Source organism: Salipiger sp. D13 (assembly GCF_003703915.1).
Taxonomy (GTDB): Bacteria; Pseudomonadota; Alphaproteobacteria; order Rhodobacterales; family Rhodobacteraceae; genus Salipiger; species Salipiger profundus.
In genome coordinates this window covers 167,677-224,194 of the sequence record NZ_ML112593.1, presented here as the reverse complement: position 1 = coordinate 224,194, position 56,518 = coordinate 167,677, and the positions used below count along the sequence as shown (strand labels likewise).

Here is a 56,518-nt window from a genome sequence, read left to right as displayed (position 1 = left end):
CCGGTCAGCATGGGCTGGTTTGTCTCGCCCGAGCATTTCACGCTGCCCAGCCCCGCCGGGGTCGACGATCTCGCCGCGCTGCCGATCGTGTCTTTCCCGAAGACGACGATCCCGCACCGGCAGGTGCTCGACGTGCTCACGCCGGGGCGGCGCCAGCCGGCGACGGTGCACGGCTCGGCCTCGCTCGCGACGATGCTGCATCTCGTGCAGCAGGGATTCGGAATCGGCACGATTCCGCATTCCATCGTCGAGGCCTGGCCCCACACCACGCTTCAGGAGATCGAAGTGCTGCCCGAGGCGACACTTCCGCCGCTCGAGTTCGTCATCTGTCACGATCCTGAAAGAAACGAGGAAATCGGGCGTGCCGTGACGCAGGCGGCGGTGGAGGCCGGGCGCGACTGATCGTCTGGGGAGATCGGTAGTGACTTAAATTGAGCTATTGATTCAATCGGTCACTCTACGGAATGCTCGGGGAAACCGGAGTATTCGCATGACCGACGCCAGAAGCATCGTTTCCAGCCCCGCCGCGCTGCGCGCGCAGATCCGCGACGGACAGTTCACCGGGCCGACCGCAGGCCACGGTGGCGATGCGCTTCAGGCGAACCTCGTGATCCTCGCGGGAGACGATGCCTCGGCGTTCCTGCGCTTCTGCCAGGCCAACCCGCGCCCCTGTCCGCTTCTCGCGGTCGGAGAGCCGGGCGACCCGACGCTGCCGACCCTCGGCGACATCGACCTGCGCCACGACGTGCCACGCTACCGTGTCTGGCGCGATGGCGCGCTGGCCGACGAGCCCACCGACATCGCCGCGCTCTGGCAGGATGACATGGTGTCCTTCGCGCTGGGCTGCTCGTTCAGCTTCGAGGACGCGCTGACCCGCGCCGGCATCCCGGTGCGCCACCAGACGGCGGGACGCAACGTGCCGATGTATCGCACCGATCTTGCCACCCGCCCGGCGGGCCGGTTCTCGGGGCCGCTGGTGGTCAGCATGCGTGCGATGCCCGCCGCCGACGCGATCGAGGCGATCACGATCTGCGATCGCTTCCCGCTGGCCCATGGCGCTCCGGTGCATCTCGGCGATCCGTCCGAGATCGGTATCGCCGACCTCCATGCGCCGGACTACGGCGATGCGCCCGACATCCGACCGGGCGACATCCCGGTGTTCTGGGCCTGCGGCGTGACCCCGCAGGCAGCGATCACCGCCGCGAAACCGGCGCTCGCGATCACCCACGCGCCGGGGCACATGCTGGTGACCGACATCCCCTCGGGGCAGGCCGAACGCCGCCTGACCGGCGTTCACACCGGCTGACCCGCCGGCACGAGACCAACCAACACCAACCCGGACACGGTCCGGAAACCAACAGGAGAAACAGAATGAAAAAGACCATGATGACAGCGATGGCCGCCGCCCTGCTCGCAGGGCCCGCGCTGGCCGAGGAAGAACTCGCCGTGGTCGGCAGCTGGTCGAGCCTGCCGCTCTACCAGGATTTCACCACCCCGTTCTGGACCGAGATGCTGCCCGAGATGACCGACGGCGACTTCACCGCCCAGCTCACCAGCTTCGACCAGATGGGCATCGCCGGAAGTGACGTCTACCGGATGCTCGGCGACGGCGTCTTCGACGTCGGCCAGACCGTGGCCGATTACACCGTGGGCGATGCGCCCGAGCTCGAGGGGCTTGACGTGCCGCTTGTCGCCACCACCGCCGATCAGGCCAAGGCCATGGTCGACGCGGCCCGCCCGATGGTCGTAGACATCATGCACGACCGCTTCAACGCCGAGGTGCTGGGGATCGCGCCGTATCCGCCGCAGGTCGTCTTCTGCAAGGGCGAGGTCTCTTCGCTGGCGGATCTCGAGGGCAAGAAGGTGCGCGGCTCGGGCCGCATGACCACCAAGCTGCTCGAGGCGCTCGGCGCAGAGGGCATCAACATCGCCTTCTCGGAAGTGCCGGGCTCGCTGCAGCGCGGCGTGATCGACTGCGCCGTCACCGGTGCCGGCTCGGGCTACTCCGCCGGCTGGTGGGAGGTCTCCGACCACCTGCTGACGCTGCCGCTTGGCGGCTGGGACCCGGTCGTGATCGCGATGAACAAGGACCGCTACGACGGCCTGTCGGGCGAGATGCAGGACAAGCTCAAGGCCGCCGTTGCCGAAGGGCTCGAAGCCAAGGCGTGGGCCGCGGCCGAGGGCGGTCTTGAAAACGACATCGCCTGCCTGACCGGCGAGGGCGAGTGCACCTCGGGCGACGCGGCATCGATGACGCTGGTCGAGGCCACCGAGGAAGACGTGACCACCGCCCGCGAGGCGCTCGAGTCCGAAGTGCTGCCCGAGTGGGCCGAGCGCGCCGGCACCGACTGGGCCAAGCGCTGGAACGACACCGTCGGCGCGACCGTCGGCGTGACCGTTCCGGTCTCGGACTGAGGCGTCGGCCCATGAGCCGGATCGAAACACTGGAGGGCGCGCTGCGGCGCGCCAACCGCCTCGTCGCGCTGGTTCTCGGCGCGGCGCTGGTGGCGACCGCCATATTCGTGCTGATCGACGTGATCGGACGCAAGACCGGCTGGGGCTCGCTTGGCGGCTCGGACGAGATCTCGGGCTACGTGATGGCCGCGGTCGCAAGCTGGGGCCTGGCCTGCGCGCTGCTCGACCGCGCGCATGTCCGCATCGACCTGATCCGCCAGAAACTCAACGAGACCGGGCAGGCGGTGATGGACATCTTCGCGATGATCGTGACCAACGGCGTGGTGCTGCTGATCGCCTACCAATGCTGGCCGGTCCTGCAGAAGACCATCGAGCGCGGCTCGCGGGCGAACACCCCGCTGGAAACGCCGCTCTGGATCCCGCAGGGCATCTGGTTCGCCGGATGGGCGTGGTTCGCGCTCAGCGCGACGCTGCTCAGCCTGATCGGCATCGCCTACCTCGCGCGGGGTGAGCGGGCGAAGCTCAACACCTCCATCGGCCTCGGATCGGAGCTCGACCAATGATCTGGACTGTCGCCTTTTCCCTTCTCGGCCTGATGGCCCTGTCGATCCCCGTCGGGATCGTGCTCTTCATTCTCGGCATCGGTGTGGGCGAGATCTACTCGGCCTTTCCGCTGCTGCGCGGCCTCGGGCAGGTTGTGTGGTCGTCGTCCTCGTCGTCGACGCTGATCGCCATTCCGCTATTCGTGCTGCTGGGCGAGGTGCTGGTCCGTGGCGGCGTCGCCGCGCGCACCTATGCCGCGCTCGACAAGTGGCTGAGCTGGCTTCCCGGCGGTCTCATCCATGCCAACGTCGCGACCGCGACGATGTTCTCGGCGACCTCGGGCTCGTCCGTGGCAACCGCGGCCACCGTCGCCACCGTGGCGATGCCGCAGGCCGACAAGCTGGGATACGACCCCAAGCTCTTCTCGGGCGCCATCGCGGCGGGCGGCACGCTCGGTATCCTCATCCCGCCGTCGATCAACCTGATCGTCTACGGCTTCCTGACCGAGACCTCGATCCCGCAGTTGTTTTCGGCCGGGCTGCTGCCGGGCCTGCTCATGGCGCTCGCCTTCGTCGTGGTCACCGCGCTGATCTGCAAGGCGCGCCCAAGCCTCGGCGGCCCCTCGCGCAGCTTCAGCTGGGGTGACCGGGCGCGCAGCCTGGTGCAGCTGGTGCCGATCATCCTGCTGTTCACCGTGGTCATCGGCTCGATCTACGCCGGCTGGGCCACGCCCACCGAATCCGCCGCCATCGGGGTCGTCATCGCGGCGCTCATCGCGCTCACGCTGGGCACCGGGCTGGGGCTCGGCACCATCGCCGAGGCCCTGCACGGGACGATCCGGATCTCGGCGATGATCATGCTGGTCATCACCGGCGCGTATTTCCTCAACTTCGCCATGACCTCGGCGGGGCTGGGCCGGCAGCTGACGGAGCTGCTCGAGAACACCGGCCTGCCGCCGATCGGCACGCTGCTTCTGGTGGTGGTGCTCTACCTCGTGCTCGGCTTCTTCATCGAAACGCTGTCGCTCATGGTCGCCACCATTCCGATCATCGTGCCGATCATTGCGGGGCTGGGCTACGACAAGGTCTGGTTCGGCGTGCTGATGATCGTGCTGATCGAGATGGCGCTGATCACGCCGCCGGTCGGGCTCAATCTCTTCGTGGTGCAGAGCACACGCGGCAAGGGCTCGATGAACGAGGTGATCCTCGGCGTCATCCCCTACGTGCTGGTCATGCTGTGCATGGTCGCCCTGCTGATCGCGGTGCCGGGTCTGGCGCTCTGGCTGCCCTCCATCCTCTGAAAGGAGTTCACATGACACTCGACTTCCGCGCCGACGGGGCGCCGCTTCCGCTCGACCTGCAGCATCTGATCGTCGCGGGCTGGACCGGTCGCGATGCCGACGCCATCGCCCACCACATCGAGGAACTGGCCGCCCTCGGCGTGCCCGCGCCGTCGCAGACGCCGCTCTACTACCGGGTCTCGGCGCCGCTGCTGACCACCGCGCCGGTGATCGAGGCGGTGGGCGAGGCGTCCTCCGGCGAGGTCGAGCCGCTGATCGTCGAGGTGGACGGCAAGCGCTACCTCGGGCTGGCATCCGACCACACCGACCGCGCGCTCGAGGCGCACTCGGTCGCCATGTCGAAGCAGGTCTGCGCCAAGCCCTGCGCCACCGAGCTCTGGCCGTGGGACGAGGTGGCCGACCGGCTCGAGGAGATCGAGCTTGAAAGCTGGATCGAGGAAGACGGCGCATGGGTGCCCTACCAGTCCGGCACCATCGCGGCGATCCGACCGCTGGCCGATCTGATCGAGGGCAGCCGGATCTCGGAGCTGTCCAAGGATGGCCCCGTCGCCATGCTCTGCGGCACCTTCGGCGCCAAGGGCGGTGTCCGTCCGGCGGCGAAGTTCCGCATGGAGATGCGCGATCCGAAGACCGGCCGCAGCATCACCCACGAATACGAGACGCGCACGCTGCCGGAGGTGGCATGAGCACCGCGTTGCTGGACAAGGTCGAAGCTGCCATCGCCCGCACCGAGGCGCTGCCCGAGACCGAGCGCCGCGCCATCTTCACCGAGTTCTCGCCGACGCGCATCCGCGCCGAGGCCGAGGCGCTGTCCGCCCGCCACGCGGCGGGCGAGGAGATGCCGCTCTTCGGCACGCTGGTCTCGGTCAAGGATCTCTACGACGAGGCCGGGCAGGTCACCGGCGCCGGCTCGCGCCTGCTCGCGGACCGTGCCCCCGCCAAGGCCGACTGCACCGCCATCACGCGGCTCAAGGCCTCCGGGGCGCTGATGTTCGGGCGCAGCTCGATGTCCGAGTTCGCCTATTCCGGGGTCGGCCTCAACCCGCACCACGGCACGCCGTCGGGCGCGCTGGTGCCGGGCGGCATGCCCGGCGGATCGAGCTCGGGCGGCGCGGTCTGCGTCGGTCTCGGGATCACCGACGCCGCCATCGGCACCGATACCGGCGGCTCGCTGCGCATTCCCGCCGCGGCGAACGGCATCTGGGGCTTCAAGCCGAGCCAGGGGCTGATCGACGACACCGGCGTGCACCCGCTCGCGCCGACCTACGACGTGCCGGGCCCGATGGCGGGCGACCCGGCGTTGCTGCGCCGCATGGCCGAGATCATGGCGGGGCGGGGGCTGGACGCGCCCGATAGCGGGCCGCTGCGGCTCGCGGTGCCCGAGGGCGCCTTTACCAACGACCTTTCGCCGGACGTCGCCGCGCTGTTCGAGGCCGAGACGGCCCGCATTGCCGAGCTCGGCCACACGCTCGAGCCGGTCGACATGGCCGACATCGGTGCGGCGATCACGCTCAACCGCACCATCGTCGCGGTCGAGGCGCATCGTATCTACGCGGCGGACCTCGAGCGGCTCGAAACCGTCGGCGATCCGCGCGTGCTGTCGCGCATCCGCTTCGCCGAGACCCTGACGCAGGACGACATCGACGCCGCCTACGCGGCCCGCGCCGCGATTGTCGCGCGTTTTGCCGAGGCAATGGCGGGCAAGGATGCGTTGCTGGCCCCGACGCTCATGCGCCTGCCGCCGAGCATCGCCGAGGTCGAGGCCGACTTCGACCGGCTCAACGTCGAGATGCTGCGGAATACCTCGCTCATCAACCTCGTCGACGGCTGTGCGCTCGCGATGCCGACACCGGGGCTCGACCCAGCGTGGTCGATGACGATGCTTGCCGGGGTCAAGGGCACCGACGCCCGGCTCTTCGCCATAGCGGACAGGCTCCGCGCATGACCGCCATGCCGACACTCACGCCCGAGGTGCTGCCGTGGGGGCTCGACGGGTTGCTCGTGCGCTTCGCGCTCACGCCCGAGCCCGCCGCGATGGCGGCGGCGCGGCGGCTGGCCACCCGGCTCGAGAGCAGCCCTCCGGAGGGCACGACCGAGATCGCGGCGGCGCTGGTGTCGGTGCTGGTGCGTGTCGATCCCGAAACCGCCGACCGGGCCGCGCTTGTCGCGAGCCTCGAGACGCTGGCGGCAGAGATCGCCGGCGGTGCCCCGGAGATGCCCGCGCCGACCCGCCGCTGGACGATCCCCGTGGCCTTCGGCGAAGACGAGGGGCCGCAGCTGCGGCAGGTGGCGCAGGCGCTGGACCTGAGCGAAGAGGCGGCGGTGGCCGAGCTTTGCGACAGCGAGCTGCGGGTGCTCACCATCGGGTTCGCGCCGGGTCAGCCCTATATCGGCCTGCTGCCCGAGCGCTGGAACCTGCCGCGGATGTCCGAGCTCAACCCGGCGGTGCCGGCGGGCGCCATCGTCGTCGCAGTGCGCCAGATCGTGCTCTTCGGCGCCGAATCCGCGACCGGCTGGCAGCAGGTGGGCCGCACCGGCTTTCGCACCTTCGTGCCCGACCGCGCCGAGCCGATGCCGCTGCAGGGCGGCGATGCCATACGCTTCGCGCGGGTGGCGCGGGACGAGATGACCCGGCTGGAACAGGACGGCGACCGCATGGGCGGCGCCCGGCTGGAGGTGCTGCAATGAGCGTTCTGACGATCGACAGCGCGAGCGGCATCCTCACGGTGCAGGACATGGGCCGGCCCGGCCACCTCGGCGAGGGGCTGTCGCGCGGCGGCGCGATGGACCGGCGCGCGCTGCTCGAGGCGGCGGCGCTTCTGGGGGCCACCGCGCCGCTTGCCGGGATCGAGATGGCAGGCGCGGGCGGCAGTTTCTCCGTCGATGTGGCGACACGTATCGCGCTGACGGGCGCGCCGATGGGCGCCACGCTCGACGGCGAGCCGCTGCGCTGGAACGCCAGCCACCTCGTGCTGCCCGGCCAGAGCCTGCGCATCGGCGGCGCCCGCAGCGGGGTCTACGGCTACCTCGTGCCCGCCGGCGGGATCGCGACCGAGCCGTGGCTCGACAGCCGCGCGGCGCATCTGATCATCGGGATCGGATCGGCGCTCGCGGGCGGCGCGGAACTGCCCATCGGCGCGGACCCCGAGCCGGACCGACCGGCGCACGGGATCTCGGTCGACAACCGCTTCGAGGGCGGCACCCTCCGCGTGCTCGACGGGCCGCACACGGCGCTCTTCGACGCGGAGGTGCTCGAGGCCTTCTACGCCACCGCCTTCCGGCGCGGGCCGCGCGGCAACCGGCAGGGCGTGCAGCTCGAGGCCGAGGCGCGGTTCACCACGGATCACGCCAAGGGTCTCGCCTCGGACCTGATCGGGCCGGGCGACCTGCAGATGGCCGGTGACGGCGTGCCCTACGTGCTGATGGCCGAATGCCAGACCGTCGGGGGCTACCCGAGGATCGGCACCGTGCTGCCGGCGGACCTGCCCATCGTCGCGCAGGCGGCTCCGGGCGCCGTGCTGCGCCCACGCCGGGTGAGCTTCGAAGAGGCGCAGGCTGCCCACCGATCGGAGGCGCTGCAGCTGCGCGACATCGCCGGCGACTGCGCACCGCTGATCCGCGATCCCGCGACCATCCGCGACCTGCTGGCCTACCAGCTGGTCAGCGGCGTGACCCGCGGCGACGATCTCGACCGGGGCTGACCCGTCCGCATCGTCGATCCGTCGGCTCGGGGCGTGCCGCACGTGCGGTCCCGGGCCGTCGCGCCGGGCGTTTCGGCCAGTCGGGGCGAAGCGAGGACTCTGGACAGCCCCGGTCGGCCTCCCTAGCCTCCCATTGGGGGAGGACGGGAGACTTTCTTGACGACGACGACAAGGTTTGCGCAGCTGATCATCGACACTGCCGATGCTCTTGCCAGTGCCGATACCAGTGACGAGATCTGGTGGTCCATCAACCGCGTTGCCGCACGGATCGGAGCGAAGGCGGTCAACGCCGGGTCCTTCGCCCGCAGCACTCAGGAGATCGGCTGGATCCGCAGTTCGATGGATCCGCTGTGGCTGGAGGAATATGCCGACGCCGGGCTTTTCGCGGTCGATCCGCTGCTCGGCGATGCGATGCGCGGGAAGGCACCGCCGCTTTATGATGTCCTTGGCCGGGATCGGTCCCTGCAGGGGGCCGGAGACGGGAACGGAGCGCCGGTGGGCAAACTTCGCGCGCTGCATTCCGGCATGGCGAGCTACGATTACAACTACATGATCGCGCACAGCTGGTTCGAGGGGGACGCGGGCCTGTGCCTCGCCCTCGGCTGCCGCGAGGATCCGCACGACCTGTTCGGCCCGGGCACCGCGCGGGCGTTCTCGGCGGTCTCGGCGATGATGGCGAGCCGCCTCGTCGCGCCGGGAGATGCGCTGCACGAAGGCTGGGCCTACGGCGCGGGGTGGCAACCGTTGTTGCCGCAGGAGCGCGACGTTCTGGCCTGCCTCGCCAACGGATTGGGCCCATTTGCAATCTCCGAACGTCTTGCGATCACCGAGGTCGAGGTTGTGCGTCGTATCCACAGTGCAGCGCTGAAGATGCGCGCCCGGACCCATGACCAGGCGCTCGCGCTGGCGATCGCGCGCGGGCAGGTCGAACCCTGAGACCGGTTTCCGGGCCGCTGGCCGGGCCGTTGTTCCGCGACACGCCTGCCGGCAAGAGGCCGGCTGTCGGCCGGATCGGCGTCGGCGGCGCTCGTCCGGGCGGGCTTTGAGGGAATGGCGCGAGGCCGCGTCAAAGCTCTCTTCAAGAACATGCTCCGCAGCATCTTGCAGATTGGTCTAGGGCCGAAAGGGTCAACTCACTCATCAGTCATGACCCGTCTCGGGAACTGCACGCGCGCGGCCTTGTTGGGGGATTGAACGGCACGCGGCATGGGCACCTCCTGCCGAAGCGCCGCGAACCTCAACAGTCCCGGCATGCCTGCCGGGGCCTCCAAGGAGAGATACCATGACCGACCGTCTCGACGACCTGCTGCCGCCCGTCGAATACATCACCGATGCCTACAGGGGTGCGGACAAGCTCAAGGAAAAGCGGGTGCTCATCACCGGCGGCGACAGCGGTATCGGCCGCGCCGTGGCGTTGCACATGGCCCGCGAGCGTGCCCGCGTGGCCATCCTATACCACAGCGACGAGGACAGTGCCCGCGAGGCCCGCGAGGGCATCGAGGCCGAAGGGGCCGAGGCGCTCGTGCTGCAGGGCAACACCGCCGACAGCGCGAGCTGTACCGAAGCCGTCGAGAGCGTGGTCGCCCGCTGGGGTGGTATCGACGTGCTTGTGAACAATGCCGGGATGCAGAAGGCCTACGGTTCCCAGTCCGAGATCAGCGATGCGGACTGGCAGGCGCATTTCGACGTCAACATGAACGGCATCTTCTACACCACCCGCGCGGCGCTCGAGCACATGCGCGAGGGGGGCAGCATCATCAACACCACGTCGGTCAACGCCTTCGTCGGGAACGATGCGCTGGTGCCCTACACCGCCACCAAGGGGGCTATCGTCGCCTACACCCGCGCCCTTGCGCTGGAGCTGCTCGACCGCGGAATCCGCGTGAACCAGGTCGCGCCGGGCCCGGTCGCGACCGAGATCCAGCTGGCCTTCAAGGACTACGACGAGGACATGCTCAAGGACATGTCCTCGCCCATGGGGCGTATCGGGCAACCGCGCGAACTGGGCCCCGCCTACGTGTTCCTGGCCTGCCAGGACAGCAGCTTCGTCACCGGGCAGACCCTGCACGTGAACGGCGGGATGATCGCCAATGGCTGATCCGCGCGCCGATGCCGGTCCCGGGTCCGCCTGCTGGGCGGACCGCGAGGGGCACCGGCGCTGGCTGCTCGCCGAGGGCCAGCGCCTTCTCGACCACTACGCCCGGGCCCGGGTGCCTGCGGGTTTCGCCACGCTCGGCAACGACGGCACGATGGTCGACGCCACGGCGCAGGGCATCGTGACCACGCGCATGGTGCACTGCTACGCGCTGGCGAGCCTCATGGGGGTTCCCGGCGCCGCGCCGCTGGCCGATCACGGCATCGCGGCGCTGCTCGACGGTCCGCTGCGCGATGCACGCCACGGGGGCTGGTTCGAGGATGCCTCGGGCCCGTCACGCAAGAAGGCCTATCTGCATGCCTTCGTGGCACTGGCCGGGGCCACGGCGGCGATGGCCGGTCGCCCCCGGGGTGTCGAGTTGCGCGATGCCGCGACGGATGTGATCGACAGCCACTTCTGGATCGACGGGGAAGAGGTCCTGCGGCCCAGCTACGCGGACGACTGGACCGACCCCGAGGCCTATCGCGGCGCCAACTGCTGCATGCACGGCACCGAGGCCTGCCTCGCCCTGGCCGACGCGACTGGCGACGCGCGCTGGCTCGACCGGGCGCTGGCCATGGCCCGCCGGTTCGGCCACGAGATCCCGGCGGCGTATGACGGCCGTCTGCCGGAGCATTTCGACGCCGAGTGGCACCTTCTGCCGGATTACGGCGCCGATCAGCCCACCGACGACACGCGGCCCTACGGGCTCACGCCGGGACATTTCGCCGAGTGGGGCGGCCTGTTGCTCAAGGTCGAGGCCGCCTGCAAGGCGCGTGATCGCGACGCGCCGGGCTGGCTGCTGGAAGACGCGGTTTCGCTCTTCGACAACGCGCTGCGGCGCGGCTGGGCAGCCGACGGGGCGCCGGGCATGGTCTACACGATCGGCTGGCAGGACGAGGTCTCCGTGCCCAATCGTGCCTATTGGGTGCAGGCCGAGCTCGCCAATACCGCGCTGATGCTGCACCGGCGCACCGGCGATGCCCGCTTCGAGGATGTCTATCGCCTCGCCTGGGATTACATCGCCGCGACGCTCATCGACCGCGAGGCCGGTGGCTGGCGCCACGAGGTCGATGCCGCAGGGCGCCCCAGCGGCGTTGTCTACCCGACCCGCGAAGACCTTTACCACGACTTCCAGGCGACGGTGACACCGCTGATCCCGGTCTCCGCCTCGCTCGCCGGCGGACTGAAAAGCATGACCGCCCGGGCGCAAGCCGCCGGGGCGGTCTGACTGCCACCGCGAGGCCGCAACCGGGAGGGAAAGGCGCCGTGTCGAGGCGCTTCGCCCGGAGAGATACGCCCGCTCGGGGCGGTCTTTCCGGGCTTTTCGCGGGCATCCGTGAAATAAATTTCAGACCCTAGGATTTATTGACAGAATTGCGCCTCCCGCCTCATGCTGGGCCCACGATAACGCGGATCGTCGCCTCGGAGGAGTGCTTGGCGGGGGATCCGAATGGGAGGTTTACCAGATGAAGACGACGTTTATCGCGGCGGCAGCCGCCTCTTTTCTCGTGTCCGGTTTCGGCGCGGCGGTCTCGGCGCAGGAGGCCGACGAGCCTTGGGCCGAAAGCCCCTTCAAGTGCGAGCCGGGCGAGACCTACGTCATGAACGTGATGGTCTCGGGCGTGGAATACTGGTTCCCGGTCTACGAGATGTTCAAGCAGGCCGCGCACCAGTTCGGCTGCGAGGCCGACTACACCGGCACCCCGGAATACGACGTGAACAAGCAGATCGCGAGCTTCCAGCAGGCGCTGGCCAAGCAGCCCGCCGGCGTGCTGCTGCACCCGATGAACCCCGATCCCTTCATCGGTCCGATCAACCAGGCGATCGAGCAGGGCACCGCCGTGGTGACCTTTGCCGCCGACAGCCCGAATTCGAACCGCACCAGCTACATCACCTCCGACAACTTCCGCGAGGGTGCCGAGGCCGCGCGCCAGATCGCCGAGGCGATGGGCGGCAAGGGCCAGTACGCGGTGCTCGAGAACCCGGGGCAGGACAACCATGACCGCCGCGTCGCCGCCTTCATCGAGGAGATGGAAGAGAACCATCCCGACATGGAACTGGTGGGCCGCGCCTCGACCGGGCAGGACCCCAACAAGGCCTACCAGGCGACCATGAGCCTTGCGCAGGCGAACCCCGAGCTTGGCGCGATCTTCATGCCCGAGGCGTCCTCGGCGATGGGCGCGGCGCAGGCGGCGAAAGAGGTCGGCACCGATATCAAGGTGATGTCGGTCGACGTGAACGCGAGCGTTCTCGACATGATCCAGGCCGGCGAGATGTTCGGCGCGATCAACCCCAACCAGGGTGCGCAGGGCTACTATGGCTTCCTGATGCTCTGGCTCGCGGCGCATCCCGAGCTGATCGACCCGATGAACGACTACGAGAGCGCGGGCTTCAACCCGATGAGCATTCCGATGCTCGACAACGGCTTCTCGGTCGTGACGCAGGACAACGCCAAGAACTTCTACTGGGACAAGTACCTCAAGAAGCGCGGCACCCGCGGCATCGAGGGCTGAGGCCACCTCCGGGCGGTCGGATGCTCCCCCGTCGAACGTGACCGCCGACCGACGGCGGGCCGGTTGCCCCGGCCCGCCGCACGGATCCCCATGACCTCGAACACCGGAGACATGCCATGGCTCCCCTTCTGCAACTGTCCCGCATCGCCAAGAGCTTCGGCCCGATCAAGGCGCTGCGCGACGTGTCCTTCGAGCTGCGCGCCGGCGAGATCCACGCGCTGGCCGGCGAGAACGGCGCGGGCAAGTCCACCACGATGAAGATCGTCGACGGCATCCTGCAGCCCGACCGGGGCGAGATCCGCATCGACGGGAAGCCCACCCGCATCCGCTCGCCGCTCGAGGCGCAGGCGCTGGGTGTCGGCTTCGTCCACCAGGAAATCGCGTTGTGCCCGGACGTGAGCGTTGCTGAGAACATCTTCATGTCCGCCACCGCCGCTCGGCGGGGCGGGATGATGAACTACGGCGCGCTCGAGAAGAAGGCGCGCAAGGTGCTCTCCGAGCTCTGCGACGTCGACCCGCGCCAGACCGTCGGAGAGCTGTCGATCTCCAACCAGCAGCTCGTCGAGATCGCCAAGGCGCTGACGCTGGACGCGCGCATCCTCATCCTCGACGAGCCCACCTCGGCGCTGACCGAGGCCGAGACCGCGAAGCTGTTCCGGATCGTGCACCGGCTGAAGGCGCAGGGCATGGGGATCATCCACATCTCGCACCGCATGGCCGAGATCTTCGACCATTGCGACCGGGTCACGGTCTTCCGGGACGGCGAATACGTCACCTGTCTCGACGTCGCGGACAGCTCCCCCGAGCAGGTGGTGAACAACATGGTGGGCCGCGAGATGTCGCACATGTATCCCGCCAAGGCCACGCGGGCGCCGGGCAAGCCGCTGCTCGAGGTCGAGGGCCTGTCGGACGGCGAGCTGCTGGACGACATCTCGCTGACGCTGCGCGAGGGCGAGATCCTCGGCATCGGCGGGCTGATCGGGGCCGGCCGGTCGGAGCTTGCCAAGGCGGTCTGCGGCCTGCATCCGACGCGGTCGGGCACCATACGGCTTGACGGGCAGGACACCCGCATCCCCGATTTCGCCACCGCGCTCGAGCATGGCGTTGTCTACGTCTCCGAGGACCGCAAGGGCGAGGGGCTCTTCCTCGACCTGCCGATCTCGCAGAACGTCTCGTCGCTGCGACTTGGCCAGGTGTCCACGCGGATGGGGCTTGTCGATCGCGCGGCCGAGACCGAGCAGGCCGAGCGGCTGGGGCGCAGGCTCCGGCTCAAGGCCGGTCGTCCGGAAGACCCGCCCTCGACGCTGTCGGGCGGCAACCAGCAGAAGGTGGCGCTTGCGCGGATGCTGTCGGTGAACCCGCGCGTGGTGTTCCTCGACGAGCCGACCCGCGGCGTCGACGTCGGCGCGAAATCCGAGATCCACGCGATCCTGCGCGAGTTGTCCGAGGCCGGCGTCGGCGTCGTGGTGATCTCGTCCGAACTTCCCGAACTCATCGGTCTCTCCGACCGGATCCTCGTCCTGCACGAGGGCCGGATCTCGGGAGAGATCGCCAACCAACAGGACATGACCGAGGAGGCGATCATTCACCTCGCCTCCGGTCTGGGAGTGGCGCGTGCTCCCCAGCTTGAAGGAGAACCCGCATGACCGAGACCAGCCTTCAGAACGCCCCCGCGATGGCGAAGGGCGACACCCCCGGTGCCCTGAAGCGGCTGATGGGCATGCGCGAGATGGGCCTTCTGTGCATCATCCTGCTGCTCTGCGTCGTGATGAGCTTCGCCTCGCCCTACTTCCTGACGTGGTCGAATTTCCGCACCATCTTCCTGAGCTTCTCGGTCGAGGGCATCGTGGTCATCGGCATGACGGTGCTGCTGATCGTCGGCGGCCTCGATCTGTCGGTGGGTTCGGTCGTCTGCTTCGCCATGGTCGTGGCGGGCAAGCTCTTCCTGATGGGCGTCGACCCGTGGCTGGCCTCGGTCGCGGGCGTCGCCAGTGCGGCGGCGGTCGGCGCGGCCATGGGGCTTTTCGTCATCAAGGTCGGCCTGTCGCATTTCATCGCCTCGCTCGCGGCGATGGTGATCGTGCGCGGCGCCTGCCTGCTGATCACGCAGGGCACGCCGCTGTCGCTCTTCACCCTGCCGCCCGAGTTCAAGTTCGTCGGCCAGGGCAGCCTCTGGGGCATCCCGGTGGTGGTGATGATCTTCCTCGTGCTGGCGGTGTTCTTCGACTTCATGCTGCGCCGCTCGGCCCGCTTCCGCACGGTGTTCTACACCGGCTCGAACGAGAAGGCGGCGGAATACTCCGGCATCCGCACCAAGCGCGTGATCTTCTGGGTGACGGTGCTCTGCTCGACGCTCACCGGTCTTGCCGGCGTCATCTTCATGGCCCGCTTCGGCTCGGCCACGCCGCAGTTCGGCGTGGGCATGGAGCTCAACGTCATCGCGGCGGCGGTGATCGGGGGCGCGTCGCTCAAGGGCGGCCAGGGCTCGATCTTCGGCGCGGTGCTCGGCGTGGCGCTGCTGTCGCTGGTGACCTCCTCGCTGATCCTGCTCGACGTGAGCGTCTACATGCAGGACATGATCAAGGGCTTCATCCTGCTCGCCGCCGTGTCCTTCGACCACCTGATGAACAAGCGCGGGGCCAAGGGCTGATGGGCATGGACGTTCAACCCGACATCGCCCAGATCCGCCGGATCTACACCGCGTTGACGCTGCATTACGTCGACGGGCTCACGCAGGCGCAGATCGCCGAGCGCACCGGGCAGAGCCATTCCACCGTGAACCGCATGATCAAGATGGGGCACGAGATGGGCATGGTCGAAATCTCGATCCGCTCGCCCTTCCAGGATCACCTCGCGCTCGAGCGCGAGCTGGCCGAGGTCTCGGGGCTGCGCGAGGTGGTGATCGAGACGACGGCCTCGGGCAACCCCGAGGCGGTGCTGGCCCGGGTCGGCATCTGCGCGGCCGAGCTGCTGGTCTCCAAGGTCCGGCCCGGCATGTCGGTCTGCCTTACCGGCGGCAAGGGCGTCAGCGCCTGCGTCGCGGGGCTGCGCAACGTGCCGCAGGTGAAGGGCGTGAAGATGGTGCCCGCCACCGGGCTGGTGCAGGGGCAGCATTACACCGACGTGAACCATGCGGCCGCGACCATGGCGCAGGCCTTCGGCGGCGAGGCGGTGCAGATGCTCTCGCCGATGTTCGCCGAGACCGAGGACCAGCGCGAGATGATCACCGGCATGAAGACGGTGAGCCGCGTGATCGAGGCGGCACGCAGCGCCGACCTGGCCGTGGTCGGCATCGGTGGCCTGCGCGAGCGCGCGACCTCGTATTTCGACCTGCACCGCGACGTGCCGGGGGAAGAGGGCGAGCTTTTCGCCTCGGGGGCGGTGGCGGAGCTGCTGGCGCATGTCCTCGACGCGTCGGGCCGGGTCACCGACTACACCCGCAACCGGCTGGTGGTGGCGATGGCGCCCGAGGATCTCGCCAAGATCCCGGTGAGCATCGGCGTCGCGGCGGGTCACGAGAAGGCGGAGGCGATCTGCGCCGTGGTGCGCGGCGGCTACATCAACACGCTGGTGACGGACGAGGCCACGGCCCGGGACGTGCTGGCGCGGCTGAAGGCGGAGGCAGCATGAGCGACCCGATTTCCATCATTTCCCCGATGAGCCGGGCGGAGCGGCTCGACCGCATGGACGGCGTCGCGCCGACGGTCCTGGTCATCGGCGGCGGCATCAACGGGGCCTCGGTCTACCGCGAGCTGGCGCTGAACGGCGTGCCGGTGATGCTGGCGGAAAAGGGCGATTTCTGTGCCGGTGCCTCCTCGGCGCTGTCGCGGATGGTCCACGGCGGGCTGCGCTACCTCGAGAACGGCGAGTTCGACCTGGTGCGCGAGGCGCTCGACGAGCGCAACCGGCTGCTCGCCAACGCGCCGCATCTGGTGCGACCGCTGCGGACCGTGGTTCCCATCGACTCGTGGGTGTCCGGCTCGCTGAACGCGCCGTTGAAGTTCCTCGGCCTGTCGCGGGCGCCGTCGCGGCGCGGGGCGCTGCCGGTGAAGCTGGGGCTGTCGTTCTACGACGTCTACACGCGCGGCAAGGGCGGGATGCCCAAACACGCGTTCCTGTCGGGCAGGGCCGCGCGGGCGCGCTTTCCCTTCCGCCCCGAGGTGCGCTGCGCCGCGACCTACTACGACGGCCAGATCAGCCACCCCGAGCGCATCGTCACCGAGCTTTTCGAGGACGTGGCCCGCGCCGGTGCCGAGGCCGTCGCGCTGAACTACCTCGAGGTTTCCGAGATCGGCGCCGCCGAGGTCACGCTGCGCGACCGCATCGACGGGCGCGAGATCACCATGCGCCCCGAGATCGTCGTCAACGCCACCGGCGCCTGGATCGACATGACCAACTGGCGCCTCGCGCCTGCGCCGCAGCCGATGGTGCAGGGCACAAAGGGCGCACACCTGATGCTCGATCACCCCGAGCTGCGCGAGATGCTCGGCGACGACATGGTGTATTACGAGAACACCGACGGCCGCATATGCATCATGTTCAACCTGCACGGGATGGTGCTTGTCGGCTCGACCGACATCAAGGTGCCCGACCCCGACCGGGTGCGCTGCGAGGAGGACGAGCGCGACTACATCCTCGACGGGCTGCGCTGGGTGTTCCCGGGGCTCGATGTCTCGCTCGATCACATCCGCCACGTCTTCGCCGGGGTGCGCCCGCTGCCGGTCAGCTCGGCGGGCACCACCGGCCAGATCCCGCGCGGGCATTTCAACGCCTGGGTCGAGCCCGAGGCCGACAAGGCGCATCCGCCGGTGCTGTGCATGATCGGCGGCAAGTGGACGACCTTCCGGGCCTTCGGCGAGCTCGCGGCGGACGACGTGCTGAAGCGGCTGGGGCGTGCGCGCCAGGGTGATACCCGCGCGCTTCCGATCGGCGGCGGTCTGGGCTTTCCCCGCGACCCCGAGGCGTGGGTCGGGCAGATTGCCGAGGAAACCGGCCTGACACGAAAGCGGGTTTCCGATCTGGTCACGCGATATGGCACGCTCGCCGCACCGCTGGCGCGGCGCTTCGCCGGAGAGCGGTCACTGGCCGGCCTGCCGGGCTACAGCGTGGAGGAGATCGACTACCTGATCGCCGTCGAACAGGTCGAGACACTGGCCGACCTGGCGCTGCGCCGGACCACGGTGGCGCTTGGCGGGGCGCTCGACGGCGCCGCGCTCGAGGCAATGGCGGACCGGCTGGCCATTGCCCGGGGATGGGGCCCCGACGCGCGCGCCCGCGCGCTGCGGGCGTTCCGCGAGAAGCTGGTGGCCGACCACGGGGCAGAGCCCGTGCGCGTGGGCCTGGAGGAGAGTTGCAAGGGGGAGGTTGCAGCACAATGACGGATTACCTGATCGGCGTGGATGCCGGAAACACGATGGTGAAGGCGGCGCTCTTCGACCTTGAGGGCCGGACGCTGGCCGTGGCCGCGCGCCAGTCGGCCACACTGCAACCGGCGCCGGGCTTCGTCGAGCGCAGTCCCGACGAGCTGTGGAAGGCCGCCGCCGGCGCGATCCGCGACTGCATCGCCCAGGCGGGCATCGACGCCGCCCGGGTGCGGGCGGTGGGCGCCGCGGGGCATGGCAACGGGCTCTACCTGCTCGACCGCGAGGGCCGGGGGCTGCTCGGCATCCAGTCGATGGACAGCCGCGCCGGGTTGCTGGCCGAGCGGCTGGCGCTGCGCCACGGCGACGAGATCCACCGCCGTGCGCAATCGCGCCCCTGGGCCGCGATGACGCCGGTGCTGCTGGCCTGGCTGGCGCAGGAACAGCCCGAGCTGCTCGACCGGGCGGGCAAGGTGCTGCTCTGCAAGGACGTCATCGTGCACGGGCTGACCGGGCACGCGGGCTCCGAGGTCTCGGACCTGTCGGGCTGCGGCCTGCTCGAGATGCCGGCGCTGGCCTATGACGACGGCCTGCTCGACCTCTACGGCATCCGCGACCTGCGCCCCCTGCTGCCCGAGGCGGCGCAGAGCGACGACGTGGTGGGCCATGTCACCGCCGAGGCGGCGGCGCTCAGCGGCCTGACCGAGGGCACGCCGGTCGTGGCCGGGCTCTTCGACGTGCTGGCCTCGACGCTGGGCGCGGGCACCACGAAGGTGGGCGAGGCGTCGATCGTGGCGGGAAGCTGGTCGATCAACCAGGTCTTCGCCGACAAGCTGCCGGAGGAGCCGCGCGCGATCCTCGCCAGCGTGCTCGGACGCGATGTCTGGGTGAGCTGCGAGGCCTCGCCAACCTCGGCCGCCAACCTTGAGTGGTTCGTCAAGAACCACCTCGCCGACGAGGCGGCGGCCACCGGCGAAGAGCCCTTCACCCTCTGCAACCGGCTGGCCGCGACATCGGACCCGGAGGGCGATCTGCCGTTCTTCCACCCGTATCTCTATGCCGGGCCGGTGCCGGGCGCGCGCGGCGGGTTCAACGGGATCGGCTCGTGGCACAGCCGCGCCGACATGGTGCGCGCGCTCTACGAGGGGGTGGCCTTCGGGCACCGCGCGCATTTCGGCATTCTCGATCCCGACCGGCGCTTCACCCGGGCGACGCTCTCGGGCGGTGCCGCCAAGTCGCCGCTCTGGGCGCAGATCTTCGCCGACACGCTGCAGATGCGGCTGCGGCTGTCGGACTGCGAGGAAACCGGCGCGCGCGGCGCGGCCATGGCAGCTGCGCTCGGCGCCGGGCTCTTCCCCGACTATGACGCCGCCGCCGCGGCGATGGCCGCGCATACCACCGAACTCGAGCCGGACCCAGACGCCGGTGCGATCCTCGACCGGCGCTACGCGCGCTGGTGTGCCTACCGCGATGCGCTGGGGGCCGTCTGGGCGCCCCAGCAGGCGGAGCTCGTTCCCTTCGAGCCCCGCGAGACGAAAACTCAGGAAAGGACTTCCCATGGCTGATCTCGACGACATTCACGACGGCAAGGATTTCGCCCTCGGCACTCCCGCGAAGAACGAGCCGTTTTTCCTCAAGGGTGCGGGCGCCTACGACTGGGGGATGCAGAACCGGCTGGCGCGCATCTTCCGCCCCGATACCGGGCGCACGGTCATGCTGGCCTTCGACCACGGCTATTTTCAGGGCCCGACCGCCGGGCTCGAGCGGGTGGACGTGAACATCGCGCCGCTGTTCGATCATGCCGACGTGCTGATGTGCACCCGGGGCATGCTGCGCACCTCGGTGCCCGCGTCGACCCGCAAGCCCATCGTGATGCGGGCGTCGGGCGGCAACTCGATCATGTCCGAACTGTCGAACGAGACGGTCGCCGTGGACATGGAGGATGCCATGCGGATGAACGTCGCCGCGATGGCCGCGCAGGTCTACATCGGCTCGGAATTCGAGCACAAGTCGATCAACAACGTCATCCGCCTGATCGACGCGGGCAACCGCGTGGGGATGCCGACCCTCGCCGTGACCGGCGTCGGCAAGGACATGGCCCGCGACGCGCGCTACTTCGGACTGGCCACCCGCATCGCCGCCGAGATCGGGGCGCAATACGTGAAAAGCTACTACGTCGACGAGGGCTTCGAGCGGGTCTGCGCCGGCTGCCCGGTGCCCATCGTCATCGCCGGGGGCAAGAAGATCCCCGAGAAGGAGGCGCTCGAGGTCGCCTTCAAGGCGGTCGACCAGGGGGCCGCGGGCGTGGACATGGGCCGCAATATCTTCCGCGCGGGTGACCCGGTGGCGATGATCCAGGCCGTGAGCGCCGTGGTGCACGAGCTTCTGCCGCCCGAGCAGGCCTTCGAGATGTACAACGACCTCGCGCAGCGCAAAGCGGCGGCCTGATGTCCGATGTCGAGATGAAGGCGTCGGCCGACGAGCTGTTGGCCGACCGCGTCGAAAGCTCCCGCGCGCTCGGGGGCAACCCCGAGTTCTGCATGCACGGCGGCGGCAACACCAGCGTCAAGGTCGAGCGCGCCGGCAAGCGCGTGATGCACGTCAAGGGTAGCGGCTGGGATCTTGCCACGATCGAGGCGGAGGGCCTGCCGGGCCTCTGGCTCGATCCGCTCTACACCGTTCAGGACGGCACGCGGCTCAGCGACACCGAGATGGTGCGCTTCCTGCGGTCGCATCTGCTCGATGACGGGGCGCCCAACCCCTCGGTCGAGACCTTGCTGCACGCCTACCTGCCGGCGCGCTTCGTCGACCACGGCCACGCCTCGGCGGTGCTGGCCATCGCCGACCAGCCCGAGGCCCGGCAGCGCGAGATCGTGGCCGACCTCTTCGGGGACGGCATCGCCTTTCTGCCGTATGTCTTCCCGGGCTTCGACCTGTCGATCGAGGGCGCGCGCCTTGCGGCGGCGCACCCCGGGGCCACGGGCATGTGGCTGGCCCACCACGGGCTTTTCACATGGGGCGAGACCGCCGACGAGAGCCTCGACCGGTTCGGCCGGGCGGTGCGCGCCTGCGAGGACTTTCTGGCCAAGGCCGATGCGGCGCTGGTGCCGCCGACCGAAAGGCAGGGCAACCCGGCGCTCGACGCCGTGGCCGACCGGCTGGTCGCGTGTCTCGCGGGGCAGGGGCCCTTTGCCGGCGGGGTGCACGTGGACGCGCGCGGTGCCGGTCCGCTGCCGGAGCTGAGCGCGCGGGAGGGCATGGCCGACGCGGTGTCGCGCGGGACGATCACGCCGGACCACGTGATCCGGATCAAGCCCTGGCCGCTGGTCGTGGCGCCGGACGCGCCGAAGGCCGCGCTTTTCGAGAGCCTCGACCGGTTCGCCTCCCGCTACCGCGCGTATTTCGACGAGAACGCTCCGAGGGCGCCGGAGCCGCTCACCATGCTCGACGTGCTGCCGCGCGTGGCCTTCGTGCCGGGCGCAGGCATCATCGGGCTGGGCCGGACGCCGAAGGAGGCCGCGATCCATGCCGACCTGGCTGAGCAGAACCTGCGCGTCGTGGCTTCGGCCGAGGCTTTCGGGACCTACACGCCGATCCCGCGGCACGAGCAGTTCCTGATCGAATACTGGGAGCTCGAACAGGCCAAGCTGCGCGGCAGCTGACGCGCGGCTTGCAGGGCGGGCAGCATCGGGGCGGGGACGGGCCGACCGTTTCCGCCGCCCTGGTGCGGCCCGCGATCCCGGCATCGGCAGGGCCGGACGCGGCCCCCGAGATGCACGCAGTGGCCCGCGTATCGCCGGACCACAGACGTCCTCAGTGAAAATCCCGGCTCGGAAACAGGCGCTTGGCCTGGTCGCGGGGATGCATGGCCCGAGAGGACTGGCGGGGGCGCGGGGCGTCGTCGGCCTGGGCGGCGGTCTCGCCGATAGCGTCCTCCATCGGGTGGCCGAGGTCGGAGAGGCGGTGCGACACGTCCTCGATGTGCTCGGCGATCAGGTGAACGACGATGCCTTCCCGTTCGAGGCGGCCGGTCACGCGCAGGAGCCGCCCGCCCATCACGGCGCGCCGGTACCGTTCGAAGATCGTCTTCCAGACCACGACATTGCCGACCCCGGTCTCGTCCTCGAGGGTCAGGAAGATCACGCCCGAGGCGGTGCCCGGTCTCTGGCGCGTGATGACGAGGCCGCAGATGGTGGTGCGCTGCAGCGGCGCCTCGACCAGCGCATCGTTGCGGGTCAGCCCCGGCATGGCCGGGCGCAGCAGTTCCATCGGGTGGGCGCGCAGCGTCAGGCGCATGGCAACGTAATCCTCGACCACCTCTTCGCCGAGATGCATCTGCGGCAGGGCGACCTCGGGTTCCCGGATCGCCTCGCCGTCGAGCGGATCGTTGAACAGCGGCAGCTGCGACGGGGCGCGGATCGCGCGCACCTGCCAGAGCGCATCGCGGCGGGTGAGCCCCATGCCGGCGAAGGCATCCGCCTCGGCCAGCCGTTCCAGCGCCGCGGGCGCGACACCGGCGCGCAGCCAGACGCTTTCGGGATCGCGGTAACCATTGCGCCGGGCCGCGGCGATCCAGCCGGCATCCTCCTGCCGGAAGCCCTTGATCTGGCGAAACCCGAGCCGCAGCGCGAGCGCCCCGTCCGAGCGCCGTTCGAGCGTGTTGTCCCAGTCGCTGTGATTGACGCAGATCGGGCGGATCTCGACATGGTGGTCGCGGGCATCCCGCACGATCTGCGCCGGGGCATAGAAGCCCATCGGCTGCGAGTTCAGCAGCGCGCAGGCGAAGATCGCGGGGTGATGCCGCTTCAGCCAAGCCGAGACATAGACCAGCTGCGCGAAGGCCGCCGCGTGGCTTTCGGGAAAGCCGTAATCGGCGAAGCCCTCGATCTGGCTGAAGCAGCGCGCCGCGACCTCCTCGTCGTAGCCGTTCGCCCTCATCCCCGCGATGAACTTGTCACGATGCTCGGCGATGGTGCCCATGCGGCGGAAGCTGGCCAGCGAGCGGCGCAGGTGGTCGGCCTCTTCGGCGCTGTAGCCCGCGCCGACCACGGCGATCTGCAGCGCCTGCTCCTGGAACAGCGGCACGCCGAGCGTGCGGCGGGTGACCTCTTCCAGCGCGGGGCCGAACGGTTCCGAGCACTCCAGCCCCTGCCGGCGCCTGAGATAGGGCTGCACCATGCCGCCCTGGATCGGGCCGGGCCGGACGATGGCGACCTCGATCACCAGGTCGTAGAATTCCGCAGGCTGCATGCGGGGCAGGAAGTTCATCTGCGCCCGGCTTTCGACCTGGAAGACGCCGACGGCATCGGCGCGTTGCAGCATCGCGTAGGTCTCGGGGTCCTCGGGCGGCACGCTCGCAAGGCTCAGGGTCCGCCGTTCATGCTGTTGCAGAAGACCGAACGCCTTGCGGATGCAGGTCAGCATCCCGAGGGCGAGAACGTCGACCTTGAGGATGTTCAGCGTGTCGATGTCGTCCTTGTCCCACTCGATGAGGGTGCGCCCCTCCATCGCCGCGTTCTCGATCGGGGCGAGCTCGTCGAGCCTTCCCCGGGTGATGACGAAGCCGCCCACGTGCTGCGAGAGATGACGGGGAAAACCGATGATCTCTCCGATCAGGTTGAGGGTCTGGCGCAGCCGCCGGTCGTCGGGATCAAGCCCGAGCTCGCGGACACGCTCCATGTCGGGAGCGGTGCCGGACTGGCCCCAGATCTGGCTGGACAGCCCGGCGGTCACATCCTGGCTCAGCCCCATGACCTTGCCGACCTCGCCGATCGCGGCGCGGGTGCGGAAGTGGATCACCGTCGCGCAGAGCCCGGCACGATGGCGGCCGTAGGTGTCGTAGATCCACTGGATGACCTCTTCGCGCCGCTCGTGTTCGAAATCGACGTCGATATCGGGCGGCTCGCCGCGATGGCGCGACACGAAACGTTCGAACACCATGCCGATCAGCTCGGGCGAGACATCGGTGATGCCCAGGAGGTAGCACAGGATCGAATTGGCGGCCGAGCCCCGACCCTGGCACAGGATGCCCCGCGAGCGGGCGAACTGCACGATGTCGTGGACGGTCAGGAAATAGGCCGGGTATTCCAGCTCGGCGACGACCGCCAGCTCCTTTTCCATCAAGGCGCGGGCCTTCTCGGTGGGGCCGTCCGGATAGCGGCGAGCCAGCCCTTCGCGGGCCAGCCGGGTCAGGCGGTCCATCGGCGTCTCGCCATCCGGCGCGACCGCGTCGGGATACTGGTACCGGAGATCCGAGAGGTCGAAACTGCAGCGCGCGGCGATTTCCAGCGTGCGGTGCAGGGCGGCGGGGTGATCGTGGAACAGCCGCAGCATGTCGGCGCGCCCCTTCAGGCGCCGCTCGGCATTGGCGAGGGCACGGGTGCCGATCGTGTCGATGGTGCAGCCTTCGCGCATGCAGGTCAGGACATCGGCCAGCTGCCGCCGCGCGGCCCGGTGCATCAGCACGTCGCCCACCGCGACCATCGGGGTGGCGCAGCGCAGGGCAAGGCGGGCGCAGGCCGTGAGCCAGGCCTGGTCCGAGCCGTCGTAGCGCGGCGCTGCGCCAAGGTAGACATTGCCCGGAAACCGGCGCCGCACCCTTTGCAGATCGCGAACGGCCCTGCCCGGGTCCCGGGGCAGGGCGATCAGGATCATGCCCTGGCCGGCCTCCAGAAGATCGGCGAGGGCAAGGTCGCAGGCGCCTTTCCCGGCGCGTCGCTTGCCCAGCGTCAGCAGCCGCGTCAGCCGCCGGTAGGCCGCAAGGTCGGTAGGCAGGGCGATCCACTCGACCTCGGTGTCGCTCAGCTGCAGGCGGCAACCGACGATCAGCCGGGGCAGGTGCGGGGCCTCGGGGCGGGCGATGTCTCGGGGCGATCCGATCTCCTGCCGCGAGCAGCTGTCCACGCGGTGCTGGGAGCGGATGCGCACGGTATCGGAGACCTGCTCTTTCAGGACCTGCAGCGCCCGGTAGGCGCGCACCACCCCGGCCAGCGAGTTGCGGTCGGTGATGGCGATGGCATGAAGACCCAGCTCCGTGGCGCGGGTGACCAGTTCCTCGGGGTGGGAGGCGCCCGTCAGGAAAGTGAAGTTGCTCGTGACGCAGAGTTCCGCGTAGCCGGTGGCGGGCGTCGGCTGGACCACCTGCGGTTCGGACCGGCGGGGGGCGCTCATGCGAATTCCCCCTGCACGAACCAGCCGGGGGCCTGCGGGGTGTAGAACATCCACAACCGCCGCCCCTGCAGGGTCTCGACCTGCCAGTAATCACGGATGCCGCTTTGCCAGGCGTCATCGACCAGCCACCACTCCGGCGAGATCCGCTCGGGGCCGGTGGCGCGACCCGTGCTCAGCGCCATCCTGCGCCAGCGGAACCGGCCGGGGGGCCGGGGACCGGTGGCGGCGACGGGTTCGGGCGGAAACAGCAGGACGGGCCGTGGACGCAGGCAGACCCAGCTTCCGCCGGGCTCGGAGTAGGCGGCCGGGACGACGGTGAAGCTCCGTTCGGGAATATGGCTGTCGGCGGGCAGGAAGCGCTGCACGTTCTCCAGCCCGATCCTTGTGCCGATCCGGCTGAGCAGATCGTCCAGCCGACCCGGGTCGCGGGTTCCTCTCTGCGTCACCTGCTCGGGTGGCAGCGGTTCGACCCGTATGGCCTCGAGACGCATCTGGTCGATGCCGAAACCCGCGTCGACCTCGGACACGCCGCGCCGGAACAGCGGCAGGATGCGGGCGGGATCGCGCAAGGGGCGCGCGAGCCGCAGCTCGACATCGCGGGCATCGCCGTCCACCCGGCGCAGGGTCAGGCACAGCGTCCGAGCGCCGGCGTGATGCGCCTCCAGCGTCCGGCAGAGGCGGTCGAGCAGCCGCTGCGTGCCGGCCATGACGTCATCGGCCAGCCCGATCGGGTCCGGCAGGGTCATGCGCACCGCGTAATGGGGGGGATCGGCCTCGGGGCTGATCTGTTCCGGCTGGCTCCCGAGCGCCTGGTCCAGCCGCATGAGCAGCCCCGGCCCGAACCGGCGTGCCAGCGGCGCGCGCGGGCTGTCGGCCAGCTGACCGATGCTGCGCAGGCCCATGCGCTGCAGGGCCGTGACGGTTTCGGGCTCCAGCCTCAGGGCGGCCACCGGCAGGCTCTCGAGCGCGGCGTCCTCGCCATGATGCGCCCGGGCCCAGGCCGCCCCGCGCGTGTCGCCAAGGCCGATCCGGACCGTCAGCCCCGCCCGGTCGAGCCGCGCGCGCATTGCGGCAAGCATGACCTCTTCGCCGCCGAACAGGTGCGAGGCGCCGGTGATGTCGAGAACCAGGCCGTCTTGCCCCTCGAACCCCACCCAGGGTGACCAGCGCACCGCCCATCGCCGCAGGGCACCCAGGAAACGCCGGTCCGCCGCCGGGTCGGCGGGCCGGCTGGCGAGGTCGGGGCAGAAGGCGCGCGCATCCGAGAACAGCATGCCGCGATGAAGCCCGCGCGTCCGGGCTGCCTCGTTCAGGCAGTAGACCCGGTTGGCGTTGTGATGCGCGAGGGTCAGGACAAAGGGGCCGTCGACCGGATGCGCGGCGAGAGCCCGGTCACTCGCGAGCCGGGGGAACCACAGCGACACGACGCGCTTCAGTGTCCCATCGAACATGCCAAGACCCATTTGTTCCTGATTTGTTCTTAATAAGACTCCAGCATTGACGAGTCGAGTCCTGCGCATCGAAGACCGGCGCGCAATGCCATCGCGTCTCGGTCGCGTTGCTGCCCATGCCCTCGGGGATCAGGCACAGCCCCGTGCTGCCTCCCGCCCGGGCCGCGAGCTGCAGGCGCCGTCCGGCGGTGAGACTGACGGGGGCCGTCAACTCGAGCACGACGACCGGCATGGCGCCGTCGCGCAGTGCCTCTTCCGCCACGGCCAGCGTGTCGGTCTGGCTCTTCGTCTGCGCGAGAATCAGGCGCGAGGGATCGAGCCCGACGAACCCCGGGGGATAGAGCTGACCCGATTGCCAGCCTTCCCGCGCCCAGAGCACCTCGGCCCCGGTCTGCGCGCAGGTCCAGAGCGCGAAACTGACCGAGGCGGGCCCGCAGGCCTCGTGAACGCGCCCCTTTCTGGGCGGGTAGGCGGTGATTTCCGGCGGTGACACTGGATGGCTCCGGCAACATGAGAGTCGCCGAGAATACAAGCAGCGCGCCCGGAGTCGATCAAGTCACGATGCCCAGTGCCATGCGCGGACGTCCTGCGGGCAGAGGGCCTGAAGCGTGGCAGATTCGCCGATCCCGCTTTCCGAAGCCCCGGAGGCGCGTTCCGGGTGTCCGGCGCGCTGAAATACGGACTTGTGGGCGTGAACGAAGGGGGCATCACGACCGAGGTGGCCCCTCTCGGCGGAATGAAGCAGAGTGGCCTCGGCAGGGACGGCTCGACACACGGAATCGAGGGTGACCTGGATCGGAAATACGTCTGCTTCGGCGGACTGGAGGAGAGGAAGTCCGCAGATGCGCACGCATGATATCGCATTGATCCCCGGGGACGGGATCGGGAAAGAGGTCGTCGAGGCGGCGATGCTGGTCCTCCGCAAGGCGGCGGAGCAGGGTGGGTTCACGCTCGAGGAGACAGTCTACCCGTGGTCCTGCGACAGCTACCTGGAGACCGGGCGCATGATGCCCGAGGACGGGATTGAGCAACTGCGGCGGCACGACAGCATCCTGCTGGGCGCGGTCGGCTGGCCCGAGAAGGTGCCGGACAGCGTCTCGCTGCACGGGCTGCTCCTGCCTATCCGCAAGGCCTTTGATCTCTACGTCAACATGCGGCCGCACCGCCTGTTGCCGGGGGTCACCGGCCCGCTCCGGGCGACGGATTTCGATATCCTGTGCATCCGCGAGAACACCGAGGGCGAATATTCCGGCGCCGGTGGCCGGGTGCACAGCGGCAGCCCCGCCGAGGTCGCGGTGGAAACCTCGATCTTCACCCGGCGCGGCGTCGAGCGCATCCTGCGCTATGGCTTCGAGCAGGCGCGGGCGCGGCGCGGCAAGCTGGCCTCGGTCACCAAGTCGAACGCGCAGAAGCACACGATGGTGTTCTGGGACGAGGTCACCGAGGCGCTCTCGGCCGAGTATCCCGACGTCGAGGTGACGCGCTACCACGTGGATGCCATCGCGGCGCGGATGATCACCCATCCCGGCACGCTCGACGTGGTGGTGGCGTCGAACCTGTTCGGGGACATCCTCACCGACATCGGCGCTGCCATCCAGGGCGGGCTGGGCTTCGCCGCCGCTGCCAACGTGAACCCGTCCGGCGGTGTGCCGTCGATGTTCGAACCGGTGCACGGCTCCGCCCCGGACATCGCCGGTCGCGGGCTGTCGAATCCGATCGCGACGATCTGGTCCGGCGCGCTCATGCTCGAGCACCTCGGCGAGGAGGCTGCGGCGAAGGCGATCATGGCCGCCGTCGAGACCGTTGCGGGAACGCCTGAACGCCTCACCCCGGACTGCGGCGGCTCGGCGACCACGCTGGAGGCCGCGGAGGCCATCGCGTCCGAACTTCAGGGCTGAAGGCACGGGTGGGGCGCATGCGTCGCGCCCCGCGCCGGCCGGATCAGACCGGCAGGGGACGGGCGGCCGGGTCGCGCGGTGCGCGCAGCCCGACGAGGGCCACCATGGCCAGCACGATCAGCAGTGCCCCGGTCGCGAAGAAGGTGGTGGCGTAGCCGAGCGCCGCAATCAGCGGAGTCGAGGCGAAGGGCGACAGGAACTGGCCGGTGAAGATGCTTGTCGTGATCGCACCCGCCGCAAGGCCGCGCCGGTGTGCCGGTGCGATCCCGACCGCGAGGCCGAGGAAGGTCGGCATCAGCAGGCCGCCGCCCGCGCCGATGAAGGCGCTTCCGAGCAGCGCGAGCCCGAGGCCCTCCGAGAAGCCGAACAGGATGAAGCCCGTCGCGAAGCCGAGGAAGCCGAGCGCGGGCGTCGCCGCGCGCCCCAGTCGCATCCGGACCCGGCCGAAGAACAGCGAGACGATCCCGCCCGCCAGCGTCATCGACCCCATCAGCAGCCCCGCCGCCTGCGGTTCGGGGCGACCGATCGAGGCGAGGAAATAGGGCGCCTGCGTCGGCAGCAGGTAGAAGCAGACGAAGCACAGACCTGCGAGCACGATGACCAGCAGCAGCGTTGCGACCCAGTTCTCCTCGCCGTCCGAGGCCGGGGTCTCGACCTTCGAGGCGCTGCGGTCGGACTTCTCGAGCTTGAGCATCATCACCGGAAGGTAGACCAGCGCAATGCCGTAGATCGCGAAGGGCGCCAGCGCCGAGAACGAGGCGAGCCAGCCCGCCAGCACCAGCAGGACCAGCCCTCCGAAGTTCGTGGCCGCGATCTGAAGTCCCATGAAGTTGCTGCGCTTCTCGCCCTTGAAGTAATCCCCGATCAGGGCGGTCTGCGCGGTCATGATCATCGCCACGGCCACGCCGAGGAACAGACGGCTGACGAACAGCAGCTTCAGCGAGGGGATGTAGAGCCCGGCGGTGCCCGCGACGGCGAAGAGCGCGACGCCGAGAAGAAGCTGGAGGCGGCGACCGAAGCGGTCGGCCAGCGCACCGGCGAAGGGGGCCAGAATCGCCACCATCAGCGACGGCGCCGTCACGAGCAGCCGTGACAGAAGGGCCGCGTTCTCCTCGTCGGCGAAACGCGCCTGGATGCCGGGGAGGGACGGACTGATAAGACTGTTGGAGAGAATCGTCAGCGACGCCGCGAGAAGCAGCGCGACGGCCCGGGAATCCTTGAGCAGGCTCAGCATGATGCAGTCTTTCGGTTTGACGAAACGCATGACGCGGCAGCGCCGCCTCGGCCTGAGGCGCAAGGGGGCCGCGCAGGGATGTCGACAATGAGAAACCCGCGAATTCCGTGCCCTTTCGGAGGCCGGACGCGCGGGCGGTTGATTACATTTTATTATTTTTGTAATCGCCGTATGCTCGAAGGTCAAGGAGGAGCGATTTGCCCCGGACAGGTCTGAGCCCCGAAGCGGCGCGACAGCGTGCCACCGAAATCGCCGTGGCGCGCATCCGCGAGCACGGGTTCTCGAAGCTTCGGCTCGCGGATGTGGCGCGCGAGATGGGGGTCAGCCACGCTGCGCTCTACGCGCATTTCCGCGACAAGGCGGCGCTTCTCGATGCGGTGACCGACAGCTGGTTGGCCGATGCCCGGCAGCGCACCGCCCGCATCTGTGAGGGGCCGGGGCCGGCCGTGGAGCGGATCGAGGCATGGTTCGTGGAGCGCTACCGCATCAAGAGCGGGAGGGTGAAATCGGATCCGGAGATCTTCTACGGCTTCAACGAGGCGACGGCGGGCGAGCGTCCGGTGATCCGGGACCACATGGCGCTGCTGTGCTCCGAGCTGACCGGGCTGGTCGAGGAAGCGGGGCTTGGCGGACGTGCCGAGGCCGCAATGCTCGACGAGGCTCTGACGGCGTTTCTGCATCCGTCGCTGATCGCCCCCGGTCCCGACCCGGACCGGGAAGCCGCGTTGCGTCGGCTGGTCAGGGTGTTGCTCGCCGGGCTTTCCGCCACCAGGAGCTAAGCGACAGGCGCCAGCCACGAAGGCAGGCCGCGCCCGGCGAGGGCATATCCAGAGCATGAGCCGGGACGCGACGCGCTCCGAAAGGACACATGCGCCTGATTGAGGGCCCCGGGTCGCGCCCGGGGCCGCAGACCGGCCCGCGCGGGGCCGGGCGGTTTACTCCGCCGCGATCGCCTTCATGTCGCCCGGGCGGTAGTTCAGGATCGGGGCCAGCCAGCGCTCGGCCTCCTCGACGGTCATGCCCTTCCTCGCTGCATAGTCTTCGACCTGGTCGCGTTCGACCTTGGCCACGCCGAAGTAGTAGGCATCGGGATGCCCGATATAGAGCCCCGACACCGACGAGCCGGGCCACATCGCCATGCTTTCGGTCAGTTCGACCCCGGTGTGGGTCGTGGCGTCGAGCAGGTCGAAGAGTGTCCGTTTCTCGGTATGATCGGGCTGGGCCGGATAGCCGGGCGCCGGGCGGATGCCGTCATAGGGTTCGCCGATCAGCTCCTGCGGGTCGTAGCTTTCGTCCTTGGCATAGCCCCAGTGCTCGGTCCGAACCTTCTGGTGCATCATCTCGGCCATTGCCTCGGCGAAGCGGTCGGCGAGGGCCTTGACCATGATCGCCCCGTAATCGTCTCCGCGCCGCTCGTAGTCCTCGGCGATGGCGATCTCCTCGGGGCCGGCGGTGACGACGAAGCCGCCCACCCAGTCCGGGGTGCCCTCGGGGGCGACGAAGTCGGCCAGTGCGAGGTTCGGGCGGTCCTTCCGCTTCGAGGTCTGCTGGCGCAGCGTGTGCAGCGTTGCAAGGGGCTCCGAGCGCGCGGCATCGCCAAAGAGGCGAATGTCGTCGCCGTCGCGATTGGCGGGCCAGAAGCCGATGACGGCCCGGGGGTTGAACCACTTCTCCGCGATGATCTTCTTCAGCATCTCCTGCGCGTCGTCGAACAGGCCGCGCGCGGCTTCGCCGTATTTCTCGTCGTCGAGAATGCGCGGGTAGACGCCCTTGAGCTCCCACGTCTGGAAGAACGGGGTCCAGTCGATGTAGTTGGCAATCTCGGCGAGATCCCAGCCCTCGATCACCTTCGACCCGGTGAATTCCGGCTCGGTCGCCTTGTAGTCCGTCCAGTCGATATTCATCGCGTTGGCCCGTGCGGCGGCCAGCGGCAGGCGCTGCTTGGCCCGTTCCGAGCGCTCGTGCCGTTCGGCCACTTCCGCGTATTCCGAGCGGATGTTGTCGATGTAGTCCTGCCGCTGCGTCTTGTTCAGCAGCGACGAGACGACGCCCACGGCGCGGCTGGCGTCGGTGACGTAGATCGCCTGGCTCTTGGAGTATTGCGGCGAGATCTTCACCGCCGTGTGCACCTTCGAGGTGGTCGCCCCGCCGATCAGCAGTGGCATGTCGAAGCCCTCGCGCTCGAGCTCCGAGGCAAGATGGACCATCTCGTCGAGCGAAGGCGTGATGAGACCGGACAGCCCGATGATGTCGACATCGTGGGCCTTGGCCTCCTCGAGGATCTTCTGCGGCGGCACCATCACGCCAAGGTCGATGATGTCGTAGTTGTTGCAGGCCAGAACGACACCGACGATGTTCTTGCCGATGTCGTGCACGTCGCCCTTCACGGTCGCCATCAGGACGCGGCCCGCGCTGTCGCGCTTCCCTTCCTTCTCGGCTTCCATGTAGGGCAGCAGCACCGCCACCGCCTGTTTCATCACGCGCGCGGATTTCACCACCTGCGGCAGGAACATCTTGCCCGCGCCGAACAGGTCGCCGACCACGTTCATGCCGGCCATCAGCGGCCCCTCGATCACGTCGAGCGGCTTTTCGGCGGCAACGCGGGCGGCCTCGGTGTCCTCGTCGACGAACTCGGTGATACCGTTGACCAGCGCGTGTTCCAGCCGCTTCTCGACCGGCCACTCGCGCCACGTCAGGTCGCGCTTCTTCGCTTCGCGCTTGTCTCCCTTGTAGCGCCCGGCGATATCGAGAAGGTTCTCGGTGGGTGTGCCGCCGTTGGCGGGCGTACGGTTCAGCACCACGTCTTCGCAGGCTTCGCGCAGCTCGGGGTCGATCTGGTCGTAGACCGCCAGCTGCCCGGCGTTCACGATCCCCATGTCCATGCCGACCTTGATGGCATGGTAGAGGAAGACCGCGTGCATCGCCTCGCGCACGGGCTCGTTGCCGCGGAACGAGAACGACAGGTTCGAGACCCCGCCCGAGACGTGGCAGTGCGGCAGGTTCTCGCGGATCCACTTCGTGGCCTCGATGAAATCGACGCCGTAGTTGTCGTGCTCCTCGATGCCGGTCGCGACGGCGAAGACGTTCGGGTCGAAAATGATGTCCTCGGGCGGGAAGCCGACCTTTTCCGTCAGCACCTTGTAGGCGCGGGCGCAGATCTCGGTCTTGCGCTCGAAGGTGTCGGCCTGGCCCTGCTCGTCAAACGCCATGACGACGACGGCGGCGCCGTAGGCGAGGCACAGCGAGGCCTGGTGGATGAAGTTCTCCTCGCCCTCCTTGAGCGAGATGGAGTTTACCACCGGCTTGCCCTGAACGCACTTGAGACCGGCCTCGATCACCTCCCACTTGGAGCTGTCGATCATCACCGGCACACGGGCGATGTCGGGCTCGGCGGCGACGAGGTTCAGGAAATCGATCATGGCCTGCTTCGAGTCGATCAGGCCCTCGTCCATGTTGACGTCGATGATCTGGGCGCCGTTCTCGACCTGGTCGCGGGCCACGTCGAGCGCGGTCGCATAGTCGCGGTTGGTGATCAGCTTGCGGAACTTGGCCGAGCCGGTGACATTCGTCCGCTCGCCCACGTTGACGAAGGGGATGTCGCTGGTCAGCACAAAGGGTTCGAGGCCGGAGAGGCGAAGCAGCGGTTCAGGCATCTGCAAGCTCCTTCAGTTTGCGCGGCGGATGGGCCGCGACGCGCTCTGCGATGGCGCGGATGTGATCGGGAGTCGTGCCGCAGCAGCCGCCGGCCACGTTGATCAGCCCCTCCTTTGCGAACACCTCGACAAGCGCCGCGGTCTGGTCGGGGGTCTCGTCGTAGGCGCCGAAGGCGTTCGGAAGGCCGGCGTTCGGGTAGGCACAGACAAAGGTGTCGGCGACACCCGCGAGTTCCGTCAGGTGGGGGCGCATCGCATCGGCACCGAGGGCGCAGTTGAGGCCCACGGTGAAGGGGCGGGCATGACGCACCGAGTGCCAGAAGGCGGTCGGGGTCTGGCCCGACAGCATGCGCCCGGAGGCGTCGGTGATGGTCCCCGAGATCATGATGGGCAGGCGCCGGCCGACCTTGGCGAAGCTCTCGAACGCGGCGAAGATCGCCGCCTTGGCGTTCAGCGTGTCGAAGATCGTCTCGATCAGGATCAGGTCGGCCCCCCCTTCGATCAGCCCGTCGATCTGCTGGCCGTAGGCGATCCGCAGGTCGTCGAAGGTCACCGCCCGGTAGCCGGGGTCGTTCACGTCGGGGCTGATCGAGGCGGTCCGGTTGGTCGGGCCGACCGCGCCGGCCACGTAGCGGCGCTTGCCGTCGATCGCCTGCGCGCGCTCGGCGGCACGCCGCGCGCCCTGTGCGCCGGCGACGTTGAGGTCATGCACCGCATCCTCGAGCCCGTAGTCCGCCTGCGCGATGGTGGTCGAGGAGAACGTGTTCGTCTCGAGGATGTCCGCCCCGGCAAGGGCGAACTCGAGCTGGATGTCCTCGACCGCCTGCGGCTGGGTCAGCACCAGCAGGTCGTTGTTGCCCTTCTGCGGGTGGTCCGAATGGTGATGGCGACAGCCCGGGCCGTGGATGTGGCCCTTGGCCGTGAAATCCTCTTCGGTCATGTTCAGCGTCTGGATCATCGTGCCCATGGCGCCGTCGAGTATCAGGATGCGCTCACGCGCCGCGGCCTGAAGGGCCTCGTAGCTTTCGGAAATCGGGAGCGAGAAGTTGATCATGTCGAACCTGCCTTTCGGAAGGGCCTACATAACCAACAGGCGACCCAACGATCAAACCCATAATATTCGCCCTTAACATGAGGCGCGCTCATGTTGTCGGTGCCGGCCTCAGAGCAGTTCCCGGCGTGCGCGGGCACCACCCCGGCGACGCGGGCGGGGCAGGGGCACGGCCATGGGGTGCGCCCTGCCGTCCAATGACTGCCGCACGAGCCCGGTGAAGACCGCGACCGCCGGGTCCGTCGTCTCGAACGGCGCGGCCATCGCCAAGGCGCGGTTGGCCTCGTGCGGGTAGTTTGCGTCGGAGCGCAGGAACATCATCCATTGCAGGAAGCCGAGCCTGCCAAGTTCCCGCGCCCGTTCGGGCGTCTCCGCCCGGCTTTGCAGTGTCATGAGTGTTCTTTCGAGAAGCATAGCGCCCTCCGCGCATCGCATGCGGGGACCGGACGTGCGGCATCTGGCGGACGGGTCGTCTCCATCTTTGCCTCCGCGCCCATGGCTCCCCGCCAGGGTCAAGGTGACTGCGGCGCGGAAGCCGCGCCGGAGATGGCAGGTCTCCTGACTTGCGGGTCGTCGCTGTTCCGAACCTTCCCGGACCCTTGGTCCAGTGGTGCGTATCGGAACCGCTCTCCGCCTACAGTTGCGGGGGCAGTCGCGGCATTGGGCAGTCAGCCCGCACCGCGTTCCCTTTTCAGCCACCCGTTTCCGGGCGGCACCATCAGGGCGATATTTTCCATGCCGGGGCGGCGGAGTCCAGTCTCTTGCAGGCGTCGGAAGCTGGCCCTGTCCTTGGAGGCCGGGAGTTATCGCGAGGAAAGATACGTCGATATATTGACAACCCTGCGCCCCGGACCGCAACATGCAGGTGCTTTGGTTCCCGCGAGTCACCTCGCGGGCTAAGAGGGAAGCCGGTGAAGATCCGGCACTGCCCCCGCAACTGTAAGTGGCAAGCCCCGGTCCGATCCACTGGTGTCAGCGCACACCGGGAAGGCGGACGACGGGGCGTTCGAGCCGCAAGTCAGGAGACCTGCCAGGGCATGAACGACGACCGCGGCGGAGGGCCCGGGCGCGTGGTGCGGCCTCACATGCGGGCTGTTCCCGTGTCCCTTCCGCCCGGAGACAAGAGACCGGCAAAGGGACAGAACATGAGCGTCACCGTCTACTCCAAACCCGCCTGCGTGCAGTGCACCGCGACCACCCGTGCGCTCGAGGCGCGCGGCATCGACTTCGACCTGATCGACCTGACCGAGGATGCGCAGGCGATGGAGATGGTCCAGGGACTGGGCTACCGTCAGGCCCCGGTCGTCGTGGCCGGCGAGGCACACTGGGCGGGCTTCCGTCCCGACATGATCAGCCAGCTGGGCTGAGCCGGGACCGCGCGCCGATGCCGGGCCTTGCCTACTTCTCCAGCGGATCGGGCAACACCGCCCGTTTCGTCGCGCGGCTCGACCTGCCCGCGACGCGTCTGCCGCTGCGCAAGGACGCGGCGCCGCCGGTGATGACCGGGCCCTTCGTGCTCGTCTGCCCGACCTACGCCGACGGAGAGGGCCGCGGCGCCGTGGCGAAGCCGGTCATCCGGTTCCTGAACATCGAAGCCAACCGGACCCTGCTGCGCGGCGTGATCGCCGGCGGCAACCGGAACTTCGGCGACACCTTCGCGATGGCCGGCAAGGTCATCGCGGCCAAATGCAACGTGCCCGTGCTCTATCGCTTCGAGCTCGCGGGGACAGACACCGACATCGCCCGCGTTCGCGCCGGGCTTGAAACCTTCTGGGAAAACAGATGCTTGACGCCAGCCTGACGCAGGGTCTCGACTACCACGCGCTGAACGCGATGCTGAACCTCTACGACGAGGACGGCAACATCCAGTTCGAAGCCGACCGGATGGCCGCGCGGCAGTATTTCCTGCAGCACGTGAACCAGAACACCGTGTTCTTCCATTCGCTCGAGGAGAAGCTCGGCTTCCTCGTCGACGAGGGCTACTACGAACCCGAAGTGCTCGACCAGTACCCGCGCGAGTTCCTGCGGCGCATCTGGGATGCCGCCTATGCGCGGAAGTTCCGCTTCCCGACCTTCCTCGGCGCGTTCAAGTACTACACCTCGTACACGCTGAAGACCCGGGACGGGAAACGCTACCTCGAGCGCTACGAGGACCGCGTGGTGATGAACGCGCTGACCCTCGCGCGTGGCGACGAGGCGCTGGCCATGCGGCTGATGGACGAAATCCTGTCGGGGCGGTTCCAGCCTGCGACGCCGACCTTCCTGAACGCCGGCAAGAAGGCCCGGGGGGAGTTCGTGTCGTGCTTCCTGCTGCGGCTGGAAGACAACATGGAAAGCATCGGGCGCGGCATCAACTCGGCGCTGCAGCTCAGCAAGCGCGGCGGTGGCGTGGCGCTCATGCTGACCAACATCCGCGAATACGGCGCCCCGATCAAGGGCATCGAGGACCAGTCGTCGGGCGTGATCCCGGTGATGAAACTGCTCGAGGACAGCTTTTCCTACGCCAACCAGCTGGGCGCGCGGCAGGGCGCGGGCGCGGTCTACCTTCATGCGCACCACCCGGACATCCTGCGCTTCCTCGACACCAAGCGCGAGAACGCGGACGAGAAGATCCGCATCAAGACGCTGTCGCTGGGGGTGGTGATCCCCGATGTGACCTTCGAGCTGGCGAAGAAGAACGAGGACATGTACCTGTTCTCGCCGCATGACGTCGAAAAGGTCTACGGCTGCGCCTTCTCGGAAATCTCGGTGACCGAGAAATACGCCGAGATGGTCGACGATCCCCGCATCCGCAAGAAGAAGATCAACGCCCGCGCGTTCTTCCAGACGCTGGCGGAGATCCAGTTCGAAAGCGGCTACCCCTACATCATGTTCGAGGACACGGTGAACCGGGCGAACCCGATCGCCGGGCGCATCACCATGTCGAACCTCTGCTCCGAGATCCTGCAGGTGAACGCGGCATCGGAGTTCAACGACGACCTGTCCTACGCCCGGATGGGGACGGACATTTCCTGCAACCTCGGCTCGATGAACATTGCCCGCGCGATGGACGGGGGCGACCTGGCCGCGTCCGTGGGGACGGCGGTCCGCGCGCTGAACGCGGTCAGCGAGATGTCGGCCATCGACAGCGTGCCCTCGATCCGCAAGGGCAACGAGGAAAGCCATGCCATCGGGCTTGGCCAGATGAACCTGCACGGGTTCCTCGCGCGGGAACGCATCCACTACGGCAGCCCCGAGGGGATCGCCTTCACCTCGGCCTATTTCGCCGCCGTGCTGTTCCACGCGCTGACGGCCTCCTGCGCCCTGGCGCGGGAGAAGGGAAGGTGTTTCAGGGGGTTCTCGGACTCCGCCTATGCCGACGGCAGGTTCTTCGACAAGTACACGACGCGCAGCTGGCATCCGGAGCTGCCGGGTGCCGCAGCGCTGTTCGAGCGCTTCGGCATCGACCTGCCGACGCAGGACGACTGGGCCGTGTTGAAGGCCGACGTGATGGCGCACGGGCTCTACAACCGGAACCTTCAGGCGGTGCCGCCGACCGGGTCGATCAGCTACATCAACTACGCCACCTCCTCGATCCACCCGATCACGGCGCGGATCGAGATCCGCAAGGAAGGCAAGATCGGCCGGGTCTACTACCCGGCCCCCTACATGGACAGCGACAACCTCGAGTACTACCGCGACGCCTATGCGATCGGCCCCGAGGCGATCATCGACACCTACGCCGCCGCGACCGAGCACGTTGACCAGGGGCTGTCGCTGACGCTTTTCTTCCCGGCAGAGGCCTCGACCCGCGACATCAACCGCGCCCAGATCTACGCGTGGAAGAAGGGGATCAAGACGATCTACTACATCCGGCTGCGGCAGGCGGCGCTGGAAGGGACCGAGGTCGAGGGCTGCGTGAGCTGCACGCTCTGAGCCGGGACTGCCTGCGGCAGGTGGGGGCGCTGCCCCCACGCCCCCGAGGTATTTATCAAAGAGAAGAAGAGGGGACGCGGCGCGAAGCCCGAGGCGTTCCCGGAGCGAGGACGAGATGAAGGACAGCGTGCAGGGCCGGGCGATACCGGCGGCGATCAACTGGAACCGGGTGCAGGACGACAAGGACCTGGAGATATGGAACCGGCTGACCGCGAATTTCTGGTTGCCGGAGAAGGTGCCGCTGTCGAACGACATCCAGAGCTGGTCGCGGCTGACCGAGGACGAGCAGCGGCTGACGATCCGCGTGTTCACCGGACTCACGCTGCTCGACACGATCCAGAACACCGTGGGAGCGCCGGCGCTCATGCCCGATGCGGCGACGCCGCACGAGGAGGCCGTGCTGACCAACATCGCCTTCATGGAGGCGGTGCACGCGCGGTCGTACTCCTCGGTGTTCTCGACGCTCTGCCAGACGGTGCAGGTGGACGAGGCCTTTCGATGGTCGGCGGAGAACGAGCATCTGCAGGCCAAGTCGCGGCTGATCCTCGATGAATACGACGCCACCTCGAGCCCGCTGCGCCGGAAGATCGCCAGCGTGTTCCTGGAGTCCTTCTTGTTCTACTCGGGCTTCTACCTGCCGATGCACTGGTCGTCGCGGGCGCGGCTGACCAATACCGCCGACCTGATCCGTCTCATCATCCGGGACGAGGCGATCCACGGCTATTACATCGGCTACAAGTTCCAGAGGGGCCTCGAGCGCCTGCCCGAGGCAGAGCGCCGGGAGCTGAAGGATTTCGCCTTTGCGCTGCTCTTCGATCTCTACGACATCGAGGCGCGGTATACCGAGCAGCTCTACGATCCGCTCGGGCTGACCGAGGACGTGAAGAACTTCCTGCACTACAATGCCAACAAGGCGCTCCAGAACCTCGGCTTCGAGGCGCTGTTCCCGGACGAGGCCTGCCGCGTGAACCCCGCGATCATGGCCGCGCTCTCGCCCGGTTCTGACGAGAACCACGACTTCTTCTCGGGGTCCGGGTCGAGCTACGTGATCGGCAAGACCGTGGCGACCGAGGACGCGGACTGGGATTTCTGAACTCCGCTTCGCACGGTGTTCTTCCTGCTGCCGTCGGCCGTGATTGCGGCCGGCGGAGTTGGCCTCCGTGGACCATGCGTCAATACAGGATCCGGCGGGCGGCGCCCCCGGTCCGGCTCGTTCGGCCGGCGGTGCGGTTATCCGTCGGAGTGCGAGGGGGCGCGCCCCGGGACGCTCCCTCCCCATGGCTTTGGGGCTGGGCATCTCGCCGGGCGACGCAACCTGTGGTGGTGATTGCTCACCGCAGGGCGCGGTCAGGGTGCATACTGTCCGCCTTCTGACACAGGCGGTGAGATTTGTCTTTTGAAATCATTCAAATAGCACCCTTTCGCCATGATCTCGCCACGGCGTCCTACCCCNATAGCACCCTTTCGCCATGATCTCGCCACGGCGTCCTACCCCTATGTATAGCTAGGTTCTCCGATCGTGGAGCCGGGGAGGACATCAGGTCAGTCCCGGTCTCCATAGGCGAAGGCAGCTACCCCTGGGCGGGTCTGCCAAGCTGGTTCGGCGAGCGCTACTTAGAGCAGGACAAATGACAGGACACCGGATGCGCGCAGAACGCCGCATCTTCCCGGATCCGGTCAGCGCATCGATGCTGGCCGACCCCGCAGAACGTGGAGTGTAACGATGTACAAGAGTGAAATCGAATTCGAGCGCAACAAGAATGCCCGCGCCTGGCGTCGTGCGCAGATGCTTGAAATCGCGGTCGGCCTCGTGGTCTGCGTGTGGGTCCTCAGCAAGTTCAGCATGGCGATCTGAGACGAAAGGCCAGGCGCCCCCTGCGGGGCGCCGCCGGGTCCCGCGTGTTTCGAGGGGTGACAGCATTTTCGCACCGCCGACCACGCGGAGACATTTCCGGGCGAAGCGAACGCTGACGTGGGGCCGGGCGCCCCGGCCTCGATCGGATGGAACCACCTGATCGCATTCATGATCGAACGCCCGCCTCCGGGCCGGCCCTCGGAAGAACGTCCCACGACTTTGAAGCTCGGCACCGAGCGTGATGGTCTGCCACGGCAAGTGCGGTCGCCCGCGAACCGGCGTGCCGAAAATATCCGGCAGCGGTCCGGGCAAATGTGACCCTGGAACGGCTCGCCCCCTGAAGCGGCCGGAAACCGACATCCCCGGCTGGTTGCCGCAGCTCGGAACACCTATATGCGACCGGACAACCCGGGAGCGCGAAGTGCAGAAGATCACCCTGACCGAACGTCCGCATTGGCGGGACCATGCCAAGGAGGTGGGCTTCACCTTCGCCGACATGCACGGCGAGCCTTACTGGGACGAGACCTCGGCCTATGCGTTCTCGCTCGAGGAGATCGAGACCGCGCTGGAAGATCCGGCGACGGAATTGCATGAGATGTGCCGGGAGGCGGTCGCGAAGATCGTCGCAAGTGAAGAGCTGATGGAGCGGCTCGCGATCCCCGAGGCGCATCGCGACCTTGTCGCCGAGAGCTGGCGCCAGGGCGATCCCGAGATCTACGGGCGGTTCGATTTCGCCTACGACGGGGCGTCGCCGGCCAAGCTGCTCGAATACAACGCCGACACGCCGACCTCGCTCTACGAGAGCGCCGCCTTCCAGTGGCAGTGGCTCGAGGATCAGCTTGCGGCCGGCGTGCTGCCCGAGGGCTCGGACCAGTTCAACGGCATCCACGAAGCGCTGGTCGCGCGGTTCGGCGAGCTCTTCGAGCAGGACAGCGACCTGCATTTCACCGCCGTCGGCGGCAACCCTGAAGACTACGGCACCGTCGAGGCCATGGGCTGGGCCGCGCGCGAGGCGGGGCTCGGCGCGCATTATTGCGATCTCGACAAGATCGGGCTCAGCGAAGAGGGCCAGTTTCTCGATGACGAGGACCGCCGGATCGCGGTGCTGTTCAAGCTCTACCCCTGGGAGGACCTGCTGCGCGACGACTACGCCGCGCATATCGCGGGCTCCGGCTGCCTGTTCCTCGAACCGGCGTGGAAGGCGCTTCTGTCGAACAAGGGCATGCTGCCGGTGCTCTGGCAGATGTTCGAGGGGCATCCGAACCTCCTTCCGGCGTTCTTCGAGGCGGACCTCGCGGAGGCCCGCGCTGGGCGCGGTCCGCAGGCCGCCGCCTTCGGTCGTGCCGAGGCACGGCTCGAGGCGGGCCACGTGCTGAAGCCGATCCTGTCGCGAGAGGGGGCTTCGGTCTCGATCCACGAAGCGGGGCGCTTGGTCGAGCAGTCGAAGAACACCGACTATGCCGAGCATCCGCGCGTTCTGCAGGCCTATGCGCCGTTGCCGGAGTTCGACGGCTTCCGTCCGGTCATCGGGGCCTGGATCGTCGGCCGGACCTGCGCCGGGATCGGCATCCGCGAGGACCGGTCGCGGATCACGCAGGATTTGTCCCGGTTCAAACCTCACTATATCACGGCCTGATGCGCAGCCGCCGGAGAGGGTGGCAGAAGGAAGGACAGAGATGACGAAACGCTCGAAACATGTTGCCATCGCGATTGTCGGCGCGGCGGCTTTCACCCTCGCGGGTTGCCGCGAGGAACAGGTCGATGCGACGGCGTTCCCCGACCTGCAGAGCTGTCTCGACCAGTCGGTGGCCGGCGGGATGTTCTCGCGGGAGGATTGCGAAACCGCCTTTTCCGATGCGCAGGAACTGCACGTGGAGGCCGCGCCGCGCTACGACAGCCTCGCCGTCTGCGAGGAGCAGCATGGCGAGGGGGCCTGCGGGACGGAAGCCGCTGCCGCTTCGGGCGGCTCGGGCAGCATCTTCATGCCGTTACTCGCAGGTTACCTGATGGGCAACATGATGAGCGGCCGGTCGGGCATGGCGGCGGCGCAGCCGCTCTACAAGACCTCCGACGGGCGCTTCACGAACGCCGCGCGCTCCAGCACGTTTTCCGGCAACTCGGGCTCGACGAAGATGAGCACCTCGCAGTTCGTCCGGCCTGCGTCGACCGTGGGCAAGGCGCCGATGACGCGCGCGACCGCGACATCGCGTGGCGGCTTCGGCAGCACCGGGGCAGGGCGGACCGGTTTCGGCGGCTAGTCGAGAGCGGGGGCCGTCGATTCCGACGCAAGATTGCGGAGATTGCGGTTGGCGCCGCCGCCTTCCTTCCGGACGGCTTCTCAGGTGACGGCAACGGTGGGCCCGAACGGGGGATCAACCGCCCAGGTCACATGCGGCGTCAGGCGCTACGGCCGGCAGGTTTGGGCCGCGTAGCAAGGCAAGATATCAGACGGGCGGCCCTTTCCTAAAAGAGCCGCCCGGATCTGGAGCGCGTGGACGTATCGTCGCCACGGTCTTGAAAGTCAGTCTTCGGATGGGTCGTCAGTGGCAACTGGCCCATGTCCTGACAGGGGGCTGGTCACGTAGCTGAAGGCGATCGATCAGCGCCTGCTGGGCTTCGATGATCGCGGCCGCCTCGTGACGCTCGGCAAGAATCTGGTTGAAGTCGATCTGCGAGGTGCGCCCGCCGTCCCGGGAAACAGAGGGCAGTTTTTCGGAGCGCAGGCGGTTCAAGATGTCTTCCATTCTTAGGTCCCTGTTCGAGTAAATCTCAGGGTCAGCAACCTCGCGGTACCGACCCGGGTATTCGTTACGTGTCCGGTGTCTTGCCAGTCTATTTGTAGCCCCGAGGTCATGCCCGGACGAGCAGACAAAGGGAGCGCAGAGGTGCCAAGCGGATTAGCCCCCTATCCGAACGGATAGGTTCTTGCCGCCCTGGCGCCCCTGAAAAGCGCCTGTGCCATCCTTCTGTTTAGAAAGTTAACCCAATCCTAATGCGCTGAGGAAAAAAATGCGCAGACGAGTCGGGGCAAGGCCGAGCCTTCTCTGGAAGGGCGCGAGGCATCACGTGCGGCGGGCCTGCTGTCGAGCCAATGCTGAGCCGGCGCGGCTCGCGACGCTTTGATCCAGCGCAATGCCGGGGCCACGCGGAAGCCTAACATGCGCCTTCCGCCGGAGTTGCGGCGGCACAGGAAAGGGGCCCTCCGATGACTTCCCGGATCGAGCAGATCCTCGCCCGTATCGACGCGCTTCACGACGAACTCGAGGCAGCCATTGCCGAGCGCCGCGCGCAGTTCCGCTACCGGCTCGAGCGTAACAGTGTCCGCTTCGAGGCCGAGGCCAAACGCCGGCACCGCGCCCTGCGGGTCCGGCTCGGCACCTTCCTCGCGCGGGCCAACCCTTGGCATGTCGCGACCGCGCCGCTGATCTATTCGCTGATCTTCCCGTTCGCGCTGCTGGATCTCTTCGTGAGTGTCTACCAGGCGGTCTGCTTCCGCGCCTACGGCATCCCGCGCGTGAAGCGCAGGGATCACATTCGGATCGACCGGCAGCATCTGGCGTATCTCAATGCGCTTCAGAAACTGAACTGTGTCTACTGCGGCTATTGCAACGGGCTGCTGTCCTACGTGACCGAGATCGCCTCGCGGACGGAAGCGTTCTGGTGCCCGATCAAGCATGCGGCGCGGGTTGCGCAGCCGCATCGGCGCTATCCGGAATTCATGGACTACGGCGATGCCGAAGGCTTCGACAGCGGCCTTGCACGATCGCGCGAGGCGGTCACCCGCGACGATGCATGATCTTGTCAGCCATGCACTGAGCGCGTAACTTATTGGATGAGCTATGCATTCAAGGAATGCCCGTTCTGCGGAGGCGATCTCTGTCTGGTCCGGGCGCGCAGGCGCTTGCATACAATGGTGCGCAGAACTTCGAGGCAAGGAGGCCCGCGCAGCCGAGCGACGCGCGGGACCATGAATGGAGGAGCCCATCCCATGACCCGGCACGCGCGCATCGCCCACCCGAAGCTGAAATCCCGTATCATGTCCGCCGAGGATGCCGCTGGCCTGATTTCCGACGGCATGACCGTGGGCATGAGCGGCTTCACGGGATCGGGCTATCCGAAATCGGTGCCAATGGCACTGGCCGCCCGCATCGAGGCCGAGCACGCCGCGGGCAATCCGTTCCGGGTGAAGGTCTGGACCGGCGCTTCGACCGGCCCCGAGCTCGACGGCGCGCTCGCCAAGGCCGACGGGATCGAGTTCCGGCTGCCCTACAACTCCGATCCCATCGCCCGCGAAAAGATCAACGCGGGCGAGATGAACTACTTCGACATGCACCTGAGCCAGGTCGCACCGATGGCGTGGCAGGGGTTCCTCGGCAAGCTCGACGTCGCGGTGGTGGAAATATCGGGCATCACCGAGGAGGGCGCGCTGATCCCGTCCTCCTCGATCGGCAACAACAAGACCTGGCTCGACCGCGCCGACAGGGTGATCCTCGAGCTGAATCGCTGGCAGAGCGACGCGCTGAACGGGATGCACGACATCTACTACGGCACCGCGCTGCCGCCGAACCGGGTGCCGATCCCGCTGGTGAAACCCGACGACCGCATCGGTCAGCCGCATTTCACCGTCGATCCCGAGAAGATCGTCGCCATCGTCGAGACCGAGGCGCCCGACCGGAACCTGCCGTTCGCCAAGCCCGACGCGGTGGCCGAGGCCATCGCCGGCCACCTGCTCGAGTTCTTCGCGCACGAGGTCCGGCTGGGCCGGCTGCCCGCCAACCTGCTTCCGCTGCAATCCGGGGTCGGCAATGTCACCAACGCGGTGCTGTCGGGGCTGATGGACGCGCCCTACGCCGACATGACCGCCTACACCGAGGTGATCCAGGACGGGATGCTCGACCTGCTCGATGCGGGCAAGCTGCGCATGGCCTCGGCCACCGCCTTTTCGCTGTCACCGGAGGCGGCGGAGCGGTTCAACGCCGACGCGGCCCGCTACGCCTCGCGGCTGATCCTGCGGCCGCAGGAGATTTCCAACCATCCCGAGCTGGTGCGCCGCCTCGGCTGCATCGCGATGAACGGGCTGATCGAGGCGGACATCTACGGCAACGTGAATTCGACGCACGTGATGGGCTCTCGGATCCAGAACGGCATCGGCGGCTCGGGCGATTTCGCCCGCAACGCCTATGTCTCGATCTTCATGACACCGTCGACCGCGAAGGGCGGCAAGATCTCGGCGATCGTGCCGATGGCGAGCCACGTCGACCACATCGCACAGGATGTCCATGTCATCGTGACAGAGCAGGGGCTTGCGGACCTTCGGGGGCTGTCGCCGAAGCAGCGCGCCGAGGTCATCATCGAGACCTGTGCCCATCCCGATTACCGCCCGGCGCTGCGCGACTACTATGCGCGCGCCATGGCGGGCTCGTTCGGCAAGCACGCGCCGAACCTGCTGGGCGAAGCGCTCAGCTGGCATGAGCGCTTCGTCGAGACGGGCTCGATGGGGTGATCGGCGGCCCGGGGTAACGAAGGCCTTGGCGGGTGGGCAGATTGCCCACCCTACGTGACGGGGTCGCTTGGCAGGGGTCGTGACCTGCCACCGACCGAACGGTCGCCGCTCAGAGTGCGCCCTTGGTCGAGGGGATCGCGTCGCTCTTGCGGGGGTCGGGCTCGACCGCCTCGCGCAGGGCGCGGGCGACCGACTTGAACGCCGCCTCGGTGATGTGGTGCGAGTTCAGCCCGTGCAGCGCATCGATGTGCAGGGTGATGCCGCCATGGGTCGACAGCGCCTGGAAGAACTCGCGCACCAGCTCGCAATCGAAGGTGCCGATCTTCTCCGACGGCAGATCGACGTTCCACACGAGGTAGGGCCGGGCCGAGAGGTCCAGCGCGCTGCGCACCAGCGCATCGTCCATCGGCAGCAGGCAGGCGCCGTAGCGGCGGATGCCGCGCTTGTCGCCGAGCGCCTCGACCAGAGCCTGGCCGAGGGCGATGCCGGTGTCCTCGACGGTGTGGTGGTCGTCGATGTGGTAGTCGCCCTTGGCGCGCACGGTCATGTCGATGAGCGAATGCCGCGACAGCTGGTCCAGCATGTGGTCGAAGAACCCCACGCCGGTCTGGATGTCGTAGGTGCCGGTGCCGTCGAGGTCGATGCTCACCTCGATCGAGGTCTCGGACGTGCTGCGGGTGACGCTGGCCTTGCGCATGTTGGGCTCTCCTCGGGCTGTCGCGGGCGCTTATAGGCAGGCGCGCGGCCAAGGCCAAGCACCGTCGCGCGCTCTCTTGTGCGGGCGTGGCGTCTGTGCCAGCTTGCCGCCCGAAGGAGACCGCCATGACCACCTGCGTTTTCGTCCAGATCCGTTGCACGCCCGGCACCACCTACAAGGTGGCCGAGGACATCGCGCTCAAGGAAATCCATTCCGAACTCTACTCGACCTCGGGGGAATGGGATCTTCTCGTCAAGCTCTACATCCCCGACGATGCCGACATCGGGCATTACATCAACGAGAACCTCGCCGACGTGAAGCACATCGAGCGGACGCTGACGACGCTGACCTTCAAGGCATTCTGAGCGCCGCCGGTGCCGCCTCAGGCCGAGGCGGGCGCCGGGGCAGGGGCGCGCTTGTCGCGGGCCGAGGCCAGCGATTTCACCCCCTGCGCAGCGGTGATCTCATGCGTCTCGGCGTAGCGGTCGTGGAATTTCTCGACCCGTCCGAGATCGTAGAGGTAGTTCACCATCACGCCCCCAGATTGGGTCAACCCGTTCTCGGACACATCCGCATCGGCGTGCACCGCCTGCAGCATCGCGCCGTTGCCGAGATGGAAGCGGGCGACCGGATCGACCGGCTGGCCGTCCGGGCGCTTGGCGTTGAGCAGGTAGTGCGCTGCGAGCGACGACATGGCCTTGCGGTCCGAAGCGTCCCAGGCGATGCCCTCGCGGTCGAGCCATCGCACGAGGCCCGGCACGGGCGACAGGGTGACGAAGGTCTTCAGCCCCGGCAGCTCGGCGGACAGGTCCGAGGCGACCTGCTTGATCAGCGAGTTGCCGAAGGAGATCCCCGCAAGACCCGGCTGGCAGTTTGAGATCGAGTAGAACACCGCCGTGTCGGCCTCGTCGGCGTCGAGCGGTGCGCGGTCTTCGGCCAGCAGCGCCTGGATCGAGCCGGGAATGCCCTTGGTCAGGGCGACCTCGACGAAGATCAGCGGCTCATCGGGCATGGCCGGGTGAAAGAACGCGAAGCAGCGGCGGTCTTCGGGCTTCAGGCGCCGCCGCAGGTCGCTCCAGCTGGTGATCGCGTGCACCGCCTCGTAGGCGATGATCTTCTCGAGGATATGCGCGGGGCTTTCCCAGCTGATCGGGCGCAGCACCAGAAAGCCGCGGTTGAACCACGATCGCAGCAGGTTGCGGAAGTCGAGATCGAGGGCCTGCAGCGCAGGCTCGTCGCGGCCCATGCGGCGCAGGTCGGCGCGCATCTGCACCAGCCGCTCGGTGCCGCCGGGCACGTTGTTCAGGCGCCGGATCAGCTCCTGCCGGGGCGGCTCGGAGGCGGCGATGAAGGCGCGGTAGGTTGTGCCCGAGGGGTCGGCCTCGTAGCGCCCGAGCGCCTCGCGCAGGGCGCCCGCGTCGAGGTCGCAGGCCTCCGCCACGTGGCGGAAGAAGCCGAGGCGGGTGTCGTCGTCCATCTCGGCGTAGCGCTGCAGGATGCGGCGGGCGAGCGCGATTGCAGCGGTCTCGGAGGTGGCCGCCATGAGGTCCGCGATCAGCGCCTCGGTGCTGCGCGGGTCACGGCGCAGGATCGGCCCGATACGGGCGCGGCGTTCGAAGACGGTCGAGAGCAGGTCCGCGAGCAGGGTCATGGGTCCGGCCTCCTTTGGTAGCCCGCCTCCCGGGATGGGCGGGATCGGAAATTCACCGAAAGGGTCTGCCGACCTCGCGGCGAAATCAAGAGCGCGCTTCGGCCCGGATGACCCGGAGGGCAAGGCATGCGCTTGAAATCGCGTATTGCGCGGCGATCTGACGCGCGCCGGTGCGGGGCGCGGGTGAAAAGACGGGCAGGGCACGGGGCAGCAGGGGCGCCCGTTACCGGTCACATCCGGGGCGGGTGCACGGCACCAACCGCTCAGCCATAGCGGCGCCGCTCGATCTCGATTCGGCCCACGGCATCGGAGCGGATGATCGCGAGGTCGCCATATTCCAACGGAGGCGCGCTGGGCAGGGCGAGCGTCTCCCAGATCTCCCGCAGGTTGCCCTTGTTGCCGACCCAGATCACGTTTCGGCCCCTTGCGGCGCGGGCGAGCGCGGCGGTGGGGGCCTCTTGCGGGATGCGCTGCACCGGCAGTCCGCGCGCGGCAGACAGCGGGGCGGCGGTGTCGAGGTTGCGCTGCAGGCCGGGACTGAGGATCGCGTCCAGCGGCAGGCCCTCGAGCGCGGCGACCAGCGCGCGGGCCCGGGCCTCGCCGCGTTCGTTGAGCAGGCTCTCGGCGCCGCTGCGGTCGCCGTGACGTGTCAGGATCAGTGTCGAGTTCGGCGCAAGACGCACTGGCCCGGCGGGCGCGCAGGCGGCAAGTGCCATGGCACCCAAGAGAAATGAACGACGATGCATGAAAAAATCCTCCCCCCGATGAAAACGGGGAGAGGATAGCATCGAATCATGCGCTCACGAAGCCGTGAGCAAAAGGGGCCGTGTCAGCCGAGCGCCTCGTCGCAGCGGGCGCAGGTGCCCGGGTGCTTGTGCGTGCCGACGTCGGGCAGGATCTTCCAGCAGCGCTGGCACTTCTCGCCCTCGGCCTTTTCGAAGACCACGCCGACGCCCGGCACCTCGGCCATGCGGAAGGCCTCCTGCGGGGCCGGATCGGCGGTCAGCAGGATGTCGGAGGTGATGCAGAGATCCTCGAAGGCGACGGTCTTCAGCGCTTCGAGCATCTCGGTGTCCTCGACATGCACCACCGGCGCGGCCTCGAGCGAGGCGCCGATGACCTTGTCGGTGCGCTGGATCTCGAGCGCGGCGGTCACCACGCGGCGTGCGGCGCGGACCTTGGCCCACTTGTCGGCCAGCCCGGCGTCGCGCCAGTCGGCGGGGGTTTCGGGCATGTCCTGCAGGTGCACAGAGCTGTCCTCGCCGGGGAAGCGGTCGAGCCAGACGTCTTCCATGGTGAAGACGAGGATCGGCGCCAGCCAGGTGGTCAGACGGTGGAACAGAAGGTCCATCACCGTGCGCGCGGCGCGGCGGCGCGCGGTGTCGCCGTCGCAGTAGAGCGCATCCTTGCGGACGTCGAAGTAGAAGGCCGACAGGTCCACGGTGCAGAAGGTGAAGATCGCCTGGAACACCCGCTGGAAGTCGAAGGCGCGGTAGCCCTCCTGCACCACCTGGTCGAGCTCGGCGAGACGGTGCAGCACCCAGCGCTCGAGCTCGGGCATCTCGGAGGCCGCGACCCGGTCGCTCTCCTCGAAGTGCCCCAGCGCGCCGAGCATGAAGCGCATGGTGTTGCGCAGCCGGCGGTAGCTGTCGGCGGTGCCCTTCAGGATCTCGGGGCCGATGCGCTGGTCGCCGGTGTAGTCGGTCTGTGCCACCCAGAGCCGCAGGATGTCGGCGCCGTACTGCTTGACCACGTCGTCGGGCGCCACGGTGTTGCCGAGCGACTTGGACATCTTGTTGCCCTTTTCGTCCAGCGTGAAGCCGTGGGTGACCACGTTGCGGTAGGGCGCCCGGCCCTTGGTGCCGCAGGCCTGCAGCAGCGACGAGTGGAACCAGCCGCGGTGCTGGTCGGTGCCCTCGAGGTAGACGTCGGCGATGCCGTCCGCCGCGCCGTCCTCGCGGTCGCGCAGCACGAAGGCATGGGTCGAGCCGCTGTCGAACCACACGTCGAGCACGTCGAACACCTGCTCGTAGTCGTCGGGGTTGGCGGCGTCGCCGATGAAGCGCGCCTTGGCGCCGTCTTCGTACCACGCGTCGGCGCCCTCGGCCTCGAAGGCTTCGCAGATGCGGGCGTTGACCGCGTCGTCGCGCAGCAGGAAGTCGGGATCGGTGGGCATCGCGCCCTTTTTCACGAAGCAGGTCAGCGGCACGCCCCAGGCGCGCTGGCGCGACAGCACCCAGTCCGGGCGGCTCTCGATCATCGAATACAGGCGGTTGCGGCCCGACTGCGGCGTGAACTTCACCAGCTTGTCGATCGAGTTGAGCGCGCGCTCGCGGATCGAGGTGCCGTAGTCGTCGTGCCCGTCGCCCACGGCGCGGTCGATCGAGGCGAACCACTGCGGCGTGTTGCGGAAGATGACCGGCGCCTTCGACCGCCACGAGTGCGGGTAGGAGTGCTTGATCTTGCCGCGCGCCAGCAGGCCGCCGACCTCGACGAGCTTGTCGATGACCGCCTTGTTGGCGTCGCCTTCCTTGCCGTTCGGCTTGAGGATCGACCGCCCGCCGAAGAACGGCAGCCCTTCGCGGAAGGAGCCGTCTTCCATGACGTTGTAGGTGATGACCTGGTCGAGCATCCCGAGCTCGCGGTAGAGCTCGAATTCCTCCATCCCGTGCGACGGGGCGCAGTGCACGAAACCGGTGCCTTCCTCGTCGGTGACGAAGTCGGCGGCACGGAAATCGCGCGGATCGTCCCATTCGCCTTCCGAACCCTCGGCCCCGGCGAGCGGGTGCTGCAGCGTCATGGCGGCAAGCTGGTGCGGGGTCACGTCCGACACCCGGCGCCAGTGGCCTTCCTCGAGCCGGGCGCGGGCAAAGGTCTGCGCCGCGAGCTTGTCGGCAAGGATGTAGCGCTCACCCTTCGAGACCCAGCATTCACCAGGCGTGTCGACGATCTCGTAGAGGCCGTAATCGAAGTCCTCGCCGAAGACGACCGCCTTGTTCGAGGGGATGGTCCACGGCGTCGTGGTCCAGATCACGACGTAGGCGCCAAGGAACTTCTCGCGGGTTTCCTCGGCGGTCTTCACGACGGCCTCGCGGGCCTCGCTGCTCTCTTCCTCGCTGGCGCGGTAGACCTCGTGCGTTTCGAAATCCGAGACCTTGAACTTCACCCAGATGGTGAAGCTTTCCTTGTCATGGTACTCGACCTCGGCCTCGGCCAGCGCGGTCTTCTCGACCGGCGACCACATCACCGGCTTCGAGCCCTGGTAGAGCGTGCCGGTCATCAGGAACTTCATGAATTCCTCGGCGATGACGCGCTCGGCGTGGTAGTTCATCGTGAGGTAAGGATCGGCCCAGTTGCCGGTGACGCCGAGCCGCTTGAACTCGTCGCGCTGCACGTCGATCCAGCCCTCGGCGAAGCGGCGGCATTCCTGCCGGAAGTCGATGACCGGCACCTCGTCCTTGTTCTTGCCCTTGGCGCGATACTGCTCCTCGATCTTCCACTCGATCGGCAGGCCGTGACAGTCCCAGCCGGGCACGTAGCGCGCGTCGTGGCCCATCATCTGGTGCGAGCGCACCACCATGTCCTTGATCGTCTTGTTCAGGGCGTGGCCGATATGCAGGTGCCCGTTCGCATACGGAGGGCCGTCGTGCAGGATGAAGGGCTTGCGGTCGCCGGCCTCCTCGCGGAGGCGGTCGTAGATGCCGAGGCGCGCCCAGCGGTCGAGCCACTCGGGCTCGCGCTTGGGCAGGCCCGCGCGCATCGGGAAATCGGTCTTGGGAAGGTTCAGCGTCGTCTTGTAGTCAGGCGTCTCGGCGCACATGATCTGCGGTCCCGGTTCTTGAATCGTGAATTGGGAAAGTGTGGTCGGCGCGGCGGTCCATACGCCTTGTCCCGGCGGCTCGTCTGATCAGAGCGCCGGGCATGTAATTCGAATGATGATCTCGAAACGGCCCATCATGCGCGGCCTTATAGGCAAGCGCCCGCGGATGGTCCAGTGCCTGCGGCACGGGTGGCGGGGCGGTCGGGTTTCGCATGTCCGGGCCGCGCAACGCGGAACGCCGGGCGACTGTTGCGGATATGTCGCGCCGAATGGCAGGAATTGGCGCATGATCCGCAGCTTTGCGCGACGGGCTGCCCAGATTTCGGGGCCTCTCGAATAGCCCGAGACAGACGCCTGGAGAGACCCCACATAGGGGGCATCTACCTATTCCCCTTTTGCCGAGTCCTGCCATGTCCCGCCAACGCGACGACCTTTCCCTTCCCCATACCGGCCCCTCGGACGCGCCGCCGCCCGATCTCGGCCGGCTCGACCGTATCGCGGGTCTCGTCTTCGCGGTGCTGATCGCAATGGCTGCGCTGGTGGCGCTGAACTCGGTGGTCACCGCGCGCGGGCCGCAGAACGAGGCCCCGGTCGAGACCGCGGACGCCGGGCCGGCCTGAGCGCTGGCCGCATCAGATCGCGAAGAACGAGCCTACGACATAGGCGATGGCCGCGGCGACGCCGCCGATGCCGAGCGTCTCCAGCCCCGAGCGCCACCACGGCGCCAGCGACCAGCGACTCTTGTAGGCGCCGATGGCGAAGAAGCTCGCCAGAGTGAGCCCCGTCGCGGTCGCGAAGGCATGGGGCAGCGAGAGCAAGAACGGCAGCAGCGGCACCATCCCGGCCACGAGAAACGCGCCGAAGGTGGCAAGCGCGGCCCGCATCGGATGCGGGTCGATCGAGGACAGCCCGTAGCGCCCGTCGAGGATCATCGCAAGCGCGCGTTCGGGCTCGGCGGCGATCTCGTCGGCGGCCCGCTCGAGGGTGCCATCTCCCAGCCCCTTGGCTGCCAGGATCTCGCACAGTTCGGAGCGAATGCCCCCGGGGTCCTCCGCGATCCGTCGGGTCTCGATCCGGCGCAGGCGGTTCAGGTCGTCGAGCTCGGCCTTGGTGCCGGTGTAGTTGCCGGCCGCCATAGAGAAGCCGTCGGCAATGACGTTGGCGAACCCGAGCGCGATGATCACGAGGGGCGACAGGCCGGCGCCCGCCACGCCCGCGACGATGGCGAAGGTCGTCACCGATCCGTCGATGGCGCCGTAGATGATGTCGCGCAGGTGGCCGTGACCGTTGCGCTTCGGGGCTTGGCTGGTATCCGACATGGCTGGCCTCTTTGCAGTGGCCAGTCTGCCCTCGCGGGGCGCCGCGCGGAATGAGGTGGATCAAGCGCGGCCTCGCGCGGAACGGGATGGATCAGGCGCGGCCCTTGCCGTCGGTCCGGACGAGACCGGCGAGCGCGGTGCGGATGATCGAGCGCACCGAGGGCTTGTTGCGCGCCCGGAAGGGCAGGGGCCGGCAGACCTCGATCGCGGCCACCCCGACGCGGGCAGTGAGTGCCCCGTTCACCAGACCCTCGCCGAAGCGGCGCGACAGCTTGCCCAGCAGCCCGCCGCCGAGGATCGGCTCGAGCATGTCGTCGCCGACCGCGACCGCGCCGGTCGCCACCAGGTGCGACATCACCGCCCGCGTCAGCCGCCAGCTTCCGAGCGTGCCCGAGCGGCCGCCGTAGATCTCGGCGATGCGGCGGATCATGCGGATGTTGGCTCCGAGCGCCGAGATCACGTCGGCCAGCGCCAGCGGCACCAAGGCCGTCACCGTGGCCACCTGCCGGGCCGAGGCCTCGACCTCGCGGCGCGCGGCGGCGTCCAGCGGGGCGAGCAGCTCCGTCTCGGCCAGCCCCAGCAGGCCCGACGCGTCGAAGATCTCGTCCTGCCGCTCTTTCAGGCGCTCGCGCCCCCAGCGGGTGTCGTCGCGCCCGGCATAGAGGCCCGTGAGCTTCGTGGTGACCGCGCGGGCGCCCTTGAGATCCTCGTCGGCCAGCGCCGTGTCGGCGGCGCGGTGCAGCGCATCGACCTTCGACAGGCGCGACAGCGCGGCAAGCTCCTTGATGACGATCATCAGGACGACCAGCACGAAGAGCACCATCAGCGCGGTGACGGCGTAGCCCAGCAGCGGCACCGAGGCGATCAGGTCCATGACGAAGCGCCATGCCGCGATGGATATCAACGCCGAGATCAGAGCTCCCAGAAGTGCCCAGAACCAGCGGGCGAGCTTCGACGGGCGCCGCGCGGCGAGCAGCGCCGCCGTGGCCATGGCGCGGCCCTCGGGCGCGGTAGGCGCGGTGTCGGGCTCGGGCACCGGCGGCGCCTCGGAGGGAGTGGTCGCGGCCCCGGCATCGGCCACGTCGATCAGCACCGGGCCGCGGCGCTCCTTCCGGTCGTCGCTCGCGCTCATCGGCGGGCCTCCTTCTGCGCGGGCGCCACGGGTGCCTCCCAGCGGTAGTGGATGTCGGGCAGCCCCTCGGCGTTCGAGGTGCCGTCGCCGCGCGCGACGATGGCAAAGCCCGCGCGCTCGTAGAACCGTTGCGCCCGGCCATTGGCCTCGAAGGTCCAGAGCTCGAGCCGGGGGCTCTCCGCCTGTGCCGCCGACACGAGCTGCCGGCCGATGCCGCAGCCCTGCGCCTCGGGGGCGATGAACAGCGCGTGCACGTAGGCCCCTTCGCGGGCAAGGAAGCCCAGCAGGCTGCCGCCGTCGCGGCTCTCGGCGACGGTCACCCAGCCGCGTTCGATCATCTCGCCGGCGTGGGCGATGTCCTCTGCACCGCTGTGCAGGCGCGGCTTCCATGGCCGGTCCGAGACCGCCTCGGTCATCATCTCGCCAAGGGTGCCGGCATCGGTGGGGCGGGCGGGGCGCAGGCGGACGCTCACAGCCGGTCCCCGATCAGGAACTGCGCGGCCCGGTCGAGCCGGATGTGCGGCGGGCCTTCGCCGGGCTTGAGCGTCAGCGGAGCGGGGGCGAAACGCATGATGGCGTAGTCGCCGTCGAGCCAGCGGTCGGCGCCCTCGCGCGCGGGGCCGAGCAGGCGCGCCGGGTCCTCGGGCAGCTCGCCGGGGTAGAAGGCCGCCTCGCGGCCCCGGGTGTTGTCGTCCTTCAGCAGCGTGCCCCGCACGCAGTCGAGCTGCTGGCCGTCGTGCGGCAGCGTCTGCTCCACGGTCGCCCGGAGCGCCGCGACCGACATCGCGCCGGTATCCGCCCCGGCAAAGCGGGCGCGGTCGCGGGCCTCGCGGGTGAGCGCTTCCATGATCGCGGTGAGCCGGCCGTGCTGGCTGTGGTGCAGGTGGTCGGCCTTGGTCGCGGCAAAGAGGATCTTCTCGACCCGCTTGCCCAGCAGGAGCTGGTTGAGAAAGGCGTTGCCGCCGGGCCGGAAGGCGCCGAGGATCTCGGCCATGGTGCGGCGCAGGTCGTCCATCGCGGCGGGGCCGGCGTGGATCGCGCCGAGCGCATCCACCAGCACGATCTGCCGGTCGATCCGCGAGAAGTGGTCGCGGAAGAAGGGCTTCACGATCTGCGACTTGTAGGCCTCGAAGCGTCGTTCCATCTCGCGCCAGAGCGATTTGCGCGGCGCGTTGTCCTGCGGCGGCAGCGGGGCGAAGGTCAGCACCGGGCTGCCCTCCTTCTCGCCGGGAAGCAGGAAGCGCCCCGGCGTGCAGTCCGAGAACCCGGCGTTGCGCGCGGTGTGCAGCGCCTCGGTGAAGCCGGCGGCAAGGCGCTTGGCGCGGGTCTCTTCGAGCGGCTGCGAGGGGTCCTCGGCGCGCACCATCTCGAGGTAGCGCGTGCCGCCGGGCCGGGCCTCGAGCCGGGCGAGGCTTTCGCTGGCCCACTCGGCATAGGTCTTTTCCATGAGGCCGAGGTCGAGCAGCCACTCGCCGGGGTAGTCGACGATGTCGAGATGGATCTTGCGCGCGCTCGTCATCCCCGCGAGCAGCCCCGTGGGCCGGAGCTTGAGAGACAGCCGGAGCTGCGAGACGGCCCGGGTGCTGTCGGGCCAGTGCGGCGTTCGGGCGGTGAGCGCGCCGAGGTGGGTCTCGTAGTCGAAACGCGGCATGGTGTCGTCGGGCTGCGGTTGCAGGTAGGCCGCGAGGATGCGGCCCTCGGCCTCGGCCATGAGCTGCGGCATCCGGCCCCGGTCCATCAGGTTGGCGACGAGCGAGGTGATGAACACCGTCTTGCCGGCGCGTGACAGGCCGGTCACCCCAAGCCGGATGACCGGCTCGGTGAACGGCGATGTCAGCGTGTCGGTGACGTTCTCGACCCCACGGGTCAGCCTGTCGGCGATGGTTCCGATGACCAAGTCCTGCCCCTTCTGCCTGTCTCAAGCCCCAAGATAGAACCGGCGGCCGCCGGTTGCCAGTGGGGCGGGCTCAGAAGCCGAGCAGACGCAGCATCCAGAAGCAGAGCCCCGAGAGCAGCGCCGCGGCCGGCACCGTGATGACCCATGCCGCGATGACGGTCATGAAGTGCGACCGTCGGACCAGCTTGCGCCGGGCGCGTTCCTGCCGGGCGATGCGCTGGCTCGGCGGGCGGGTCTCGTTGATGCGGCGGGCGCGGCGCTCCACGTACCATTCGCGGAAGAAGCCCACGCCGAAGACGCCGC

The 56,518-nt window shown here is 68.5% G+C and carries 51 protein-coding genes and 2 riboswitches (2 of these 53 running past the window's edge); of the genes, 34 read left to right on the top strand and 17 right to left on the bottom strand.

What is annotated here, in order from left to right; genetic code table 11:
* The 20 genes from D6860_RS09535 to D6860_RS09440 form a co-directional block, all read left to right on the top strand.
* Nucleotides 1-402: the 3' end of a LysR family transcriptional regulator gene (locus tag D6860_RS09535; protein ID WP_076623639.1), read on the top strand. It extends 480 nt beyond the left edge of the window; only the last 402 of its 882 coding nucleotides appear in the window; the start codon falls outside the window, past its left edge; it ends in the stop codon at nt 400-402.
* Nucleotides 403-490: 88 nt separating this feature from the next.
* Nucleotides 491-1,306, top strand: coding sequence for a putative hydro-lyase (locus D6860_RS09530; protein WP_017467859.1), 816 nt, complete (start codon nt 491-493; stop codon nt 1,304-1,306).
* Between the two features lie 65 nt (nt 1,307-1,371).
* On the top strand, nt 1,372-2,415 hold the full coding sequence (locus D6860_RS09525; RefSeq protein WP_076623640.1) for a TRAP transporter substrate-binding protein: 1,044 nt from the start codon (nt 1,372-1,374) through the stop codon (nt 2,413-2,415).
* An 11-nt stretch (nt 2,416-2,426) separates the two neighbouring features.
* On the top strand, nt 2,427-2,978 hold the full coding sequence (locus D6860_RS09520) for a TRAP transporter small permease subunit (RefSeq protein WP_017467595.1): 552 nt from the start codon (nt 2,427-2,429) through the stop codon (nt 2,976-2,978).
* Nucleotides 2,975-4,258 carry a TRAP transporter large permease gene (locus tag D6860_RS09515; RefSeq protein ID WP_017467594.1) on the top strand — a complete coding sequence of 428 codons (1,284 nt, stop codon included), beginning with the start codon at nt 2,975-2,977 and terminating at the stop codon, nt 4,256-4,258. The genes D6860_RS09520 and D6860_RS09515 overlap by 4 nt, the downstream gene beginning before the upstream one ends.
* A gap of 11 nt (nt 4,259-4,269) precedes the next feature.
* Nucleotides 4,270-4,944 (top strand): DUF2848 domain-containing protein, encoded by a 675-nt coding sequence (locus D6860_RS09510; RefSeq protein WP_017467593.1) that lies wholly within the window; start codon nt 4,270-4,272, stop codon nt 4,942-4,944.
* A complete protein-coding gene (locus D6860_RS09505) occupies nt 4,941-6,203 on the top strand; it encodes an amidase family protein (protein ID WP_083697811.1) in 1,263 nt (420 codons plus the stop codon). The genes D6860_RS09510 and D6860_RS09505 overlap by 4 nt, the downstream gene beginning before the upstream one ends.
* Entirely contained in the window at nt 6,200-6,946 is a 747-nt protein-coding gene (locus tag D6860_RS09500) for a 5-oxoprolinase subunit B family protein (RefSeq protein WP_076623641.1), read from the top strand. Before D6860_RS09505 ends, D6860_RS09500 begins: the two co-directional genes overlap by 4 nt.
* Complete coding sequence (locus tag D6860_RS09495; protein ID WP_076623642.1) at nt 6,943-7,959, top strand: 5-oxoprolinase subunit C family protein; 1,017 nt, start codon at nt 6,943-6,945, stop codon at nt 7,957-7,959. Before D6860_RS09500 ends, D6860_RS09495 begins: the two co-directional genes overlap by 4 nt.
* Nucleotides 7,960-8,115: 156 nt before the next feature.
* The gene (locus D6860_RS09490) at nt 8,116-8,895 is read left to right on the top strand and encodes a helix-turn-helix domain-containing protein (protein WP_076623643.1); all 780 of its coding nucleotides are present in this window, start codon (nt 8,116-8,118) and stop codon (nt 8,893-8,895) included.
* A 346-nt stretch (nt 8,896-9,241) separates the two neighbouring features.
* Complete coding sequence (locus D6860_RS09485) at nt 9,242-10,057, top strand: SDR family oxidoreductase (protein WP_076623644.1); 816 nt, start codon at nt 9,242-9,244, stop codon at nt 10,055-10,057.
* On the top strand, nt 10,050-11,324 hold the full coding sequence (locus tag D6860_RS09480; protein ID WP_017468640.1) for an AGE family epimerase/isomerase: 1,275 nt from the start codon (nt 10,050-10,052) through the stop codon (nt 11,322-11,324). Before D6860_RS09485 ends, D6860_RS09480 begins: the two co-directional genes overlap by 8 nt.
* Nucleotides 11,325-11,562: 238 nt before the next feature.
* A complete protein-coding gene (locus D6860_RS09475) occupies nt 11,563-12,609 on the top strand; it encodes a substrate-binding domain-containing protein (RefSeq protein ID WP_076623645.1) in 1,047 nt (348 codons plus the stop codon).
* 116 nt (nt 12,610-12,725) lie between these two features.
* A complete protein-coding gene (locus tag D6860_RS09470; RefSeq protein ID WP_076623646.1) occupies nt 12,726-14,255 on the top strand; it encodes a sugar ABC transporter ATP-binding protein in 1,530 nt (509 codons plus the stop codon).
* Nucleotides 14,252-15,259: an ABC transporter permease gene (locus D6860_RS09465; protein ID WP_076623647.1), complete on the top strand. Its 1,008-nt coding sequence runs from the start codon at nt 14,252-14,254 to the stop codon at nt 15,257-15,259. Before D6860_RS09470 ends, D6860_RS09465 begins: the two co-directional genes overlap by 4 nt.
* A gap of 5 nt (nt 15,260-15,264) precedes the next feature.
* Entirely contained in the window at nt 15,265-16,239 is a 975-nt protein-coding gene (locus D6860_RS09460) for a sugar-binding transcriptional regulator (RefSeq protein WP_206512192.1), read from the top strand.
* Nucleotides 16,236-17,987 carry a glycerol-3-phosphate dehydrogenase/oxidase gene (locus D6860_RS09455; protein WP_229743305.1) on the top strand — a complete coding sequence of 584 codons (1,752 nt, stop codon included), beginning with the start codon at nt 16,236-16,238 and terminating at the stop codon, nt 17,985-17,987. Before D6860_RS09460 ends, D6860_RS09455 begins: the two co-directional genes overlap by 4 nt.
* Entirely contained in the window at nt 17,984-19,534 is a 1,551-nt protein-coding gene (locus D6860_RS09450; RefSeq protein WP_076623649.1) for an FGGY-family carbohydrate kinase, read from the top strand. The genes D6860_RS09455 and D6860_RS09450 overlap by 4 nt, the downstream gene beginning before the upstream one ends.
* Nucleotides 19,527-20,417 carry a 3-hydroxy-5-phosphonooxypentane-2,4-dione thiolase gene (gene lsrF, locus D6860_RS09445; protein ID WP_076623650.1) on the top strand — a complete coding sequence of 297 codons (891 nt, stop codon included), beginning with the start codon at nt 19,527-19,529 and terminating at the stop codon, nt 20,415-20,417. Before D6860_RS09450 ends, lsrF begins: the two co-directional genes overlap by 8 nt.
* Nucleotides 20,417-21,631: a class II aldolase/adducin family protein gene (locus D6860_RS09440; RefSeq protein WP_076623651.1), complete on the top strand. Its 1,215-nt coding sequence runs from the start codon at nt 20,417-20,419 to the stop codon at nt 21,629-21,631. The genes lsrF and D6860_RS09440 overlap by 1 nt, the downstream gene beginning before the upstream one ends.
* A gap of 151 nt (nt 21,632-21,782) precedes the next feature.
* On the opposite strand, the gene D6860_RS09435 is transcribed toward D6860_RS09440, so the two are convergent.
* Genes D6860_RS09435 through D6860_RS09425 form a run of 3 tightly spaced genes read right to left on the bottom strand, consistent with a single transcriptional unit; the run spans nt 21,783 to nt 27,083 of the window.
* Entirely contained in the window at nt 21,783-25,139 is a 3,357-nt protein-coding gene (locus D6860_RS09435; RefSeq protein ID WP_076623652.1) for an error-prone DNA polymerase, read from the bottom strand.
* Complete coding sequence (locus D6860_RS09430) at nt 25,136-26,590, bottom strand: Y-family DNA polymerase (protein ID WP_076623653.1); 1,455 nt, start codon at nt 26,588-26,590, stop codon at nt 25,136-25,138. Before D6860_RS09430 ends, D6860_RS09435 begins: the two co-directional genes overlap by 4 nt.
* Entirely contained in the window at nt 26,532-27,083 is a 552-nt protein-coding gene (locus D6860_RS09425; protein WP_076623654.1) for an ImuA family protein, read from the bottom strand. The genes D6860_RS09430 and D6860_RS09425 overlap by 59 nt, the downstream gene beginning before the upstream one ends.
* A 75-nt stretch (nt 27,084-27,158) precedes the next feature.
* Here D6860_RS09425 and D6860_RS25675 point away from each other — a divergent pair, with 75 nt between their 5' ends.
* Nucleotides 27,159-27,446, top strand: a complete 288-nt coding sequence (locus D6860_RS25675) for an aldehyde dehydrogenase family protein (protein WP_017468899.1) — start codon at nt 27,159-27,161, stop codon at nt 27,444-27,446.
* The gene (locus D6860_RS09415) at nt 27,433-28,488 is read left to right on the top strand and encodes a tartrate dehydrogenase (protein WP_076623655.1); all 1,056 of its coding nucleotides are present in this window, start codon (nt 27,433-27,435) and stop codon (nt 28,486-28,488) included. Before D6860_RS25675 ends, D6860_RS09415 begins: the two co-directional genes overlap by 14 nt.
* Before the next feature lie 43 nt (nt 28,489-28,531).
* Here D6860_RS09415 and D6860_RS09410 read toward each other — a convergent pair whose 3' ends face one another.
* Entirely contained in the window at nt 28,532-29,722 is a 1,191-nt protein-coding gene (locus tag D6860_RS09410) for an MFS transporter (RefSeq protein ID WP_076623656.1), read from the bottom strand.
* A 197-nt stretch (nt 29,723-29,919) separates the two neighbouring features.
* Between D6860_RS09410 and D6860_RS09405 the strand changes: the two genes are divergently transcribed.
* A complete protein-coding gene (locus D6860_RS09405; RefSeq protein ID WP_076623657.1) occupies nt 29,920-30,501 on the top strand; it encodes a TetR/AcrR family transcriptional regulator in 582 nt (193 codons plus the stop codon).
* A 156-nt stretch (nt 30,502-30,657) separates the two neighbouring features.
* Here D6860_RS09405 and metH read toward each other — a convergent pair whose 3' ends face one another.
* The 3 genes from metH to D6860_RS09390 all read right to left on the bottom strand — a co-directional run bounded on the left by metH (nt 30,658) and on the right by D6860_RS09390 (nt 34,819).
* The gene (gene metH, locus D6860_RS09400; protein ID WP_076623658.1) at nt 30,658-33,375 is read right to left on the bottom strand and encodes a methionine synthase; all 2,718 of its coding nucleotides are present in this window, start codon (nt 33,373-33,375) and stop codon (nt 30,658-30,660) included.
* Entirely contained in the window at nt 33,368-34,429 is a 1,062-nt protein-coding gene (locus tag D6860_RS09395) for a homocysteine S-methyltransferase family protein (protein ID WP_076623659.1), read from the bottom strand. Before D6860_RS09395 ends, metH begins: the two co-directional genes overlap by 8 nt.
* Nucleotides 34,430-34,537: 108 nt before the next feature.
* Nucleotides 34,538-34,819: a hypothetical protein gene (locus D6860_RS09390; protein ID WP_017469438.1), complete on the bottom strand. Its 282-nt coding sequence runs from the start codon at nt 34,817-34,819 to the stop codon at nt 34,538-34,540.
* A 137-nt stretch (nt 34,820-34,956) separates the two neighbouring features.
* A riboswitch (cobalamin riboswitch) is annotated at nt 34,957-35,161 on the bottom strand.
* A gap of 119 nt (nt 35,162-35,280) precedes the next feature.
* Nucleotides 35,281-35,476: riboswitch (cobalamin riboswitch) on the top strand.
* A gap of 95 nt (nt 35,477-35,571) precedes the next feature.
* On the opposite strand from D6860_RS09390, the gene nrdH reads away from it, so the two are divergent.
* From nrdH to D6860_RS09360, 7 genes are all read left to right on the top strand, one after another.
* On the top strand, nt 35,572-35,793 hold the full coding sequence (gene nrdH / locus D6860_RS09385; RefSeq protein ID WP_017469604.1) for a glutaredoxin-like protein NrdH: 222 nt from the start codon (nt 35,572-35,574) through the stop codon (nt 35,791-35,793).
* Nucleotides 35,794-35,810: 17 nt separating this feature from the next.
* Nucleotides 35,811-36,227: a class Ib ribonucleoside-diphosphate reductase assembly flavoprotein NrdI gene (nrdI, locus tag D6860_RS09380; RefSeq protein ID WP_017469605.1), complete on the top strand. Its 417-nt coding sequence runs from the start codon at nt 35,811-35,813 to the stop codon at nt 36,225-36,227.
* On the top strand, nt 36,209-38,341 hold the full coding sequence (nrdE, locus tag D6860_RS09375; protein ID WP_076623660.1) for a class 1b ribonucleoside-diphosphate reductase subunit alpha: 2,133 nt from the start codon (nt 36,209-36,211) through the stop codon (nt 38,339-38,341). The genes nrdI and nrdE overlap by 19 nt, the downstream gene beginning before the upstream one ends.
* Before the next feature lie 115 nt (nt 38,342-38,456).
* Nucleotides 38,457-39,434: a class 1b ribonucleoside-diphosphate reductase subunit beta gene (gene nrdF, locus D6860_RS09370; RefSeq protein WP_017467029.1), complete on the top strand. Its 978-nt coding sequence runs from the start codon at nt 38,457-38,459 to the stop codon at nt 39,432-39,434.
* 630 nt (nt 39,435-40,064) lie between these two features.
* Nucleotides 40,065-40,196 carry a hypothetical protein gene (locus D6860_RS25885; protein WP_017467030.1) on the top strand — a complete coding sequence of 44 codons (132 nt, stop codon included), beginning with the start codon at nt 40,065-40,067 and terminating at the stop codon, nt 40,194-40,196.
* Between the two features lie 421 nt (nt 40,197-40,617).
* Nucleotides 40,618-41,832 carry a glutathionylspermidine synthase family protein gene (locus D6860_RS09365; protein WP_017467031.1) on the top strand — a complete coding sequence of 405 codons (1,215 nt, stop codon included), beginning with the start codon at nt 40,618-40,620 and terminating at the stop codon, nt 41,830-41,832.
* A gap of 40 nt (nt 41,833-41,872) precedes the next feature.
* Nucleotides 41,873-42,454: a DUF1190 domain-containing protein gene (locus D6860_RS09360; RefSeq protein ID WP_017467032.1), complete on the top strand. Its 582-nt coding sequence runs from the start codon at nt 41,873-41,875 to the stop codon at nt 42,452-42,454.
* Nucleotides 42,455-42,736: 282 nt separating this feature from the next.
* Here the strand turns inward: D6860_RS09360 and D6860_RS09355 are convergent, their stop codons facing one another.
* Nucleotides 42,737-42,940: a hypothetical protein gene (locus D6860_RS09355; RefSeq protein WP_076623661.1), complete on the bottom strand. Its 204-nt coding sequence runs from the start codon at nt 42,938-42,940 to the stop codon at nt 42,737-42,739.
* Nucleotides 42,941-43,401: 461 nt separating this feature from the next.
* Here D6860_RS09355 and D6860_RS09350 point away from each other — a divergent pair, with 461 nt between their 5' ends.
* Together D6860_RS09350 and D6860_RS09345 are read left to right on the top strand one after the other, a co-directional pair.
* Complete coding sequence (locus tag D6860_RS09350; protein ID WP_017467944.1) at nt 43,402-43,992, top strand: hypothetical protein; 591 nt, start codon at nt 43,402-43,404, stop codon at nt 43,990-43,992.
* A gap of 192 nt (nt 43,993-44,184) precedes the next feature.
* A complete protein-coding gene (locus D6860_RS09345) occupies nt 44,185-45,699 on the top strand; it encodes an acetyl-CoA hydrolase/transferase family protein (protein WP_076623662.1) in 1,515 nt (504 codons plus the stop codon).
* 109 nt (nt 45,700-45,808) lie between these two features.
* Here the strand turns inward: D6860_RS09345 and hisB are convergent, their stop codons facing one another.
* Nucleotides 45,809-46,396, bottom strand: coding sequence for an imidazoleglycerol-phosphate dehydratase HisB (gene hisB / locus D6860_RS09340; RefSeq protein ID WP_076623663.1), 588 nt, complete (start codon nt 46,394-46,396; stop codon nt 45,809-45,811).
* Nucleotides 46,397-46,521: 125 nt separating this feature from the next.
* On the opposite strand from hisB, the gene D6860_RS09335 reads away from it, so the two are divergent.
* Entirely contained in the window at nt 46,522-46,761 is a 240-nt protein-coding gene (locus tag D6860_RS09335) for an Lrp/AsnC ligand binding domain-containing protein (protein ID WP_017469261.1), read from the top strand.
* A 17-nt stretch (nt 46,762-46,778) separates the two neighbouring features.
* Here D6860_RS09335 and D6860_RS09330 read toward each other — a convergent pair whose 3' ends face one another.
* From D6860_RS09330 to ileS, 3 genes are all read right to left on the bottom strand, one after another.
* Nucleotides 46,779-48,047, bottom strand: a complete 1,269-nt coding sequence (locus D6860_RS09330) for a malonyl-CoA decarboxylase (RefSeq protein WP_076623664.1) — start codon at nt 48,045-48,047, stop codon at nt 46,779-46,781.
* Nucleotides 48,048-48,310: 263 nt separating this feature from the next.
* Nucleotides 48,311-48,793 carry a histidine phosphatase family protein gene (locus tag D6860_RS09325; protein ID WP_076623665.1) on the bottom strand — a complete coding sequence of 161 codons (483 nt, stop codon included), beginning with the start codon at nt 48,791-48,793 and terminating at the stop codon, nt 48,311-48,313.
* A gap of 83 nt (nt 48,794-48,876) precedes the next feature.
* The gene (ileS, locus tag D6860_RS09320) at nt 48,877-51,867 is read right to left on the bottom strand and encodes an isoleucine--tRNA ligase (RefSeq protein WP_076623666.1); all 2,991 of its coding nucleotides are present in this window, start codon (nt 51,865-51,867) and stop codon (nt 48,877-48,879) included.
* Between the two features lie 410 nt (nt 51,868-52,277).
* Between ileS and D6860_RS09315 the strand changes: the two genes are divergently transcribed.
* Entirely contained in the window at nt 52,278-52,487 is a 210-nt protein-coding gene (locus D6860_RS09315) for a hypothetical protein (protein WP_017468737.1), read from the top strand.
* Between the two features lie 12 nt (nt 52,488-52,499).
* On the opposite strand, the gene D6860_RS09310 is transcribed toward D6860_RS09315, so the two are convergent.
* The 5 genes from D6860_RS09310 to D6860_RS09290 all read right to left on the bottom strand — a co-directional run.
* On the bottom strand, nt 52,500-53,186 hold the full coding sequence (locus tag D6860_RS09310) for a VIT1/CCC1 transporter family protein (RefSeq protein WP_017468736.1): 687 nt from the start codon (nt 53,184-53,186) through the stop codon (nt 52,500-52,502).
* A gap of 91 nt (nt 53,187-53,277) precedes the next feature.
* Nucleotides 53,278-54,318, bottom strand: a complete 1,041-nt coding sequence (locus D6860_RS09305) for a YcjF family protein (protein WP_076623667.1) — start codon at nt 54,316-54,318, stop codon at nt 53,278-53,280.
* Nucleotides 54,315-54,791: a GNAT family N-acetyltransferase gene (locus tag D6860_RS09300; protein WP_076623668.1), complete on the bottom strand. Its 477-nt coding sequence runs from the start codon at nt 54,789-54,791 to the stop codon at nt 54,315-54,317. The genes D6860_RS09305 and D6860_RS09300 overlap by 4 nt, the downstream gene beginning before the upstream one ends.
* Nucleotides 54,788-56,215, bottom strand: coding sequence for a YcjX family GTP-binding protein (locus D6860_RS09295; RefSeq protein WP_076623669.1), 1,428 nt, complete (start codon nt 56,213-56,215; stop codon nt 54,788-54,790). Before D6860_RS09295 ends, D6860_RS09300 begins: the two co-directional genes overlap by 4 nt.
* A gap of 70 nt (nt 56,216-56,285) precedes the next feature.
* Nucleotides 56,286-56,518: the final stretch of an inorganic phosphate transporter gene (locus D6860_RS09290; RefSeq protein ID WP_076623670.1), read on the bottom strand. It continues 1,249 nt past the right edge of the window; 233 of the gene's 1,482 nt are visible here — the last part of the coding sequence; the start codon falls outside the window, past its right edge; the stop codon is at nt 56,286-56,288.

What these genes read in the sequence shown, in the direction of transcription:
- D6860_RS09530 (WP_017467859.1), top strand. Translation starts at nt 491, where the DNA reads ATGACCGACGCCAGAAGCATCGTTTCCAGCCCCGCCGCGCTGCGCGCG.
- D6860_RS09525 (WP_076623640.1), top strand. Translation starts at nt 1,372, where the DNA reads ATGAAAAAGACCATGATGACAGCGATGGCCGCCGCCCTGCTCGCAGGG.
- D6860_RS09520 (WP_017467595.1), top strand. Translation starts at nt 2,427, where the DNA reads ATGAGCCGGATCGAAACACTGGAGGGCGCGCTGCGGCGCGCCAACCGC.
- D6860_RS09515 (WP_017467594.1), top strand. Translation starts at nt 2,975, where the DNA reads ATGATCTGGACTGTCGCCTTTTCCCTTCTCGGCCTGATGGCCCTGTCG.
- D6860_RS09510 (WP_017467593.1), top strand. Translation starts at nt 4,270, where the DNA reads ATGACACTCGACTTCCGCGCCGACGGGGCGCCGCTTCCGCTCGACCTG.
- D6860_RS09505 (WP_083697811.1), top strand. Translation starts at nt 4,941, where the DNA reads ATGAGCACCGCGTTGCTGGACAAGGTCGAAGCTGCCATCGCCCGCACC.
- D6860_RS09500 (WP_076623641.1), top strand. Translation starts at nt 6,200, where the DNA reads ATGACCGCCATGCCGACACTCACGCCCGAGGTGCTGCCGTGGGGGCTC.
- D6860_RS09495 (WP_076623642.1), top strand. Translation starts at nt 6,943, where the DNA reads ATGAGCGTTCTGACGATCGACAGCGCGAGCGGCATCCTCACGGTGCAG.
- D6860_RS09485 (WP_076623644.1), top strand. Translation starts at nt 9,242, where the DNA reads ATGACCGACCGTCTCGACGACCTGCTGCCGCCCGTCGAATACATCACC.
- D6860_RS09480 (WP_017468640.1), top strand. Translation starts at nt 10,050, where the DNA reads ATGGCTGATCCGCGCGCCGATGCCGGTCCCGGGTCCGCCTGCTGGGCG.
- D6860_RS09475 (WP_076623645.1), top strand. Translation starts at nt 11,563, where the DNA reads ATGAAGACGACGTTTATCGCGGCGGCAGCCGCCTCTTTTCTCGTGTCC.
- D6860_RS09470 (WP_076623646.1), top strand. Translation starts at nt 12,726, where the DNA reads ATGGCTCCCCTTCTGCAACTGTCCCGCATCGCCAAGAGCTTCGGCCCG.
- D6860_RS09465 (WP_076623647.1), top strand. Translation starts at nt 14,252, where the DNA reads ATGACCGAGACCAGCCTTCAGAACGCCCCCGCGATGGCGAAGGGCGAC.
- D6860_RS09460 (WP_206512192.1), top strand. Translation starts at nt 15,265, where the DNA reads ATGGACGTTCAACCCGACATCGCCCAGATCCGCCGGATCTACACCGCG.
- D6860_RS09455 (WP_229743305.1), top strand. Translation starts at nt 16,236, where the DNA reads ATGAGCGACCCGATTTCCATCATTTCCCCGATGAGCCGGGCGGAGCGG.
- D6860_RS09450 (WP_076623649.1), top strand. Translation starts at nt 17,984, where the DNA reads ATGACGGATTACCTGATCGGCGTGGATGCCGGAAACACGATGGTGAAG.
- lsrF (WP_076623650.1), top strand. Translation starts at nt 19,527, where the DNA reads ATGGCTGATCTCGACGACATTCACGACGGCAAGGATTTCGCCCTCGGC.
- D6860_RS09440 (WP_076623651.1), top strand. Translation starts at nt 20,417, where the DNA reads ATGTCCGATGTCGAGATGAAGGCGTCGGCCGACGAGCTGTTGGCCGAC.
- D6860_RS09435 (WP_076623652.1), bottom strand. Translation starts at nt 25,139, where the DNA reads ATGAGCGCCCCCCGCCGGTCCGAACCGCAGGTGGTCCAGCCGACGCCC.
- D6860_RS09430 (WP_076623653.1), bottom strand. Translation starts at nt 26,590, where the DNA reads ATGTTCGATGGGACACTGAAGCGCGTCGTGTCGCTGTGGTTCCCCCGG.
- D6860_RS09415 (WP_076623655.1), top strand. Translation starts at nt 27,433, where the DNA reads ATGCGCACGCATGATATCGCATTGATCCCCGGGGACGGGATCGGGAAA.
- D6860_RS09410 (WP_076623656.1), bottom strand. Translation starts at nt 29,722, where the DNA reads ATGCTGAGCCTGCTCAAGGATTCCCGGGCCGTCGCGCTGCTTCTCGCG.
- metH (WP_076623658.1), bottom strand. Translation starts at nt 33,375, where the DNA reads ATGCCTGAACCGCTGCTTCGCCTCTCCGGCCTCGAACCCTTTGTGCTG.
- D6860_RS09395 (WP_076623659.1), bottom strand. Translation starts at nt 34,429, where the DNA reads ATGATCAACTTCTCGCTCCCGATTTCCGAAAGCTACGAGGCCCTTCAG.
- D6860_RS09390 (WP_017469438.1), bottom strand. Translation starts at nt 34,819, where the DNA reads ATGACACTGCAAAGCCGGGCGGAGACGCCCGAACGGGCGCGGGAACTT.
- nrdH (WP_017469604.1), top strand. Translation starts at nt 35,572, where the DNA reads ATGAGCGTCACCGTCTACTCCAAACCCGCCTGCGTGCAGTGCACCGCG.
- nrdI (WP_017469605.1), top strand. Translation starts at nt 35,811, where the DNA reads ATGCCGGGCCTTGCCTACTTCTCCAGCGGATCGGGCAACACCGCCCGT.
- nrdE (WP_076623660.1), top strand. Translation starts at nt 36,209, where the DNA reads ATGCTTGACGCCAGCCTGACGCAGGGTCTCGACTACCACGCGCTGAAC.
- nrdF (WP_017467029.1), top strand. Translation starts at nt 38,457, where the DNA reads ATGAAGGACAGCGTGCAGGGCCGGGCGATACCGGCGGCGATCAACTGG.
- D6860_RS25885 (WP_017467030.1), top strand. Translation starts at nt 40,065, where the DNA reads ATGTACAAGAGTGAAATCGAATTCGAGCGCAACAAGAATGCCCGCGCC.
- D6860_RS09360 (WP_017467032.1), top strand. Translation starts at nt 41,873, where the DNA reads ATGACGAAACGCTCGAAACATGTTGCCATCGCGATTGTCGGCGCGGCG.
- D6860_RS09355 (WP_076623661.1), bottom strand. Translation starts at nt 42,940, where the DNA reads ATGGAAGACATCTTGAACCGCCTGCGCTCCGAAAAACTGCCCTCTGTT.
- D6860_RS09350 (WP_017467944.1), top strand. Translation starts at nt 43,402, where the DNA reads ATGACTTCCCGGATCGAGCAGATCCTCGCCCGTATCGACGCGCTTCAC.
- D6860_RS09345 (WP_076623662.1), top strand. Translation starts at nt 44,185, where the DNA reads ATGACCCGGCACGCGCGCATCGCCCACCCGAAGCTGAAATCCCGTATC.
- hisB (WP_076623663.1), bottom strand. Translation starts at nt 46,396, where the DNA reads ATGCGCAAGGCCAGCGTCACCCGCAGCACGTCCGAGACCTCGATCGAG.
- D6860_RS09335 (WP_017469261.1), top strand. Translation starts at nt 46,522, where the DNA reads ATGACCACCTGCGTTTTCGTCCAGATCCGTTGCACGCCCGGCACCACC.
- D6860_RS09330 (WP_076623664.1), bottom strand. Translation starts at nt 48,047, where the DNA reads ATGACCCTGCTCGCGGACCTGCTCTCGACCGTCTTCGAACGCCGCGCC.
- D6860_RS09325 (WP_076623665.1), bottom strand. Translation starts at nt 48,793, where the DNA reads ATGCATCGTCGTTCATTTCTCTTGGGTGCCATGGCACTTGCCGCCTGC.
- ileS (WP_076623666.1), bottom strand. Translation starts at nt 51,867, where the DNA reads ATGTGCGCCGAGACGCCTGACTACAAGACGACGCTGAACCTTCCCAAG.
- D6860_RS09315 (WP_017468737.1), top strand. Translation starts at nt 52,278, where the DNA reads ATGTCCCGCCAACGCGACGACCTTTCCCTTCCCCATACCGGCCCCTCG.
- D6860_RS09310 (WP_017468736.1), bottom strand. Translation starts at nt 53,186, where the DNA reads ATGTCGGATACCAGCCAAGCCCCGAAGCGCAACGGTCACGGCCACCTG.
- D6860_RS09305 (WP_076623667.1), bottom strand. Translation starts at nt 54,318, where the DNA reads ATGAGCGCGAGCGACGACCGGAAGGAGCGCCGCGGCCCGGTGCTGATC.